Raw genomic sequence first — 54,284 nt, 5'->3', positions numbered from 1 at the left:
ACCCGCCAATCGCCCCGCTCGAACGTGACCGTCCATGAGGTTTCCGCGGCCGGGGAACAGAAATCGTCCGCCACCCACGTGTAACGCTCGTGCACGTCCCGGGTGATCTCCAGGTCGATGTCGTCGTACCGGATCGTGCCCGAATTCTTCACCACGTCCAGCGCCGAACGGTAGTCGACCAGATCCCGCGAGACCGTCCACTTCTGCTCCGGCCGGCTCACCTGCGTGGTCGGCAGCGGCGGCGTCCCCTCCGGTTCGCCGAACTCGTCCGGGGCGACCTCGTCCGGCTCGCCGGTCGGCCGCACCGGCAAAGTCAGCGCGCTCGCGCCGGTCCGCACGGAAAGCGTGACCGGTTCCGGCGGCGGCCAGGCGAGCGGCCAGTACGAAGTGGACAGTGCGAGCCGGATCCGGTGCCCGGCCGGAAACGCTTGCGCCACCCCGTTCAGTTCGAAGTCCACAGTGCACTCTTCGCCCGGGGCGAGCGGCTGAGGGTTCTCGTGCCCGTCCCGGTGCGTGAGGTTCAGCAGCCCGTACGTCACCCGCGTCGCCCGGCCGTCCGGGGCGACGTCCGACAGCCGCGCGGCCACCATCGCCACCGGCCGGTCCGCCGAAACCCGCAGCCGAACCCGTGGCGCGCCAAGGATTTCACAACGCTCGGTGAGCACGTCGGTGTCGAACACGAGCGACCCGCCGTCCTCCTCGCGCTGGTCGTACGGCAGGTCCGGCGGCGCGCTGTACGACGCCCACTTCCCGGCGAACTGCCCGACCGACAACGGCGAAGACACCCTCAGCGTCTCCTCTTCGACCGGCTCGCCGGGCCGCGCGAGCCGATGCGGCTCAAGGGCGTACTCCGTCGGCCGGACATGCGGCGAGGGCCATTCCGCCTCCCCGACCCAGCGCCCGGGACGGTCCTCATAGGACGTCGACGGCGGCACGCTCTCCTGCATCCACGTGCGCAGGACCGGACCGTCCATCACGCCGTTGTCCGCGTTCTTGAGCCAATGGTCCCACCAGCGCACGACTTCCTGCAGGTACCCGATCGCCGGCCCGGGTTCGCCGAGGTGCGGGTACTTGTGCGACCACGGCCCGATCAAGCCTCGGCACGGCACGTCGAGATGCGCCAGCAGCCGGGTGACCGCGTTGGAATACCCGTCAGCCCAGCCGCTCGAGGCCAGCACCGGGCACTGCACGCCGGAGTAGTCCTCGGAAACCGAAGCGTGCCGCCAGTAACTGTCGCGCCGCTGGTGGCGCAGCCACTGTTCGGCCCACAGGCTGCAGTTTTCCAGCCGCTCCCGCCACATGTCGCGCCAGCGGTCCCCCACCAGCGCCGGGTCGGGCGGCATCGTGGCTTCGCCGAACATCGTGCCGGACTCGGCGATGTTGTCCGACAGCAAGCAGCCGCCCATGTAATGCATGTCGTCGGCGAACCGGTCGTCGGTGAACGAGGAGATGACGATCGCGCCGAGGCTCGGCGGTTTCCGCGCCGCGACCTGCAGCGCGGCGAACCCGCCCCAGGAAAGGCCCATCATCCCGGTGCGCCCGTCGCACCACGGCCGGTCGGCGAGCCAGGCCAGCACGTCCTCGGCGTCTTGCTGTTCCTGCTCCAGGTACTCGTCCGCGAGCACGCCCTCCGATTCCCCGGAGCCGCGCAGGTCGACGCGCACGCAGGCGTACCCGTGCCCGGCCAGATAAGGGTGGTGGATCGAGTCGCGGACGGAGGTCAGATCTCGCTTGCGGTACGGGATGTACTCGACGATCCCCGGCACAGGCAGCGCTTCCGATCCGGCGGGCCGCCAGATCCGCGCCGCCAGCCGGGTGCCGTCCGAAACCGGGATCCGGACGTCCTCGTCCTCGATGATCTCGTACGGCAGCGAGGGAAGAGCGCGCGTGATCATGTCTGCCGGGTACCCGGCACCGCGCGGGTGAAACGGTGTTGCCCGCAGCGGGAGAACGGGTACCCGTCGCGCATGATCAGTATGAAAGCCCAGCTGTATCAAGCGTACCTGCGCGTGACGCGGCAGAAGGCCTTCTACGACGACGCGCGCGTGCTGCACCAGCGCCTGCACCGCCACCAGCGGCCGTCGCAAGCCCGGCCGCCGCGGAAGCTGCGCAAGCACTTCGATCTCGAGCACCGCGAGGTGCACGGGTTCGCGTGCTGGACCGTGCGGCCGCGGGCGAAGGCCGGGCTGCATGTCTTCCACCTGCACGGCGGCGGCTACGTCGAGGAAATCGAATCACAGCACTGGGAATTCGCCGCCGACCTGGTGCGCCGGCTCGGCTGCACGGTCACGCTGCCGATCTACCCGCTCGTCCCGCGGCACAGCAACGTCGAGACGATCCCCATGGTGCAAGCCGCCTTCGAGCAAACGCTTGGCGCCGAACCCGCCGAAAACACCGTCCTGTCCGGCGATTCCGCCGGGGCCGCCCTAGCGCTGGCGGTCGCGCAGCGGCTCCGCGACGAGGGCCGTCCGCAGCCGAAACAGACGGTCCTGATCTCGCCGTGGCTGGACGTGACGCTGGAAGACCCGATTTCGGTCGTACTGGACGAACACGACCCGATGCTCGGCATCACCGGCCTGCGCGAGGCGGGCAAGATGTACGCCGAGGGCACAGACCCGCACGACCCGCGGATCAGCCCGTTGTACGCGGACCTCACCGGGCTCGGCCCGTTCAGTCTGTTCATCGGCACCCGCGACGTGCTCCTGCCGGACGCGCGCCGCTTCGCCGACCGCGCCCGCGACGCCGGGATCGACGTCGATTACGCCGAGTATCCCGGCATGTTCCACAACTGGCTCATGCAGCAGATCCCCGAGGGCCGCCAGGCGCGCAACCACCTCGAACGCATCCTCCGCCGCTAGCCGCCGAAACCGCGCCACGACGGCTGGCCGCGACGACCAATCCAGCTGTCGTCGCGGCCGGCCGTCGTCCCGGCCTCACTCCAACGGCAGCGGCACGCCGCGACGACTGGTCCGGTAGTCGTCGCGGCTGGCCACTGTCCCGTCCTCCGCGCGGACAGTGTGGACAGACCGCCGGGCCTTCGCCATATGCCGCCCCGTTTTCACCGCTTCCGCACGGGACTTCGCCGTGTTCGCCGCGCGCTGGTGCCCCTCCACGCGGTTCTTCCACAGCTGGTTCTCATACAGCGTCTCGACGTCGCCCTCCACCGTCCTGTCCCTCCTGGTCAGTCCTCGAATTCGAACCGCAGCCGCTCGCGGCACTTGTCGTACTTGGCCTCGAGCTCGTCCTCGGTGTCCGCGCCGATGATCAGCTCCGCCAGCTCGAACGAGTAGCTGTCCTGCTCCGGCAGCTCCGAAAGCCGCTGGCCTTCCTCCGGGGTGACCGAAATCGTCGTGCCGCCGAGTTCCTCGCACAGCGCGGCGATCTCGGCCTGGGTCGGAATCCGGGTCACCACCGCGTCGCCGTCGAAGCGGCGCAGGTAGCAGCGGCCGGCGATGCGGTACCGCCCGCTGCCGCGCGGGAAGTCCGGTTCCTGGCCGAGCCCCAGCCGCACCATGATCTCGTGGTTGGCCACCCCGTCGACCAGCTCGAACAGCTCCGCGTGCGACTGCGAGTGCCGCGGGTTGATCTCCAGCAGGCACACCTGCCCGGACCGCAGGTCGCAGAAGAACTCGATGCTGAAGGTGCCGTTCTCGAAACCGACCTGGCGCATCACGCGCTCGGCGACGTCGAACATCCGCCGGACCGTCTCGTCCGGCAGCTGCGACGGGTACTGGTGCCGCAGAAACGAGGACCGGCCGGGGAAATCGACCGAATCCAGAGCGGCGTACATGCGCACCTCGCCCTTCCAGACGTACCCCTCGACCGCCGCCTGCACCCCGTGCAGCTCGGATTCGGCGAGGCACGCGGCCCCGCCGACCTCGGCGATCTCCGGGGGCAGGTCGACCTGGCGCAGCACGTCCTCGAACGGGTCCCCGACCCGCCCGACACCCGCCCGCAGTTCCTCGACGGCATCCGCGAAACCCTGCTTGTCCCGCACGTGGAACGCCAGTTCCGACGAGAATCCCTTGACCGGCTTCAGCCACATCGGGAAGTCCACCCCCGGCGGCGGCTGCGGGTCCCCGTCCAGGTCGACGACGCCGAACGGGGGCAGTTCGTCGATCACCTTCCGCTGTTCGAGCCTGCTCCAGTACTTGTGCTCGCATTTGAGCACCGCGGGGAGCGGCACGTGCGGGAGCCCGTGCTCCTCGCACAGCAGCGGGGCCATGGTCGCGGCCGGGAAGTCCCAATAGGACACGATCGCGGCGGGTTCGCCGTCGAAATCGTCCAGCTGCTGGCAGGCCTTCTTCATCAGGTCCGCGAAGTCGATCTCGCCGTGCTGCAGCTCGTCGGGGCTGAGCAGCGGGCGGAACCGCAGCCCGGCCGCCGACGGGAGTCTTTTCAGGATGCGCTCGTTCTCCTCGTCAAGACCGAGCACGAACACGTCGTCAGTCATCGTTCAGCTCTTCCGTCCAGTCAGCTCTTCCGCCCGGTCAGCGCGTCGCGGATCTTGTCGACGAACGCCGCGCCCGGCGCGAGGACCAGGTTCGCCGGCGGGGTGCTCGGCGCGTGCGGATGCGGCCGGGTCGGCGCGATCTTCTTCGCCGCCAGCACCTGTTCGCCCAGCCGGTCCAGCTCCTCGGCCGAACACGCCTCGCGCAGCCGCGGCAGCAGGTCGTTTTCCTCGTCCTTGATGTGGTGGCGGACGTCGGCGATCAGCTTGCCGAGCAGCTCCTCGAACTCCGGTTCGCCGGGGTTCTTGCGCTCGAGCTGCTTCATCACCTTCTCCGCCTCGGCATGCTCCTCGATCTCGTGGTCGGCGATCTTGTCGCCGTCGTCGAGGTGCTTGCGCGCGGCCGGGTACATGAGCTGCTCTTCCGCGACCGAATGCCGGACCAGCTCGGCGATCACGTGGTCGACCACGTCTTTCCGGTTGCCCGCCTCGGGTTCGGCCTCGAGTTCGGCGAACACCCGCTCGACGTCGCGATGGTCGTCGGTGATCACGGTGATGAGATCGGTTCGGGTGGGTGCGGCCATGCTGCCTCCTCGGGTGTCGGGAAACCCTCGGTTACCCGTTGCGCCGCACCGCAACCACCCGAAGCGGAACTACCCGGCCGCGCCGGCTCCCGAGCGCGCCCGGGCGTCGGCGACCACCACCCGCCGCAGCAGGGAAATCAGGGTCTCGCGTTCCGATGCGGACAGTTCGGCGAGGAACACGTCCTGCGAGCGGCTCGCCTCGGCCTTCAGCTCGCGCGTCAGTGCCTTCCCGGCCTCGGTGAGCGCGACGCGGTGGCGCCGCCGGTCGGCCGAGTCGCGTTCGCGGCCGACGAGGGACCGGCGTTCCAGTTCGTCGAGGTATCCCACCAGGTGGCTGCGGTTGAGACCGAGCCGGTCGGCGAGCGCGTGCTGCGCCAGCGGCCCGAAGTCGGAAAGCCCGGCCAGCACGGCGAAATGCGGCAGCCGGAGGCCGTACGTCTCGAGCGCGTCGGCCAGCTCGCGGCGCCCGATCCGCGCGACGTGCCCGGCCAGGTACGAGGGCAGCGCGAGCAGGGTCGGCGGGCGCAGTTCGTCCATGCCGGGATCCTACCCGCTGGACAGCTATCGTTCCGTCAGGTAATCATGTCGTCATGACACGATTCCGGGCCGCCCATGCCTGACTACGGCCACGACCTCCAGTTCGGCGTCATCCTCCTGCCGGAAGCCGCCAGTCCCGACACCGTCACGAGGCTCGCTGAAGCCGCCGACACCGCCGGGCTCGACCTGCTCAGCGTCCCCGACCATCCGTACCGGCCAGACCTGCTCGACGCGTGGACCGTCCTGAGCGTCGTCGCGGCGCGCACCGAGCGGCTGCGCGTGTTCCCCAACGTCGCGAACCTGCCTCTGCGCCCGCCCGCGGTGCTCGCGCGCTCGGCGGCAAGCCTCGACCTGCTCAGCGGCGGCCGCGCCGAACTCGCCCTCGGCGCCGGCGCGTACTGGGACGAGATCGAAGCGCAGGGCGGTCCGCGGTACACGCCCGGCGAGGCCTTCGCCGCGCTCGCGGAAGCGATCGACGTCATCCGTGCACTGTGGACACCCGGGCCGCCCGCCACTGTGTCCGGCACTCGTCATCGGCTCACCGGCACGCCGCCGGGCCCGTTCCCGGTGCACCGCATGGAGATCTGGCTCGGCGCGCTCGGCCCGCGAATGCTGCGCCTGATCGGCCGGGTTGCGGACGGCTGGCTGCCGAGCAGGACCCGCATCCCGCCGGACCGGCTGCCCGCCGCGAACGCGATCATCGACGAGGCGGCCCGGAAGGCAGGCCGCTCCCCTGCCGAGATCCGGCGGCTGTACAACCTGCCGGGGATTCCGTCCGGCAGCACCGACGCCTGGGCCGAGCAGCTGGCCGAACTGGCGCTCACGCACGGGATGAGCGCGTTTCTCTTGTCGGTGGATTCCGCCGACGCGATCCGATTGTTCGCGCGGGAGGTCGCGTCTCGGGTCCGGGAGCTGGTGTCCGCTCGGCGGTGAAGGCGAACCCCGAGGGCCGACGCTGCCCTCGGGGTTCCGCGGATCAAGCAGCCTGCGCCGCCGAAACCTTCCCGCTCAGCAAATGCCCCGCGCCCGGTACCTCCGGCCGCACGCCCAGCTCGCTGAGGATCCGGAACGTCGTGGCCGTGGCCGCCGAGAGCACCGGGATCCCCACCGCGTCCTGGACCGGCTGGATCGACGGCAGCGAAGGCATCTGCACGCACGCCGACAACACCAGCGCGTCCGCCCGCGAAAGATCCAGTTTCCGGTAGTGCTCCAGCAAATCCGCCGGATCCAGCCGCGCCACCGCCAGGTTGTCCGGCACCTCCAGCGAAAGCGAATCGACCACCTCGACGCCCGCGTCCTCCAGGTACTCGATCACCGCCTGAGTCAACGGCATCAGATACGGCGTCACGATCGCGACCCGCTTCGCCTCCAGCGCGGCGATCCCGGACAGGAGCGCACCTGCCGACGAAACCACTGGCGCGTCGGAACCTTCCGCGCGCAACGCCGACGTGATCGACTCCTCGGCGGTGCAGTGATAACCCGGTCCCTGCGCCATGATCGCGACCAGGCACGCGGTCGCCACGACGCCCGGCCGCGCGTCGGCCAGTTCGGTCGCCGCGCGTTCCGCCTGGGCGTTCATCGCGCGCAACTGCTCGGGCGTCACGTGCTGCATCCGCGCGCGGGCCGAGTGGAAGACGAACCGGTCCTCCGGGTACCGCTCCTCGCGGGCGCGCAGCATCCGCGGCAGCTCGGTTTCCATGGTCAGGTTGGAACTCGGGACGATCATCCCGATGTGGTGGTCGGTCATCGCTTCGCCGCCGGGCGCATGTCCTTCACGGTCAGCTCGCCCGCGTCGACGATCAGCTCGTCGTCGAGGTACAGGCTGTTGCCGCGCATCGGGATGTCGAAGTGGCACGCCGTGTCGTTCGGGCCGCCGAGTTCGTTGTTCGGGCCGATCGAGAACATCACGTTGCCGTAGAAGCTGCGCAGCTCCATGCCCATGCCGCCGGGGAACTGGGTGAGTCCGTGCCAGTGCGCCCGCTCGTCGAGGCCCCAGCCGACGTGCGACATGCCGTAGCCGCGCGGGTCGTGGAAGGACTCGATGTAGCTGCGCAGCAGGTCCGCGTCGAGGCCGGACGAGCCCGCGCCGCCGCGGATGTCCTGGATGAAGCCCTTTTCGATGATCAGCTCGACCGGCGTCTGCACGTAGGTGTTGAACGGCAGCAGCACGTCGCCGGGCGCGAGCACGATCTTGCCGTCCACGCCGTCGTCGGAACCGCCGGTGAACACGAACGCGGCGGGCCAGTGGTCCCAGCGGCCCGGCTGGTCGGTGTAGCCGTACTCGCTCATCGTCGGGTACACGCCCAGCTGGTAGGTCACGTCCGTCCCGTGCGGACTGGTGATCCGCATGGTCTTGGCCTTGGCCAGCAGCTCCGCGCCGATCTCGACGCGCTCGCGCAGTTCCTTCGTCGGCATCAGCCGGGCCAGCAGCTCGGGCGGTTCGACGGCGGTCAGGATCCGCGTCCCGGCGGCCTGGATCGCGAACTGCTCCTCGCTGAACAGCAGGAACGTGCAGTCCACGACCATGTCGGCGGCCTTCAGCGCGTCGACGGCGAGCGGCAGCTGGTCAAGACCGGACTGCCCGACCGCCCACGCGCCGGAAGCGCTCGCCGGCGACGGCAGCCGCAGGTGATAGGCCGCCGCGCCGAGCTGCTGAGCGGCCCAGAGGAACGCGTCCGCGTACTCGGCGCGCTCGTGGCCGCGCGTCAGCACGACGACCGTCTCCCCCTCGTGCACGCCGGAAAAAGTCAGCTGGCGCAAGCAGATGTCGTTGAACAGGTTCTGGTCCATGGCGACCTCCTTGATTGTCCGAATACGGATTGTCCGAGTACGCAGAATCGGGGAAAGTCCGTGAGGGGAACCCTGAGGGAATCAGAGTCCCTGAGGGTTCCCCTCACGGACAGCGGGTCAGGTGCGAGCGGCGAGCAGGTCTTTCAGCGCCGAGCGCAGCGCCTGCAGAGCGCGCTGAGGTTCGTCCCAGAAGATCATGTGCCCGGCGTTTTCGATGCCGACCAGCTGATGCGCCGGGTTGACCTGCGCCAGCGCGGTGACGTCGTCCCGCGTCACCACCGGGCTGTCCTGGCCGAACAGCAACACGGCCGGGCCGGCCAGTTTTTCCCACAGCGGAAGGAATTCCTCGGACTCGAACCCCGCGTGCGTCGCGGCGATCGCGGTCCGGGAGCACGACGCGAGCCATCCGGCGCGCAGTTCCTGTTCCCGGCGCGGCCACCGGGGCCACGAAGCGGCGACCTCGTCCGCGTCGGTACCGCGCTGAGCTTGGTCGAGTTGAACGGCGAAAGTGTCCAAAGTGGTCGGATACGGTCGGTCCGCGTGGCTCATCGGCGGGTCCGCGAGGATCGTGCCCTGACCGGAATTCGCGGCCCTGGCGGCGATTCGCGCGCCCATCGAGTGGCCGAACAACAGCGGCTCGGACAGCTGGAGCTGGTCGATGACGGCGTCGACGTCCGCGGCGTAGGCGTCCAGGGCGTAGCTGGGTCCGTCGTCGGACAGGCCGCGGCCGCGGACGTCCAGCACCAGCGGGCGGACCAGGTCGGTCAGCTCGCGGGCGACGAAATCCATGGTGATCGCCGGGCTGGTGATCCCGGGCAGGACCACCAGCGGGACACCGTCGGCCGGGCCGTAGTCGAGGACGTGCAGCCGGACTGGGCCGGAGCGCACCCAGACGCTGGTCGCCGGGACGTCCGCCAGTTCGGCGAGCGCGGGCTGGGTCAGCACCCGGTCGGACACTGAAGACATGCGGGAACTCCTAGCGGGCCTTGGCGAGCAGCTCGACGCCCTCGCCCAGGCCGATCACATCGGCGTATTTGGCTTGCAGGTCAAAGAGAGCGGCGTCGTGCGGTCCGCGCGCGCGGTCGCCGCAGGCGTCCCGTACGACGAGCGTGTTGAAGCCGGACTGCACGGCGTCGACAGCGGTGGCTCGAACGCAACCCGAGGTCGTCGCGCCGCAGACCAGCACGGTGTCCGCACCAAGGCCGGCGAGCAGCGCGGCAAGGCTCGTTCCGTGGAACGCGGACGCGCCCTTCTTGACGATGAGGTGGTCGGTGTCGTGCCGTTCCAGCCGCGGATCGAGCGCGACTTCGGCGCTTCCCTCGCGCAGGCTGCGCATGCCAGGAGCCTTGCGCAGCCACGCGATCGCGTCGCCGTCCGCCTCGGCGGGCGGATAGCTGATCGCGGTGTAGACGACTGGAGCCCCGCTCTCGTGCGCGGCCCGGACCAGCACGTCGGCGGCTTCGACTTCGGCGGAAAGGTCTGCGCCCGAAGGGAATTCCGGTTCGGTGAAGCCGCGGGTCAGGTCGACCACGACCAGCACCGGTGCGGTTCCCCTCGGCACCGCGGCGCCGAACCCCGCGCGGGCGTAGGTCTGGTCGGTCTCGGCGCCGTGCAGTCCGTTCTCAGGCGCGTTCACGGAGCAGCTCCTTGATCAGCTTGTTCTGCGACCGGACCCGCCCGAGCAGCCAGCCCTGGAACAGCCCGAGCGCGCCCGCCGCGACGACCGGGAGATAGCGCTTCGCGTTGGGCGGGAGCAGCATCGACAGGCCGTCCAGCGAATCCGAAGCGGCCGCGGTTGGCGCGGTTTCGGCCGGTTCCGGCGCGCTGCCGCCGTTCTCCAGCAGCGCGCCGAGATTCTGCGCGAACTGCTGCAGGATCCGGTTCGACACCGTGCTGATCGCGCCCTTGCCGAACTGCGCGATCTTGCCCCGCACCACGAGATCGGTGCGCAGGTTCAGCGACGACCCCTTCGGACCGGGCACGAGGGTCAGCGTGACGTCCGCTTCGGCGTCGCCGTTGCCGTGGCTGTCCGCGCCCCGGGCCGACAGCCGCAGCCGGCGCTCGCCCTCGGCGATCTCGGTGAACCGGACCTTGCCCGCGTACGCGGCGCTGACCGGGCCGACCTTGAACTTGACCTTGCCGAGGTAGGACTCGCCGTCGCGGCCCTCCAGCACCGCGCCGGGCAGGCAGCCCGCGACCCGCTCGACGTCGTTGAGCAGCGCGAACACCGTGTCCGGATCGCCGGGGAGGTCAAGGGTGTTCTCGAGAATCATCGGACGGCGTCCTCTTTCCTGGCTGATTCGGCGGCCCGCTTCGCGGCGGTCGCCTCGATCGCGTCCACAATGGTCTGATAGCCGGTGCAGCGGCACAGGTTCGACGACACCGTCTCGCGGATCTCGTCGCGCGTCGGCGACGGCTCCTGGGCGAGGAACCCTTCGGCGAGCATCAGGAAACCGGGCGTGCAGAACCCGCACTGCAGGCCGTGATGCTCCGAAAACGCCTGCTGCAGGTCGTTCGGCTCCTCCGGGGTGCCGAGGTCCTCGACGGTCCGGATCGCGCAGCCTTCCGCCTGCACGGCGTACATCAGGCAGGCGCGCACCGGTTCGCCGTCGACCAGGATCGTGCACGCCCCGCACACGCCGTGCTCGCAGCCGACGTGCGTGCCGGTGAGGCCCACGTTGTGCCGCAGCACGTCGAGCAGCGTCCACCGCGGTTCGACGAGCAGTTCGTGCTCCTCGCCGTTGACGGTCAGGACGATCAGCTGTTTGTCGGTCATGCGCCGGTACCCGCTTTCTCCCGGTCGGCCGCGGCGAGCGCGGCGAGGACGGACTCGGGGTGGATCGGGGTCTGCTCCAGCTGGACCCCGGTGTGCCAGAGGAGGTCGTTGACCGCGTTGAGCACCGCGGCGGGCGCGCCGATCGTGCCGCCTTCCCCGGCCCCCTTCGCGCCGCTTTCGGTGAAGGCGCACGGGGTTTCGAGATGGTCGACGGTGATGTCAGGGATCTCCGCGGCGGTCGGGACGAGGTAGTCGATGAAGCTCGCCGCCGACGGTTCGCCGTTCTCCGCGTAGGTGACCTCCTCGAACAGCGCCCCGGCGATGCCCTGCGCGATGCCGCCGCGCGCCTGCCCGTCGACCACCTTCGGGTTGATCACCACGCCGCAGTCCTCGACGCAGGCGTAGCGGAGGATTTTCACCTGCCCGGTGCCCGGATCCGCCTCGACCACGACCGCGTGCGTGGCGTTCGAGAACGTGCCGTCGCCGGGGACGTCGAACGCCGCGGTGGCGGTGAGCGTCGGCTCGGCTTCCTTGGGCAGCAGGTGGCTGCGCAGGTACGCGACGTCGGCGATCTCCTCGAACGAAAGCCGCTGACTGGGGTCGTCGAGCTGGATGACCCCGCCGTCGCCGTCGAGGCCGACGTTCTCGACGCGGGTGTCCATCAGGTGCGCCGCGATCACGCAAAGCTGCTCGCCCAGCCGGGTCGCCGCCGTTGCCACCGCGGAGCCGCCGATGGTCACCGAACGGGACGCGAAAGTGCCCCAGCCGTACGAAATTCGCTCGGTGTCGCCCTGGCGCAGCTTGACCTTGGCGAGGTCGACGCCGAGCCGTTCCGCGACGATCTGCGCGAACGTCGTCTCGTGGGACTGCCCGTGGTTGATCGTGCCGCTCGTGACCACGACGGAACCGGTGAGATCCATCCGGATCTCGCTCACGTCGAAGCCCGGGACGACAGTCATTTTCCGCTTCGCGAACGCTTCCGAGCCGTAGCCGGTGCGCTCGGAGAAGCAGCTGTAACCGATGCCGATATACGGGTTCTTCTCGCGGAGGTCATACCAGCCCTCGTCGCGGAGGATCTTCTCGCCCAGCTCGAGCGATTCGAGGTAGCTGCCGGGGTCGTAGGTGACCTTGTTGATCCCGGTGTACGGGAACTCGGTGATCACGTTGCGGCGGCGGATCTCCACCGGGTCGAGGCCGAGCTTCCGCGCGGCCAGGTCCATGATCCGCTCCATCACCATGACGTACTGCGGACGGCTGACCCCGCGGTACGGCGCGGTCGGCGCCTTGTTGCTGGTGATCGCCCTGGCCCGCACGCGATAGGCCGGAACCCGGTACACCGACGGCATTTCCGCCGCCGCCATCAGCGGTTCGATGCCGACGGTGAACGGATAGCACGAGTACGCGCCCATGTCGCAGACGATGTCGGACTCGAGCGCGGTCAGCTCGCCCTCCGGAGTGAACGCGGCGCGGGTGCGGTACCGCTGCTCGCGCGCGAGGAACCCGGACGCGAGCGCTTCGCTGCGGTCCTCGATCCATTTCACCGGACGCCGCAACAGTTTCGCGGCAGCCGCGACCGCGATCTCCTCGCGTCCGACAACGCATTTCTGCCCGAAGCCGCCGCCCATGTCCGGGACCACCACGCGCACCGAGCGCTCCGGAATCCGCAGCGAACGCGCCAGCACGGTACGCACCTGGTGGGGCACCTGACTGCACGTCTGGACGAGAAGCTGCTCGTCGCGGTCGTCCCAGGACGCCACCGCGCCGCGGGTTTCCAGCGGCAACGCGTTCTGCCGCCCGCTGCGGGTGACCAGCTCGATCACGCACCCGTCCGCGAACGCTTCGTCCACGCCCGGGGTGTCGAACGCCGTGACGTCGAGCAGCACGTTGTTCGGCGCGTCCTCGTGCACCAGCGGCGCGTCCTCGGCGAGCGCGGTTTCCTCGGACACCACGGCGTCGAGGACCTCGTAACTCACCTGCGCGGCCTCGATCCCGTCCTCGACCGCGTACGGATCCTTCGCGACGACCAGCGCGACCGGTTCGCCGACGAACCGGACTTTGCCGCGCGCGAGGATCGGCATCGTGGTCGGGGTGAATTCCTCGGGCGGACGGTCCAGCAGCGCGACCATGTCGCCGAGTTGCAGGTCTTCCGCCGAGTACGCGGCCACGACGCCGTCCACCTCGCGGGCGGCGCCGAGGTCGAGTCCGGTGATCTTGCCGTGCGCGACGGTCGCGCGCACGAACCCGGCGTGCAGCATGCCGTGGAGGTGAATGTCGTCCACGAACCGCCCCCGGCCGGTGACCAGCCGCGGATCCTCGCGACGGCGCACGGACGCGCCGATCCACTTGCCGCCCCGTCCGTCGAACCGGGGTTCCCCGGGCTTGCCGGCCATCAGCGGTCTCCCCTCTGCCAAGCCTGGCCCAAACTCCGCGCCACCAACGTCCTCGTCAACGCCCGCCGATAGTCCGCGCTCCCCTGCGCGTCGCTCCGCGGATCGATCGCCTCCGCCGCCGCCCGGCCGCATTCGGCGAACAGCTCCGGCCCCGGCGCGCCGTCCGCCAGCACCGCCTCCGCTTCCGGGATCCGCAACGGCGCGGGCGCGACGCCGCCGAGCACCACCCGGCCGCCTTCCAGCGACCCGTCCGCGCGAGGTTCGAGCGAAACCGCCGCCGCTACCGTCGCGAAATCCCCGGCACGCCGGGAAAACTCGGTCAACGCGGATTTCGGCGCCGCCCGGGTGAATCGCACCTCGGTCACGACCTCGTCCGCCTCCACCGCGGTCGCGTAGAAGCCGTAGAACATCTCTCCGGCCGGGATTTCGCGACGGCCGTTCGGGCCTTCCGCGACGATCACCGCGTCCAGCAGCAGCGCGAGCATGCACCACTCCGCGGTGGCGTCGCCGTGCACGAGGCTGCCGCCGACCGTGCCGCGCGACCGGATCGGCAGGTGCCCGACGTACCGCATCGCCTCCGCCAGCACCGCGAAACCGGGTTCGAGCTGGGCTAATTCGACCTGGCGGTGGGTCGTCATCGCGCCGATGCGGAGCGTCGAGCCTTCCTGTGCGAGGTCGGTCATCCCCAGCAGGTCCCGCAGCCGCCCGAGGTCGACCAGGTCGCTCGGGCGGGCCAGCCGGAAGCTCATCATCGGCATCAGGCTCTGCCCGCCCGCGATCGCTTTCGGCTCCCGCCCTTGCCCGGCGAGGTCGGAAAGCAGGCCGACGGCGTCGGCGACATCGTGCGCCCGATGGTAGGCGAACGCGGCGGGCTTCATGCACTTTCCTTTCTGCTGCGGCGGATCAGACCGCGTCCAGTTCGGACTGGGGCGGCGCGGGCGCGGTCTCGTCGTCGATCCGGTCCAGCTCCCGGCCCCGGGTTTCCGGCGCGCAGAAGACCATGAACACCACGGCCCCGACGACGAGCAGGCCGAGCAGGGCGAACGTCAGCGGCAGCCCGAGCACCGGCCACAGCACGCTGCCGAACAGCAGCGGCGCGAACCCGGTGACCGCCCGGCTGGACGACGACGCCCAGCCGAAGCCCGACGCTCGCAGCTCCGTCGGGTACAGCTCGGACACGAAGGCGTACATCACCGGGATGACGACGAGCGAGAACAGCCCGAACGCGCCGATCGCCACCACCGCGGCCCCCGCCGACCCGAGCACCAGCGAGAAGATCACCAGCGTGACCGCAGCGAGCGGCCCGGCCGCGGCGATCACCCGCTTGCGGCCGATGCGGTCCACCAGCAGCACCGCCACCACGACGCCGACGATACCGAGCGCGTTCATCAAAGTGGTCGAAGCGAACGCGGCGATCTCGCCGAAGCCCTGCGCCTTGAGAATCGACGGCATCCAGCTCAGCGCCGCGTAGTACACCAGCATCACGGAGATGAACAGCGCCCAGGCGACCCCGGTGACCTTCGGGTGGTACGCCCACACCCGGCGCAGCTGGTCGACCGCCGCGAACACCCCGCCGCCGCGCTTGTCCTCCTGAACCGCGGGCGGAATCCGATACTGCTCCTTCGGTGCGCCCGTGCGCTCGACGAGATCGTCGATGACCAGCCGGGCTTCCGCCTCGCGTCCCTTGCGCACCAGGTACAACGGCGATTCCGGGACCCCGCGGCGGGCCCAGAACAACAGCACCGCGGGCAGGATCATCAGCACCAGCATCCACCGCCAGTTCCCGGATACCGGAACCAGCAGCGTCGCCGACGCCCCCGCGAGCGTCGTCCCGATCGGCCACCATCCGTCCATTGCGGACAGCACCCGGCCGCGCTGCTTGCGCGGCGAAAACTCGCTGACAATCGCGTAATCCACCGGAATACAGCCGCCCAGCCCGACTCCGGCCAGGAACCGCAGCAGCAGGAACACCTCGATATTCGGCGACAACGCCGCGAACACCGAGAAGAACGCGAACAACAGCAACGTGATGCTGAACGCCCGCTTCCGCCCGATCCGGTCCGCGACCGTCCCCCAGGCGACCGCCCCGACCGCCATGCCGATCAGGTTGGCGGTGGCGACGAACCCGCGTTGCGTGGCCGACAGCCCGAATTCCGTGCCCACCAGCGGGGTGAGGAATCCGTTCAGCGCCACGTCCCAGGCGTCGAACATGTAGCCGAGCCCGCCGATGAGGAAGATCTTGCCCTGGACGCGCCAGCGCCACGGCAAGTCCTGGACCACTTGGTCTCCGGTACGCATAGCCTTTGCTCCTTTGCGAAGTCTGCGTGGGCCGTATTGTGCTATCGGGCGAACTGGTAGTGAATGGATTCGTTGTCCGGGTCGTTGAGCGGAGTCCCGTTCCACAGCCAGTCGTAGGACACGTCGGACTCGCCGTCGAAGCTCCGCAGCTTTTCGTCGCGCTCGCGCTGCTCCGGACCGTCCGGCAGGTGGTAGAAACTCATGTTCCGCAGGGAGGCGTCCTGCACCATCCCCGCGTGCTTGGCCCGCCGGTGCACGTACCGCGTCAACGCGCTGTCGATCCCGTCGCGCGTCGCCTGCCCCAGCTCCTCCGCGAGAACCGCCCCGTCCTCCATGGCCTGCGACGCCCCTTGCGCCTGATACGGAAGCATCGCGTGACAAGCGTCCCCGAGCAACGCCACGCGCCCGTCGACCCACACCGGATCGCGCCGCCGCCGGTACATCGCCCAGACCGACACGTCGTCCTTGGCCTTCGACAGCATCATCGGCACGCGATCGTCCCAATCGGAATACTCCGCCGCGAGCTGCTCCGCGCTGGCGGGCGCACTCCAGTTCTTCTCGACTTCCTCCGTGCACGGCACAATCGCCACCACGTTGAGATACTCGCCGCCGCGGATCATGTAGTGCACGAGATGCTTGTCCGGCCCGTACCAAATCGTAGAATGATAACGATCGACCAGGAACCGAGTCGCCGGATCCGCCGCGATCGAATCCCCCGGAATCAACGCCCGGTACGCCATCTCGCCAGAAAACGCGAGCGTATCGTCGAACCCGGCGAGATCCCTTACCGCAGAACGAATCCCGTCCGCCCCGACGACGACGTCACCCTCGAACCGCCGCCCGTCCTCGGTGATCACCGCGGGCCGCTCCGGATTCCCGCGATCGAGATCAACGACCTTCGCCGCGGTAGCCACCTTCACCACCGGCCCGGCCCCGTCCGGATCAATACAGGCCCGCAGCAGGACGGAATGCAAATCCGCCCGATGATAATGCCAATACGGCGCCCCGTACTTGTCGACGACCCGCTGCCCCAGCGGCAATTGCGCGATAATACTGCCATCAGCCCACCGCCGCCGAACCTGATCCTGCGGCTCGCACCGCACCTTCTGCAACTCGGCCCGCAACCCCAACCCGATCAAGATCCGGCTGGCATTGGGCGCAGTCTGAATGCCGGCCCCAATCTCCCCCAACTGCGGCGCGGCTTCGACCACCGTGACCCGCAACCCGCGCTGCCGCAACGACAAGGCAGCACACAGCCCGCCCAGTCCGCCCCCCGCGACCACGACCTCGAAAGACTGACTCGCCGCCACCGCTGACCTCCTACCCGCTAGCCCCGCCATACGCTCCGTGCCGGTTAATCCGAACACGGATTATCCGAACACGCAATAGTCCGGCGAGAATTTCGCGCACAGCAGGTGGTTCGCATGCTCTGGGTACAGACCCGGTCACCGAACGATGCTCCCGCCGAAGCCTGCCGCACCCCAGACGACCGCGACCAGCTCAGGCAGAAGCGGCTTCACCCGAGCAGTTGCGCTCAACCCCGCGCCGCAGGTTGGCGTCGCACCCCATCCCGCTCACCACCGCGCGAACAGTCCGTGAAGGGCCTTGAGGGAATCTAATTCCCTCAAGGAGCCCTTCACGGACCTTGAGGCCCTCGGGGTTCCCCTCACGACCCCTCCCCGCGCCCGCCGGATCGACCCCAATGCCACATTGGGTGCGTCCCACGCACCGAACGCCACATTGGGTGCGCCACATGCACCGAACGCCACATTGGGTGCGCCACATGCACCCAATGCCACATTGGGTGCGTCACATGCACCCAATGCCACATTGGGGCGCTCCCCGCTCCGCCCAACGCAGCGGCCCCCGAGCCGCGCAACAAACCGCCGCCGCTGCACCCAGCCCCCGGGGGCACCCGCCCCTCCCCCAACCCCGATACAAAGCCGCCCCTGCGGTTCGGGGGTGCTTGTCAAGGCATCTTTCCCGCCTTGACAAGCACCCCCGAACCGTCAGCACAATGAAAAATCGGGGTGCCCCACGCAACCAAGGCGCAGCAATGTCGCCCCCCAGGGCGACGAGCCGCCGACTCAGATCTCCGCCCCCTCAGCAACCGCCTCCCACAACGCCCCCAGCTCATTCAGCCACCCGGCCACCTCAGCCCGCCGCTCCTCCGGACACCCCGCGAGCAACGCCTGATCCAACTTCCGAGTCCGCCGAGTAACCTCCCGAAACGCGGCCACCCCGTCCTCAGTCAACGTCAACACCTTGGCCCGAGCATCATGCGGCGCAGGCCCCCGAACAATCAGCCCGCGATTCTCCAACCGCCGACAGACATCAGCCATAGTCGACGTATCCAGCGCAACCGCCTTAGCCAACGCAGTCTGGTCAAACCCGGGATAAGCCCGCACCGCCGACAACACCGCGAACTGAGGCCCAGTCAGCACCGAGTCGACATGCCGATTCCAGGCCGCCAAATACGCCTGATACAACCGCCGAGCCCCATACCCCGGCGCGGCCGCGAGATCCGCCGGCGCCTCCAGACTGACCCGCCGCCCCGCCCGCGAGCCGCCCTTGGCTGACCCACCCACTGCTGTCGACATCCCTCGACCTTAACTACGCACCCGCGCCCCGGCAGCCGTCCAGCCCGCCGAAGCCTGTCCCCGCATTCCCTGCCCGCCCACGATAGTACGTCCCCGGACAAAGTTCGGCTCGGCCGCACAACTCAAGCCGGAACAGCCGTCTTCCCCTGATCCCGGCCGAACAGGGCAGCCCCGCCCATCAGGAACAACTCGAGACCACCCGCCGCTGCCGCCACGCAGTCGCCAACAGCCCACGATGCGCCACCGGATGATGAGCCAGCCCGCCGCCCGAAATGCCGGTATTCGCCCCGAAAATCCCGCACCTCCAGCGCGGCCCTGTCCGGGCCCCTTTCCTCTGTGCACACCTTCTCCAATCCCTTTCCGCAGAGGCAAAGCACGGGTGGAGTCGCGCAGCATCCGACCGGCTTGACCCCAAAATCGCGGCACCATGAGCCACCAGTCACCACTCCGGCCGCGAACTCCCCAGCTCAGGCGTAGTCCCCTCCCACCGCGGCGGGGTCTCGCTCATCCGGATCACCGGCCCCAGACTCTTCAGATCGCCATAAACCGTCCCCTCGTCCACCACCGCGTAGCGCTCGAATTCCTCCGGCGAAAGACGGCCCGGCGCATCCGCGTAATCCGTCACCAACCCTTGCCGCTGCAGCAGCATCGACGATTGGCACAGCGAAACCCGCACGTGATAAGACCCGCCCTCCCGAGCCCGCCGCGCCAAAGCCAGCATCGCGCCGTAACTCCCCAGAAAACCGGTGAGGAAATCGCACAAATACACCGGTGTCAACTGTGGACGCTCGCCGCCTTGAATCACACACGCCCCAGTCACGGCCTGCGCGACCTGGTCCCACCCAGCCCGCGTCCCAAACGGACCGCCGGAGCCAAAGCAGTTCACGCTCAGATAAACGATCCCCGGACGCAGCGCCGCGAGATCCTCCGGACCGAAACCGTGCGCCGACATCCGACCCGGGCGGTAGCCTTCGACGAACACATCGGCAGCGCTCGCCAAAGCACGCAACCGCGCGGCATCGTCCACTGTGGAGTAATCGAGATAGGCGCTTCGCTTGCCATGACTGGTATCCCGCACGAACGGCGCTACCTGCGGCAAATGCGGAGCAGTCACCATCAGCACGTTGGCACCGTGCTCGGCCAGACTCAGCGCAGCGGTGGGACCAGCCAGAATGCGGGTCAGATCCAAGACCCGGACGTCGGAAAGCGGCGAAGAACCACCCTCCGGCAACGGCGACGGCGCGCTGTCGGCGATCTTGGTGATCTCGACGACCGGACGCGAGGCCAGATAGGCCCCGTGCGGGTGAGCCAGCCATTCCTCCGGCGTCCGCACAACTCCCCCGCACGCACCAGCAGCGGCGATGGCGTCTTCGAGATCGTCAGCTTTCCACTTGGCAACCGCAGACGCGACCGAGGAAGGCGTCGCCTCGCAGCCAAGGACATCCAGAACGCGACGTTCCAGATGCGGCAGGTTGAAGTGCGGCAGAAACCACCGTCCATCCGCAGTCGGCCAAGGCTGGGTGAGCGCGACCATGCGCTCGACCGCAGGCGAGAGCGGCGCGGGCCGGAAGGAGCCGTCCGCAGCGCGGATGAGCGTCATGTCCTCACCGCCGAGTGCGGTGGCCGCGGCAGCCCGGACGTCGACAGCGATCTTCTGCCGACGTCCAGTGCGCAACTCCCACAGGTCGTTCGCGGCGACCGCACGGGCGGCAAGGGCGTCGGCGAGCGTCTCGCCGATCCGGAACGGTGAGGCGAAAAGCGGATCCGAACCGGTGATCGTGACCTCGTCGGCCGCGGGACGAGGAGCGTCGCGCAAGGTCATCAGTTCTTCGAAGGCGTCCATTGTCATTCCTTTCCGGCCGAAGCCACGTCGACCACGTTGCGGCCGGTACCGATGCCGGCCAGGAGCGAAGCGGCGGCGTCCTTGGCCTCCGCGAGGGGGACGACCCGGGTCACGGAGTCCAGGAGCGCCGGGTCAAGCAACTGGGCCAACCGCTGCCAGGCGGCTTCGCGGCGAAGCGGAGGCGTGCGGACCGAGTCGATCCCGAGCAGGGAGACGCCGCGCAGGATGAACGGCAGGACATTGCCGGGGTACTCGGCGCCCCCGGCGAGCCCGCAGGTCGTCGCGACGCCGGAGTGTTGCAGGCCAGCGAGCGCGCCGGCGAGGACGGGGCCGCCGACCGCGTCGACCACGCCTGCCCAGCGTTGTTTGCCTAGCGGCTTACCGGAAAAAGCCAGGTCAGTGCGGTCGATGACGTGAGCGGCGCCCAGCGCGGTGAGTTGCGAGGACAGCTCGGCGGGACGGCCAGTGGCGGCGACGACCTCGTACCGAGCCGCCGCGAGCAGCGTTACCGCGAGCGAGCCGACCCCGCCACCCGCGCCGGTGACCAGGATCGGGCCGGTTTTCCGGAGCCAACCCGTGGCGGTTCAGCGCGAGCAGACTGAGCGCCGCGGTGAATCCGGCGGTGCGATCGCGGCCCGCAACGGCCCGAGCTGCGCGGGGACGCGGACAAGGTCGTCGCCGTTGACCGCGGCGAGGCCAGCCAGCCCGCCGTGCAGATCTTCGCCGAGGCCCGCGCCGTTGAGCGTGACGACATCTCCCGCTCGCCAGCGCGGATGCCGGGACGCGAGCACCTCGCCGGTCAGGTCGATCCCGGCGACGAGCGGACGCCGCCGGACGACGCCGGGGCGGCCGTGCAGCGCGAGGGCGTCTTTGTAATTGATGCTGGAGTACCGCACGCGAACGGTGGTGTCGAGGTCGTCCAGCAGCGCCGGGTCGAGCCGGTCGAGCGTCGCGCCGGCGGCGTCGCGGACGAGCCAGCCGGGGAAGGTCTCCTGGTCCATGCTTCCAACGCTAGAAATCCGAGACCCGGCAGGGAAATGCCGGGCACAGCGACGCCATGCGCGACGGGCATAGCTGGGTAGGCTGCCGCCATGGAGGTCGAACTGCGGCATCTGCGCGCGTTCGTGACGGTCGCGACGTGCGGCACGTTCACGGCCGCGAGCCGCGAACTGCTGATCACCCAGCCCGCGCTCACGCGCACGATCCAGCAGCTCGAGGAGGCCGTCGGCACCCGCCTGCTGGAGCGCACGCCGCGCGGCGTCGCACCGACCGAGACCGGAGGCGAACTGCTCGGACGCCTGCGCGTCGTATTGCGCGACCTCGACACCGCACTCGCCGCGGCGGGCGGAAACGCCGGGCTGCGGATCGGATTCCAGTGGGCGCTGCCAGATCCGTGGGCGAGCGACGTGCTGACCGCCTTCGAAACCGCGACCGGCGCGACCGCCACCCTTCTTCGCCGCGACGACATTGTGGCTGCCCTGCATTCCGGCGACGTCGACTCGGCATTGGTGCGCGGGGAAATCGACGCTTCCGGGATCAGCGGAACATTGCTGTTCGAGGAAGACCGGCTGGCCGCCGTCGCCGCGAATTCGGAATTGGCGACGCGTGCGGAATTGGACTGGACGGAACTGGCCGAGCATCCGGTGGTCGTGAACACGGTCAGCGGCGCGACCAGCCCGCTCGACTGGCCGCCGGAAAACCGGCCCGCGCAGGTGATTCAGTGCGGCAGCTACGACGAATGGCTCACGATCATCGCGTCCGGCCGGGCGGTCGGGTCGACGACCACCTCGGCCGCGGAAGCCCATACGCACGCCCGCGTCGCGCATCTCCCGTTGCGGAACGCACCCCGCGTGGCGCTGCGCCTGCTGTGGCCGACGCGCCGGTCAAACGATCCGCTGCTGCGGCGGTTCAGCGAAGTGGCGCATTCCGTTCAGCGAGCGTCGTAGTCCGCGCGGGCCTTTTCGATTTTCGGCAAATGCTCGACGCTCCATTCCAGCAAGGGTGCCGTCGCTTCGCGAAGAGTCCGGCCCATGGCCGTCAGTTCGTAGGAAACGTGCGGCGGCATGACATTGTGGACAGTCCGCGTGAGAATTCCGTCGCGTTCCAGATCCCGCAGGGTCACGGTGAGCATGCGCTGACTGATGCCCTCGATCTCCCTTTTGAGTTCCGTGAACCGCCGCGGGCCGTCGCGCAGCATGCGGACGATCAGCAGCGCCCACTTGTCCCCCACGATCTCGAGGACCACACGGGTCCGGCACACCTCGTCGGCCATGGTTACCTCCGGAGAACCGGGGCACTAATTAGTGCCTTATTGCCCGCTCCCGCGCGGACGATCACGATGGTTCTCGAACAGTACCGGGTTACTTCTGGTAACCGCTAATCCGGGAACGAGGAACCTTAAGATGACAACGTTTGTGCTGGTCCACGGCGCGTGGCACAGCGGCCGGGCCTGGGACCGGGTGGTCCCGCTGCTGGAGGCGGCCGGGCACCGCGTGCTCGCGCCGTCGCTGACCGGCTACGGCGACAAGAAACACCTGCTCAGCCCCGAAGTCGGGCTCGACACGCATGCCCAGGACGTCGTGGCCCTGCTCCGCCGCGAGGAAGACGTGGTGCTGGTCGGCCACAGCTATGCCGGGCTGGTCATTTCGTCGGCCGCGAACGAGGTGCCGGACCGGGTCGCCGAGCTGGTCTATCTCGACGCGATGGTGCCCGAGGACGGCGAGACCGCGGTCGACGTCCAGCCGGTCAGCCAAAGCCTGATCGACCTGGCCCGGGAGCACGGCGACGGCTGGCGCGTCCCGCCGCTGCCCGAGCGGCCCGCGCCGTTCGGACTGTTCGGCGTCACCGACCCCGACGACGTCGCCTGGCTGCGCGAAATGCTCTCCGACCAGCCGGTCCGCTGCCTGCAGCAACCGGTCCGGCTCGACAATCCGGCCGCGCGGGCGATCCCGCGCACGCACATCCACTGCGTCGGCGCGACCCCGGAGGGCATCGTCCGCCGTCCGGTCCCGGCGATCCAGCCGAACGGGACGCCGGCGCAGGTGTGGGAGCTGCCGACCGGACACGACTGCATGATCACGATGCCGGCCGAGCTGAGCGAACTGCTGCTGAAACTGGCCTAGCCACGCATGTGCCCACCAGGCAAATTTGCCTAGTGGGCACTTTCATGGCTACCTTGGGAGCATCGCACCCGGGGGAAGGACGTCCAGTCATGCCGAAAACCGCCGCGCCGGAAGAAACCAGCCCGTTCCCCCGGCGCGTCAAGATCGGCATCGCCGGGGCGCTGTCCGGCATGGCGCTGGGCATGCTGGACAGCTACATCGTCGCCACCGCGCTGCCCAGCATCGCCGCGGATCTCGGCGGCCCGGGGTCGATGACCTGGATCATCACCGCCTACGCGCTGGCGATCGCGGCGTCCACCCAGGTGTGGGGCAAGCTCAGCGACCAGTTCGACCGCAAGGCGATGTTCCTGCTGTCGGTGACGCTGTTTCTGGCCGGGTCCGTGCTGTGCGGGGTGGCCCCGACCATGGGCGCGCTGATCGGTTTCCGCGCGCTGCAAGGCATCGGGGCCGGCGGGCTGCTCGTCGGCACGATGGCGATGGTCCAGGTTCTGGTGCCCGCCAAGGAATCCACGCGGATCTCGAGCTGGACCGGCCTGCTGCTGGGCGGCTCCCTCGTCGGCGGCCCGCTGGCCGGCGGCTTCCTCGCCGACACGCTCGGCTGGCGCTGGATCTTCTACGTCAACGTCCCGTTCGGAGCGCTCTGTCTCATCGGGACAGTCGTCGGCGTCCAGCTGCCCGCGAAGAACGGAAAGGCGAGAATCGATTACGGCGGAACGGTTTTGCTCGTCGCCGCAGTCACCTGCCTGACCCTGGCGACCAGCTGGGCGGGCACCCGCTACGCCTGGAACTCGCCGACAATCCTCGGCCTGTGCGCGGTCGCGGTCGCCGCGCTGACCGCGTTCGTCTTCGTGGAACGCCGTTGCCCCGAACCGCTCGTCCCGTTCCGGATGTTCCGCACCCGCAATTTCGCGCTCGCCCAGGTGCTCGGCTTCGCCTTCAACGTCACCATGGTCGCGACAGTCACCTTCACCTTCCTCCCGCTGTACTTCCAGAACGCGCGGGACGTGCCGCCGTCGCTCAGCGGCTTGCTGCTGCTTCCGATGACGGCCGGGATGGTCGTGGTGATGAACGGAAGCTCGAAATACCTCCGCCGCACCGGCCGTTTCCGGATCCTGCCGATCCTCGGCAGCGCCTGCGTCACCGCCGGCATGGCCGGGGTCTGCGTCCTCGGCCCGGACACCGACCCGCTGCTCGCCTCGCTGGTCGGCCTGCCGCTCGGGGCCGGGCTCGGCTGCCTGATCCAGAACACGATCCTGATCACCCGGCTGAGCGTCGAACCCCGCGACCTCGGCGCGGCGCTCGGCCTGGGCTCGCTGACCCGGACCCTGGGCAGCGGCATCGGCGCGGCCCTGTTCGGCTCGCTGTACGTCGGCGCACTCGCCGCGGGCCCCACCCCGGCAGCGGTGACCGACGGCCTGCACGCGGTCGCCGCGGCGACGCTCATCGTCGCGCTGCTTTCCCTGGCGGCCGCGTACTGCGTCCGCGAGGTCCCGCTCCTCGACCCGCACTGACCTGCGGATTCCAGCGGTATTCCAGATCCGTTCCATACCGTCCCGGCAGCGTCCTCCACGGTGCGTCGAGTCCGCCGGGAGGGTGGGACCGATTGCCAAAGGGGGACGAACCGGCCGGGCCAGACCCTCCCGGCCGGTTCGGGCAAGGGCGGTCGCAACCCCAGGCTCCGCCCTTGCCCGCTCTTCGCCTCCGGTGCCGGTGCTTCCGGACGCAGCGGCGCTCTCCTGCTGGACTGTCCCGGCTGTCTGGGCAGCTTCGGCGGGCGTTTCACGACGGTGCCGGACGCCCTGCGCGCGGCGCGCAGCGCCGCTGCCGAAAAAGCAGGCAGTCTGCGCGGCACGAACTACGCGGAACCGGTAGGCCGGGTGGCAGGCGCGCTGCCCGGCGGGGGCGCAGCGCCAGCCGCCGCGCACTGCCAGGACGCCTTGTCCACCACGTTCACCGAATGGTGCGCCGAAGCCCAGCGTCTCGCCGATAACCTCGGCGTGGCAGCCGACCGGTATCAACAGGGCGACCACACGGCCGCCGGGGTGTTCCCGCCTGCCGCGCCGACGATGCACGGACCGCGCTGATGGTCTCAGTGGCCGACGTCCGCACATGGAATCCCGGCACTCTCGACGAAATCTGCGCACTCTTGCGGGCGCGAACACAGGCAATCGTCAGCGACGGGGACGACTACGGCAAAGTCCTGCCGGTCGAGGGCTGGACCGGGCCCGCCGCCGACAGCGCGGCCGGACAGCACCGCGCGTTGATGCGGCAACTCGACACGATCGCCGCCGGAGCCGCCGCATTGGGCAAGGCGATCGGACAAGCGTCCGACGCCATCATGGGAGTCCAGAGCGCGCTGAAAAATGCTGATGAGCTAGCCAGAAAGTACGGGTTCGCGATCACCGCAGACGGTGCGATCGTCTGCATCTACGCAGGCCAGCCGCCGCCGGAGCTGCATCCGCAAGACCGCGCACGAGCACAGACGCAGTTGACCGACGAGGTCGCGCAGATCTTGCGCACCGCCAACGACATCGATGCCGACCTCGCGTCAGTGCTCGACCGCGCAGCAGCGGGTCAGTTCGGCACCGGGGACGAATCCACCGTCGCCGCCGCTGCCGCAGACGGGGCGAAGAACCCCGGTCTGACGCTGCCCGAACCCCCGCCGAACGCGACCCCGGCGCAAAACGCCGCCTGGTGGGCCACCCTCTCCGCAGCGGAGCGGAACAGTCTCTTCCGCGACCGACCTGGGACGATCGGGGCGATGAACGGTCTGCCCGCCGTCGACCGCGACCGGGCGAACCGGATTGTCCTCGACCGCGATTACCAGGACTTGCAGCACCAGCGCGACGACCTCCGCCGCCGGCTGAACGGAATGAAACGCAGCGATCCGCAACAGCAGGAAGAATACCTCTCCCTGGAGCGGCAACTAGACGCGCTGAACGGCAAGATCACCGGCATGGACCAGATCAGGAACCGGCTCGACCATGCCTTGCCCGGCCAGCCGCCCGCTTTCCTGCTGGGTGTCGACCCGGCGAACTCCGGACACGCCATCGTGGCCATCGGCGACCCCGACCACGCCGTCAACGTCGCCACCTACGTCCCCGGCACCACCGCCGGCGTCAACGACGGGATGGCTACCGACATCTACCGATCAGACGCGATGATGCACATGGCGACACAAATGGGGTCCCCTTCCACTTCCGTGATCACCTGGGCGGGATACGACGCGCCGCAAACCCTGGCGGACGCGGCGAGCACCGGATACGCCGACGAAGCCGAACCTTCGCTCCGCAGCTTTCAAGACGGACTCGGGGCCGCGCACCACGGCCCGATGAACACCACCGTCGTCGGGCACAGCTACGGCACCACCGTCGTCGGCCAAACCGCCCGCGACCTCGGGTTGCCCGCCGACAGACTCGTCATGGTCGCCAGCCCCGGCGTCGGCGTCGATCACGCCGACCAGCTGCATCTCGACGGCACCCCGCAAGACCAAGTCGGCCAGCACGTCTACTCCACCAAAGCCTTGACCGACCCCATTCCCGTCTTCACCAACTTCGACGGCCCCGACATCGGACTCGACAACGTCGATCCCCTCGGACCCGACCCCACCACCGACTGGTTCGGCGGAAGAACCTTCCATTCCGACGCAGGAAACCCCGCCACCTCCCACAGTGACTACTGGAACAGGGACTCTTCCTCGCTCAAGTCACTCGGCAAGATCATCGCAGGAAGCAATCCATGACACTTAAGATCGCCCGCAACGTTCGACAGCGGACTCTGCTTGCTGCATTTATGCTATCGCTGCTCACTTTGATTTCCTGCGGAGGAGGCGCGGCTATGCAACCCACTTTGTCAGCCGAGCAGGCCCATGAAAAAGTGCAGGCTCTGGTAAATTCTGCCGCAGCCGCCTCTTTTCCGGCAGGATACAAGCTGACAGAGCTTCCGCTTCAGCCTGAGCCTTGCACAGACGATTCCGACCAGGAAACCGGCCAGGTGATCGTCGGTGTCACCTACTGGATCGACGGACCGGACCGCGCTCGCAACAACGAGTACTACGAAAAGCTCAAAAAATGGTGGCAGGACAACCGCTGGACGATCGAGAACGACACCTGGACGGGCGAGCATTTCGCCAACGCTCGCAGCAGCGACGGCTACCTCATGAGCCTGACCGGCACGGTCACCGGACCCGTCGTGGGCCGTTTGACCGTCGGGGCCAGTTCGCCGTGCATCTGGCCGCACGGAACGCCGGAACCCCGTTCCTGACCGGCCTGTCGTTCATCCCGGCCGATGGGCCGCTTCGGTCCACTGTGGACAATCCACCGAATCAGCCGAGGGCATGCTCCAGAAGCACCTCCGCCGCCGCCCGGGCGTGGCGGCCGTACTTGGGGTCTCCGAGGACCATCGCGCGGCTCGCGGCTCCGTCGGCCAGCGTCACCAGCTGCTCGGCGAGCCCCTCCGGATCGGCGGCGCCCAGCTCCGCGACCAGGTCGGTCACCAGCCGGAGCATCAGGAGTTTCTGCTCCCGCGCATAGACGTGCACCGCGCTGTCCGGGTCGGGGTACTCGGCCGCCGCGTCCACGAACAGGCAGCCGCGCACCGGTTCGGCGTCCGGCAGGTCGAACATCGCCAGCAGTCGTTGCCGCGGCGGGAGATCCGCGCGGGTCAGGACGTCGTGCAGGGTGTCGCCGGAGCGGACGAGGTCCCGCAGATAGGCGACGACCAGCTCGTCCTTGTCCGGGAAGTGCAGGTACAGCGTCCGTTTCGACACCGGGGCCGCGGCCGCGACCTGTTCCATCGTCGTGCCGGTGATGCCGTGGCGGGCGAACAGGTCCGCGGCGGCCGCCAGCACGCGCTCGCGTCCCCCGCGACCCGCCCGGCGGGCCTTTTCCTCGACCATGCGGCCAAGTGTACAGAAACGTTTACTTAAGCCGCCGGAGCCTGCTACCGTGCCGAGGTACACGATCACGTTTACCTAAGGAGTGCCTCGATGCCCGAACTCGCCGACGCCGCCGCGACCCTGATCCGCGGGCGGCGCGCGACCCGGTCGTTCCGGCCCGACCCCGTTCCGGACGACACCCTGCGCGAGATCTTCGACCTCGCTGCCGCGGCGCCGTCGAATTCCAACGCGCAGCCGTGGCAGGTCGAGGTGGTCAGCGGGGCCAAGCGGGACGAACTCGCCGACGCGCTGGTCGCCGCGCACCAGGAAGGCCGCCGCTCGGTCGATTTCCCGTACAGCGAAGCCATTTACGAAGCGGTGCACCAGGAGCGCCGGGCCGCGGCGGGCGGTGCGTTGTACGGCGCGCTGCAGATCGGTTTCGACGACCACGAAGCACGCGCGGCCTACGACGCCGAGAGCCTGCGGTTTTACGGCGCCCCGCACGTCGCGCTGCTGTTCGCGCCGGACACCGCCGAAGCCCGGCTCGCCGCGGACGTGGGGATGTACGGCCAGACCTTGCTGCTCGCCATGCAGGCGCACGGAGTTTCCAGCTGCCCGCAAGGATTGCTGAGCTTCTACGCGGACACCGTCCGGGAGACCCTCGGCCTCGACGGCGGCAAACTGCTGTTCGGGATCTCCTTCGGGTACGCCGACCACACCGCGCCGGTCAACCGGTTCGCCGTCGGACGCGCGCCCCTCGACGAGACCACCCGGTTCCACGCCTGAATTCGCCGACGCGTGGGTATCCCGGTCCGGGGAGGTGCCGATGGACGTACCGACACTCGGCGTCGAAGAAGAATTCCTGCTCGCCGCACCGGAAGACGGCCGTCCGATGCCCGTCGCGGACGAAGTCCTCGGCAAGGTCGGGCGGCTCGCGGACGGCGCGGCCGTGCACCGGGAACTTCGCGCGACCCAGGTGGAACACGCCACCGGCGTCTGCACGACCGCGGCACAGCTTCGCGCCCAGCTGTGCCGCGGCCGGCTGGCGTTGTCGCGCGCGGCGACCGACGCCGGCTGCGTGCTGCTGGCCACCGGAAGCCCGGTCGGCGCGCTCCGCTCCCCCGCCGAGCCGCTGCCGCCCGACCGATACGCGCGGATCGACGCGCACTACGGCGACCTGGCCGCCGATTACGAGGCCTGCGGATGCCACGTGCACGTCGGCGTCCCGGACGCGGACACCGCGGTAGCCGTCGTCAATCACCTCGCGCGCTGGCTCCCGGTGTTGCTCGCGCTGTCGGCCAACTCCCCCTTCGACCGCGGCCGGGACACCGGGCTGCACAGCTGGAGAATGGCGCTGCAGAGCCGTTTCCCCGGCTCTGGAATCGCCCCGCACGCGAGGTCGCACGCGGAGCACGTGCGGCTCGTCGACTCGCTGGTCGAGTGCGGGGCGCTGGTGGATCGCGAGCAGACGTTCTGGCTCGCGTGGCCTTCCCCGCGGTATCCGACCGTGGAACTGCGGGTCGCCGACGTGCCGCTCACCGTCGAGGGCACGCTCCTGCAGGCAGTCCTGTCGCGCGCGCTCGTCGCCACCGCCCTCGCGGACCTGGACCGGGGCGTCGAAGCGCCTCCGCTCGACCCGCAGATCTGCTCGGCAGCGGTATGGGCGGCGACCCGGCACGGCCTCACCGGCACCCTCGTCGACCCGCTTCGCGCGAGACCGCTGCCCGCCGTCCGGGCGGTCGCCGATCTGCTCCGCCACGCCGAAACGGCCCTTCAAGCAGCCGGGGACTACGACCCCGCCCACCGGCTCGTCCGAACCGCGCTGCGGGACGGCACCGGCTCGGCCGCGCAACGGAAAGCCGGGCCGGACGGAGTGGTCGCGATGCTCGCGTCACACACCGTCCCGCGCGTGACCTCGCCCCAGGCGGGTACCCGGAGAGAATGACGACCTCCCTGATCGCACTGCCGACCGCTCGCGGCCCGGTCTCCGCGGCGTTGCTGGACCTCCTGCGCGAACCAGGCCAGCAAACCGCGGTCGACCTCCGCGACGCCGACCCGTTCGGCGACGACCTCCACCTCGCCCTGCATCTCTGCTACGAACTGCATTACCGCGGGCTGCCCGGCGTCGACGCGGAGCGCGAGTGGGACACCGCGCTGCTGAGAGTCCGGGCAGAGCTGGAGAACGCGTTCCGCTCCGGCCTGCGCGACGCGGTTCCCGGCGGTTCCGATGTGGACGGCGAGCTCGACGAGCTGCTGACCGAACGCGAAGCTGACGGAGCTATCGGTTTCCTGCTCGCCGAGGGCGAATGGGGGCACCTGCGGGAACTGTTCGCACACCGCTCGATCTACCACCTCAAGGAAGCCGATCCGCACGCGTGGGTCATCCCGCGGCTGTCCGGGGCGGCCAAGGCCGGGCTGGTCGCGGTGGAATTCGACGAGTTCGGCGGCGGGCACGCCGACCGGGTGCACGCCAAGCTGTTCGCGGACCTGCTCGCGGCGGCCGGCCTGCCCGACGGGTACCTGGCGCTGCTGGAGCACGTTCCCGGGCCGATGCTCGCGCTGGTCAACATGATGTCGATGTTCGGCCTGCACCGGGCCTCGCGCGGAGCGCTGGTCGGGCACTTCGCCGCGGCGGAGATCACCACCGCCCCGAGCGCGCAGCGGATGGACCGGATCCTGCGCCGCCTCGACGCGCCCGAGGCCTGCCGCTTCTTCTACACCGAACACATCGAGGCCGACGCGGTGCACGAACAGGTCATGCGGCACGAGGTCGTCGGCGGTCTGCTCGCGGAAGAACCGGAGCTGGCCGCGGACGTCGTGTTCGGCATCCAGGCCACCAACTTCCTCGAAGCACAACTCGACCAGCATCTGCTCGGCTGCTGGCAAGCCGGACTGTCCTCGCTGCGCCAGCCACTGCCCTGACCAGCGCGAAACGGCCTGGTCGCGAACCTCGCGACCAGGCCGTCCGGGTCACCCGCTGCCCCGGACCCGTTTCCGGTGGCTCGTGTCGCACCACGGAAACCGCTTGCTCCGCCGGCAGGCGCACACCGCGACGACGAAGCGGTCCGACCGCACCGTTTCCCCGTCCGGAGTGGACAGTTCGACCGGCCCCTCGACCAGAACCGGCCCGCCCGGCACCACCCGGACCCGGCGTTCATCGCGCGGCACGGAGCGCCACCAGTTCCTCCGTGCGGTCGCCCGGCCGCACGAAACCGCGTTCGAGCAGGTACTCCAGCCGTCCGGAGACCACCGGCCCGAACGGCACGTCCGCCCGCGCCACCACCTCGCTGCGCAACCCTCCCGCGGCCAGCGCGAAGCGGGTTTTGTCCACATCGGACATCGTCGACTGCACCAGGTAGAGCGTGCCGGTCCGGGTCAGCAGCGAAGGAGCGGCCGCGCACAACGGGTCCAGCATCGCGCGGCCGTCCGGCCCGGCGTCCCAGGCGCGCGTCGAGCGAACCGTGGGCGTCGGGGAAGGCACGTACGGAGGATTCGCGACCACGACGTCGTACGGTCCGGCTTCCACGGTTTCCCGCAGGCCGCCCCGGAGCAGGCCGATCGGCAGGGCCCGCAGCACGGTGTTCATCCACGCGGAAGCCAGCGCCCGCATCGAAATATCCGCCGCGACGACCGTGGCGCCGGTCCGCGCCAACGCGATCGCCAGTGCGCCGCTGCCGGTTCCCAAGTCCGCGCACCGCATCCCGCAGCCGATGCGCGTGTCCGCGGCCAGCACGCTGGAAAGCAAGGCGGTGTCCTCTTGCGGACGGTAGACCCCGGGCAGCCGGAATACTCTGCCCAGCGGCCGGGCCTCCGTTTCGGTGCGCACAGACGTCGTCATGGCGGTCCTCCATCTCGGTCGGTGCGCCCGGATACCCCCCTCCGGTCAGGACAAACCGCGATTTCCGCGGCGCCGCACCGAAACCGGCCGGTCACCGGGCCGGAACCGCTCCCCGATAGGACCGCTGCTCGACGATCTCCCCGTCGCCGTTGGCCCGGGGCTCGCCGTGGACGTAATGGCCGACCCCGCGCGCCTGCGCCATTTCCCGGCCGACCGACACCGCGTCAGCGCGGCGCGCCGCGGTGTTCGCGACACGCCGGATTCCCTCGATCCGGTTCTTCCACAGCCCGCCCTCGCGACACGTATGAATGTCCCCTTCGGCCATTCCGCGCCTCCTTCCGCTCGCCCGCCGGGTACCCGACCGCAGCGAGGGCAATCGGGTTGCCGACGGCGGCTCCGGGTACCCGGAGCAGGAACCGAAGGAGCGAAACCATGACCGAACCGCGCGAATCCGACGACGTTTACGGCGACACCCCGGAAGAAGAACGCGAGATCATCCGCGGCGAACAGGGCACCTCGGGCGACGAGCACGACGACTCGGACCCGCAACAGGGACGGTGACCCGCCGGGTCAGCGGGAGGGCTCGCACGCCTCCCGCGCCGGCACCCCGCAGCCGAGCCGGGCCCAGACCGTCTTGCCGCCGGAATGCTCGTGCACTCCCCAGTCGTCGGCGAGCCGCTCGACGAGCAGCATGCCCCGGCCGCGTGCGCGCTCGAAGTCCGGCGGGCGGACCTGCGGGCGGGCGGGCTCGGGGTCGTCCACCTCGATCACCACGACACACGGCCGGGAAAGCACGGTCAGCCGCGCACAGGACGGGCCGGAGGTGTGCTCGTAGGCGTTCGACGCGAGTTCCTCGACGACCATCAGGACGTCCGCGAGGTGGTCCGGGGACAGATGGCCCAGGGACCTGCCCGCCCAGGCGCGCACCCGGGGCAGCGCGGAAACCCCGGTGCCCTCCAGGTCCAGCACCCAGGGCGCATCGCCCGCCCCGGAGCCCGGGCCGGTCACCGCCGCCCCCTTTTCGGTTGGCCAAAACAACAAGACCCCTCTCCCGCCGAAGCCGCGACGCGATGCGGAGAACGATTCCTGCCGGAAAACGCTGCCGCGCTTCGTCGCCCCTCGCCGCAGCCGTGTGACCTCACGTGGGGAAGTCCCTTTCTCGTTCTCGACTTCGCCGGTGCCCGAACGGGCGTACCCGGACAGGGCCGACTTCACACCTAACACTGCGTATCTCTGGACCCCGGCAGCGGTTCGGTTACTGTCGCTGCATGCCGTCTCACGCGCCGGAGCCCGAATCTCGCACTCGCCTCGCCGACATCCTCGGCGCCGGGGCGAGCAACGCCGACCTCGGCGACAACCTCGCGAAGATTCTCGCCCGGGCCTGCACCGTTCTCGACGTCGACACCGCGACCGTGCTGCGGCACGATTCCCGGTGGCAGCGCCTCGTCGCCATCGCCGCCGCCGGGCTCGAGGAGGAGGTCTACCAGGGAGTCCAGGTCCCGGTCGGCGCGGGGTTCGCCGGAGCCGTCGCCGCGCGCCGGGAGCCGGTCGTCATCGAGCAGGTCGACCGGACCACGGTGCTCAACGCGCTGCTGGCCGAACGGGGCCTGCACACGATGCTCGGCGTCCCGATGCTGGCCGGCACCGAACTGGTCGGCGTGCTGCACATCGGAGCCGTGCGGGACCGCCGGTTCACCACCACCGACATCGAAACCCTGCGGCTGCTCGCCGACCGGCTGGCCGCCGTGCTGCAAGCGGAGATCATGCACCAGAACCAGGCCGCGACCATCGCGCTGCAGCGCAGCCTGCTGCCCGGGGTCCTGCCGGTCATCGACGGCCTGCGCCTGGCCGCGCGCTACGTTCCGGGCGCGGAGGCCGGGCTCGGCGGCGACTGGTACGACGTTTTCCGGCTTCCCGGCGATCAGACCGGCATCGTGATGGGCGACGTGTCCGGGCACGGCCTCGAAGCCGCCGTCATCATGGGCCGGCTGCGCAGCGCGCTGCGGGCGTACGCGCTCGACTGCGACGATCCCGCCGAAGTCCTCGCCAAACTCGACCGCAAAGCGAACCACTTCGAACACGGAGTGATGGCGACGGTCGCGTACGGCGTGTTGCGGCCCGGGCACGAGAGCATGGCGCTGTCGCTCGCCGGGCACCTGCCGCCGGTGGTGGCCGCGCCGGGCAAACCGGCCGAACTCGTGCAGGCCCCGCCGGACCCGCCGGTCGGCCTGACCGTCGGAGCCACCGTCGAACGGCGCACGACCACGGTGGAACTGCCGCCGGGAAGCGTCGCCGCGTTCTACACCGACGGTCTCGTCGAGCGCCGGGACCGGCTCGTCGACACCGGCATGGACCAGCTCGCCGAACTGCTCCGCCCGGAGGACCCGGAACGGGCCTGCGCCCGGATCATGGCCGCGATGGTGGGGTCCCGGCCCCCGCAGGACGACGTCGCGCTGGTGGTGCTGCAACGCACTGCGGGGGCGGGAACGCGCTGATCCGCTCCGCGGTTACTTCGCGGCCAGCGCTTCTTCCAGCGTGGGGTACAGCGGGAGGCTCTGCTCCAGCCCGGTGAGCTGGATGGGCCGCAAGGTCGCGCGGCCGGACGCCACGATCCGCACCTCGGTCCCCTCGGGCGCTTCCCGGCACGCGGCCAGCAGCACGGTCAGCCCCGCCGAGGCGAGGAAATCGACCCCTGCCAGGTCCAGGACCAGCACCGGAGGTTTCCCGGTGACGGTTTCGGCGACCGCGGCCGTCAATTTCGGGGCGGTCCCGAGGTCCAGGTCCCCGTTCAGGGCCAGCACCGCCGCGGGCGAGCGGTCGGCCCGTTCGATCGACAGCGAACCCGGCGGGTCGATCACCGGGTCGGTCAGCTCACTCATCGCTCTTTCCCTCCTCAGGAAGCCCGGAACGCCTGCGTCCGGGCAGGAAAAGGACGCGGCTGGCTGCTCAACCGCGCGAATAGCATGCCTTACGGCGGCGGCTCGCACCGAATGCCGCCGGGAGAAATGATCTCGGATCGGCGGAAAGGCGGCAGCGCGGGGGCGCCCGGGAAGAGACGTTCGGCTCACTGTCGCCGCTCCCGTGGCGGTCCCGGTGCGGCCAGGCTAGGGCGGACGGGGCGGGGCGGGTGAGCGGCTGGTCGCTCTTTGAAGCGGCCGCGCCGAGCGTCCGGTACGACCTGGGGCGGACGGTTTTGCTGCTCCCCTGCCGCGTTTTCGCAGGGGCAGCGGATGTATTCGACGACCTGAGCCGACCGGCGGCTGCCCCGCGGTTCGGCCAGCGCCGTGGTGACCGCGCCCGGTCTGGCGCGTTCGCCGCTCCGCCCTGGCTAACGCGCACCTCGCGCTGCCGGAGCGCACCGTCCCGTTCAGTGGGCACTGCTGCACCGCTGCCCGGCCGCGTCCTGACGCAGCCGGTCCGTGCGCTCGCCGACCCGCGCCGCTTCGACTTGCCGCGCAGAGCCTCCCGCTCAACGGGCATGACCGCACCACCGCCCGGCCGCGTCCTGACGCAGCCGGTCCGTGCGCTCGCCGACTCGCCGCGCACACCCGCCCGCACAACGCACACGACCGCACCATCGCCCGGCCGCACCCCAGCACAACCCGCCGACCTCACCCGGCCAGCCCGCACACCGCGAACCAGCCGGAACACACCCTCCCGCTCAGCGGGCACGGCCGCGCCGCTGTCCGGCCGCGTCCTGGCGCAGCCGGTCCGTGTGCTCGCCGATCTCCCCGAGCCGGTCCGCCAGCGCGGCGTGCCGGGACTCCAGGTGGACGCGCACGTCTGCCAACGGCGGCAGCAGGTTCGCGACATCGTCGTCTCCCAGCGCCACGCCGAGCCGGTCGGCGCTTTCCTGTCCGGCGGGGTCCAGGTCGGGCGCGGCGCTGGCTTCGGCGGCCAGCCGTCGCAGCACCGCCGCGTTGCGCCGGGCCCAGTCCGCGACCGCCCGGTCTCCCGCGCGGCGGCCGCGTTCCGCGTCGACGCGGGCCTCGCCGGTGGTCTCCCCGGTGGCCGAGGGCCGCAGCCGCAGGTACCGGCGTTCGGCCGCCTGCCTGCTCGCCACGCCCAGCGCCGGGGCCAGCGCGGCCCAGCTCGCGCCCGCCGCGCGCGCGGCCGCGATCAGTTCCGGTTCCCATTCGCCGAGCTGCTCGCGCAGCGCCCGCAGCGCGGACAGCGCGGCCAGCGACCGATCGGCCGGCGCACCGCCGTCCCGGGCGGCCAGCACCGCCTCGCGGACGCCTTGGACCAGCAGCCGGGGTCCAGCTCCGCCATAGCGTCATCCTCTCGACGACTTGGCAGTTGTCATCGTTTCGATGACATGCTAGAAGAAAAGAGAGCGTCCCTGTCGAGCGGCGGAGGTGAATCCCGATGGACCTGCCGATCCCGCGGCACGATTCGCCGCGCTCCGCAGGTTTCCCGTGCCCCTTCACCGGGAATCAGGTCCGGACCGCCCGCCAGGGCGGCTTCCGGCCGCTAGCCGGAGAACCCCGCCGCGCCGCCGGATGCGGCCCGTGGCGCGGAGCAGGCCACCCCGGCTCCGTGCCAGTCCTTCGCGCGAGAAAGGCGTTGTCCCCGTGTCCTTGCCGCTGCACACCGCCCAGACCAGGCCGTCGCACCCCGCACTGGTGCGCCTGTGGAACTACCTCGCCGACGTCACCGGCGCCCTGGGCATCGGCCTCGAGTCCTGCACCGTCGACCACGACACCCCGGTGTCGGCCTACGTCGCGCTCGACGGCCACCTGCCCGCCTACCCCGGCCGCGACGTCGCGTTGCTGTGGGACGAGATCCACGGCTGGGCCGCCGCCGTGGAAACGCATTCCGGCGAGGACCTCATCGTCATCCGCTACCAGGGCGGGCCTTCGGTCGCCCCGCCCGCGTCCCGCGTCGCCGAGTTCGCGGCCGCGGTGCGCGACGACGACCACCGGATCGGCTGTCTCGCGCCGCCGGAACTCCGCACGCTGGGCACCCCGGCGGACCTCGACGCCATCCTGGCCGAAGTGGTGTAACACCGGACACCGTCCGTGACCGTCCATTGTAGACCGGCGGTTTCGCCTCGTCGCGGACCGGGTAGCCGAGATCATGAGCGAATTCGAAGCGCAGCGGAGGATGCCCGCGCCCGCGGAGCACGTCTACGCCGTCGCGTCCGATGCCGCGCACCTCAGCGAATGGCTGCCGGAGCCAGTCGACCCGCCCCCGGCCGGGAGCCGCGACCGGCTCCGGCTCGAATGGGACGGCGGCTGGCTCCAAGTCGCGTCCGGCGCGGCGGGCACGAGCCACGCGACGCTGCACCTGTCGGTTCCGGCCGGCCAGGGCGGCGGCGACCTGCCCGCGCGGATCCGCGAGTCGCTCGACCGGCTCGCCGTTTTGTCCGGCTCGCCCGGCTGAACCCGTCCACAGTGGACTCTCCGCGGTTCGTTTTCCGCCGCACGGAACCGTAACGTCACCGCGCGCGCCGGATCGGATACTCTGCGCCCAGGAGTTGATGGTCCATGGTGGTGCGGAAGGAAATTCTGCCCGGGCCTCGCCCACCCCGCACGGAACGGAACCGGCTCGCGGTCGACTGCGTCGTCGACAGCCTGCTGCGATGCCTTCCTCTGGCCGAGCAAACCCGGCTGGGCATCGTCGTGCCGAGCCGCGGCCGCACGTGCGACCGCGAGGCCCTCCTGATGGAGATCTCGTTGCGCACCAGGCGTTCCCCGCACGCGGCGAGGTGCCTGGTCCGCGCGGTCTACTCGGCACTCGGACAGACGTCGCCGGAGCTGGCCTCCCGGGTGCGCGCGGGGGTGAGCCCGGACGTCCTGGTCCTGCTGGGCGGCTCGCGGCAGCCGTGCACGTGGTCGAGGGAAACCCCGCCTCGGTGCCACAGCGGGTAACCCGGTCAATCGACGGATCCCGTCCGCCGAGATCAGCCGCGTCCCGGCTCGCAGCCGACAGTACCGGCGAAACGATCTTGCCCAGCAGGCGGGATTGCCGTTCCGGCAAGATCGCGTGCGCTTCGGGCCCGGCTCCGGCGACGCTGGACGCATCCGACCCGAGGAGCCGACCGATGACCACCGACGCGACCCTGTTCTGGGAGGAAGTCCACGCCGCCCGGCCGCCCGCCGACCCGCGGCCGAACGCCCGGCTCGTGGAGATTGTCTCCGCCCTGCCGCCCGGCGACGCGCTGGACCTGGGCTGCGGCAACGGCGGCGACGCCCGCTGGCTCGCGAGCCGCGGCTGGACCGTGACCGCCACCGACATCTCGGCCGTCGCGGTCAACCGCCTCTCCGGCCCGCGGCTCACCGCCGTGCGGCACGACCTGCGGGTCAGCTTCCCGGCCGGGGAATTCGACCTGGTGACCGCGCACTACCTGCAAACCCCCTTCGAACTGGACCGGACGACGGTCCTGCGCACCGCCGCGTACGCCCTGCGCCCAGGCGGCCGATTGCTGGTCGTGGACCACGGCTCGATCGCGCCGTGGTCGTGGAACCAGGACCCGGACCTGCATTTCCCCAGTCCGGCGGAGATCGCCGCCGACCTCGCCCTCGACCCGGCCCAGTGGACCGTCGAGCGCGCGGACTCCCCCACCCGGCTTGCGACCGGCCCAGGCGGGCAGACCGCCGAGGTCGTCGACCACGTCCTGCTGATCCGCCGCGCTGTCTGAACCCGTCAAGGAGACCACTGTGGCTCGCCGTCGCGACACTCCGCCGCCTCGCACCGGAAGCAGCGAAACCGAAGTCCTGCGCGGATTTCTCGACTATCTCCGCACCTCAGTCGCCGCGAAGGTCGACGGTGCGCCGGAAACGGAAGCCCACGCCGCCGCGGTGCCGTCCGGGACCAACCTGCTCGGTCTGCTCAACCATCTGACTTTTGTGGAGCGATCGCTGTTACTCGGGGAGACCGTGAAGAACTGGCCCGCGACGTTCCATACCAGGGACAGCGTCGCCGAGGTCGTTGCCCGCTACCGGGAAGCGGTCAAGCTCGCCAACGAACTCCTCGACGACTGCCCCGATCTCGCCGCCCCGCTGCCGGGCCGCGACGGGCCGAGTGTGCGCTGGGCGCTGACGCACCTGATCGAGGAAACCGGACGGCACGCCGGACACGCCGACATTCTGCGCGAGCTGATCGACGGCAGCACCGGCCGCTGAAAACCAGTGGCCCCGAAGCTGCGTGCCCGGTCACTATGGAAGACATGAACGCCGCACGCCGCTCTGGGGCAGTCCTCGTGCGGTGACTCGACCCGAACGCGACGGCGGAGCCGACGCCATCAAATACAGAACCACATCCCGGACACGCGCTAGGACTCGTGCAAGCCGATGTTCTAGCCCGGCACCGGCGATCGCGCGGCACGGATGTCCATCTGCTTACGGGCACCGACGACAACGCACTCAAGAACGTCACTGCGACGAGGCGGAAGGCGTTCCCGTGCAGGAGTTGGTGAATCACCGTGCCGCGCGATTCGCCGCGCTGCAGGAACCGCTCGGGCTCGCCGTCGACGATTTCCCGAGAACCAGCACCGATCGCCTTCACCTCGAAGGCGTCCGCCGGTTATGGCAAGCCTGCGCCCGACGCGGCGACTGCTACCTGCGCGACTACACCGGCCGGTACTGCCTTGGCTGCGAGCAGTTCTACACGGACGACAACGCTGTCTGGAACACGAAGTCCCGTTCGAGGTCGTCACCGAACAGAACTGGTTATTCCGAATTTCTCGCTACGCCAGCGAAATCCAGGCCCTGTTGGATCCCGGCCGCCTCCGGATCGAACTCGCCGCCCACCTCCGCGAGGTGCTGGGTTTCGCGCACTCCTGTCCGACCTCACCGCCAACGCGTCCCGCTGGACCAACGCGGCCGAGCGAGTGCACGTGCTCGGCAAGGGCATTCTGCGATTCCATGCCGTCTATTGGCCCGCGCTGCTGCTCTCCGCGGGCGAGCGCCTGCCGGACACCATCTTCGTGCACGACTACCTGACTGTCTACGGCGCGAAGATCTCCAAGAGCGCAGGCAACACCGTCCGTCCGACGGACCTAATCGACCAGTACGGCGCCGACGCCGTCCGCTGGTGGCTGCTCCGCGAGGTCGCACCGCTCGGCGACACCGACTTCACCGAAGACCGGCTGATCGCCCGCGCCGACGACGAACTCGCCAACGGTCTCGGCAACCTCGTGCACCGCGTGCTCAGCCTCGCCCGGCGCACCGGACGGATCGTCCCGGCTGGTCCACTAAGGACAGTGCACTCGCTCGCCGACCGGATCGACGCGGCACTCGCCGATTTCGACTTCCGTTCCGCCACCGGCGCTTTGGTGCAGGTGATCGCCGACGCCAACCGGTACGTCGAACAGACCCGACCCTGGGCGTTGCGCGGCGACGAACTGGACCAGGCACTCGGGACTGTCGTAAGCACTTGCCGGGAACTGGCCACGGAACTCAGCCCGTTCCTCCCGGACCGAGCCGCCCGGCTGCACGCGCAGCTCGACCGCGGGGAACCGGCGCGCCTGTACCCTCGGCTACGGCAGCAACCGAGGCACTAGCCGGACATAGGCCACCATGCCGACCACCTCCACCAACGTCTGCGCCACCACCACGACCGCCGCGAGCGCGAGGTCATCAGGCAACGCCAGTGCCAACGGAAGCACCACCAGTGAGTTCCGCGTCGCCCCGGTGAAAACGATCGCCCGCCCAGCCGGAACGTCCAATCGGAACAGCCGCGCCACCCCTAGGCCCGCGAAAGCCATCACCACCAGGAAAACCACATAAAACGGCACGGCCCCGGCCACTGCGCCGAGTCCACTGTGGAGTTTCGGTATTTGCGACGCCACTACGATCGCCAGTGTCGCCGCCATCAGCGGCACCATCGCGGTCCCGGCCGCGGCGGCGAACCGGCGGCCGGTCGGGCGGCGGGCCGCCCAGGCTTGGGTGAGCCAGGCCAGGGTCAGCGGGAGCGCGATCAGCACCAGGAACGCCTGGAGGAACGGACCGGCTCGCACGACCTGCGCCAGGTCCGCGCCGAGGAAGAGGAACAGGAATCCGGGCAGCAGGACCATCTGCGCGAGCAGCAGCAGCGGCGTCGCGGCGAGCAGGCGGCGGCTGCTGCCTCCGGCCAAGCCGCTGAAAACGATCACGTAGTCCACGCACGGGGCCAGCAGCACGAGCAGCATGCCCAGCCGCAGCGCCTGCCCGGCCGGGAAGAGGACGGACATCGCCGCGACGACCAGTGGCACGACGACGAAGTTCACCGTCAGCGCGGCGCCGAGGAACCGGCCGTCGCGCAGGGAACGGCCCAGTTCGGCGGCAGGCACCTGCAGGAAGGTGACATACAGCAGCGCCGCCAGCACCGGGTTGATCGCCGGTTCCAGCCCCGGCCCGGCCGCCGGAGCGAGCCAGCCGGCGAGTGCGCCGACGGCGAGCGCGCCGAGGTAGATGACGACCTGGTGCCGCTCCATCCGCGACACCAGACCGGACGACTGCGACAACGGGCGCGCTCCTCCATAAAGGCCAGGTACCGGACCAGCGTAGCGACGGGCGAGCCCGGCAAGGAACGCCACCGTCTTGACGAAATCCTAACGCCGCCGCACTCCGTTTTAATGCACTCCTGACGCAAGCGAAAAGGCCGTTTCTTAACGCATTTCAGAATGGGATTGATCTCGCCGCCCAGCGCGTGCGAGGCGGGGCGCGCGGGCATGCTGAGCCCGTGACAGACACGGAAGAACCCCAGCGTCGCCTGGAACCCGGCGCGTTCGGGTATGCGGTGAAGCGGCTTTTTCTCGGCAAACCGCTCATTAACGCGCAATTGACGCACGAACGGCTTTCCAACGCGACCGCACTGGGCGTGCTTTCCCCGGACGCGATCTCGTCGTCGGCCTACGGCACCGAGCAGATCCTGGTCGAACTGCTCCCCTACGCCGGTCTCGCCGCGTTCAGCCTGGTGCTGCCGATCACCGGCGTGATCCTCGTCATCCTGGTGCTCGTCGCGGCGTCGTACCGGCAGGTCGTGATGGCCTACACGCGCGCGGGCGGGTCGTACGTCGTCGCGCGGGAGAACTTCGGGCCGCGCGTCGCGCAGGTCGCCGCGGCGGCGTTGCTGATCGACTACATCGTGACGGTCGCCGTGCAGACCTCGGCGGGCACGGTCGCCGTCGTGTCCGCGATCCCCGCGCTCGGGCCGTACAGCCTGGAAATCACCATCGCGATCGTCGTCCTGCTCTGTTACGCCAACCTGCGCGGCCTGCGCGAAGCCGGCCGTCCGTTCGCGGTCCCGACGTACCTTTTCACCGCACTGATGCTGGTGATGATCGTGGTCGGCCTGGTCAAGGCGATGACGGTCGGGCTGCCGACCTACGACGCGGCTCACCTGCCCGGCGCGGTGCCGGTCCAGCATGGGGACGGGCTCATCGCCGGTGCGACAGTTCTGGTGCTGTTGCGCGCTTTCGCCAACGGCGGATCATCGCTGACCGGTGTGGAAGCCATCTCCAACACGGTGTCCGCGTTCCGCAGCCCGCGCGGTCTCAACGCCCGCAAGGTTTTGGTCACGATGGCCGTGATCCTCGGCGTCCTGGTCGGCGGAGTCTCGCTGCTCGCCTCCTTCACGCACGCGACGCCGTACGCGAGCGGCTATCCGTCCGTGGTCTCCCAGGAAGCCCGTGCGGTGTTCGGCGACGGCTGGTTCGGGCAGGCGATGTTCGTCGCGATCCAGGCGGCGACCGCGCTCATCCTCTACACCGGGGCCAACACCAGCTTCAACGGCTTCCCGTTCCTCGCCAGTTTCGTGGCCAGCGATCGTTTCCTGCCCCGCCAGCTGACGACGCGCGGCCACCGGCTGGTGTTCTCCAACGGCATCCTCGTGCTGACCGTGCTCGCCGTCGCCCTGCTGTTCTTCTCCGGCGGCACGGTGACCGCACTGGTGCCGTTCTACGCGATCGGCGTGTTCACCGGCTTCGCCATGGCCGGATACGGCATGACCAAACACCATCTGCGCCTGCGCGAGCAGGGCTGGCGGTTCAAGCTCTCGGTCAACCTCGCCGCCGGGATTCTGTCCACTGTGGTCGTCGGCATTTTCGCCATCGCCAAGTTCACCGAGGGCGCGTGGCTGGTGGTCGTGGTGTTCCCGATCCTCGTGTTCGTCCTCATCAGACTCAACCGCGAGTACCGCGCCGAAGCCGCTGTGCTGGAACGCATCACCGCCAACCGCGCCAACCCGACGCGGTACGCGCGCCACCAGGTTTTCGTGCTGGTCAACACGATCGACCTGGCCGTGCTCGAAGCACTGCGATACGGCAACAGCCTCCGGCCGGACAAGGTGACCGCGGTGCACTTCGTGATCGACGCGCAAGCCGCCGAACGCCTTCGCTCCCGCTGGGAAGAACTCGGGATGAAAACGAGCCTGCGGCTGATCGACGTCCCCGACCGCAGGATCGCCCGCGCCGCGTACACGCTGGTGCAGAAGGCGATCGCGGACGCGGAGCGGACCAGCATCACCGTGCTGCTGCCGCGGCGAAGCTACGCGCCGCTGCTCGGGCGACTGCTGCACGACCGGACCGCCGACCGGATCGCCCGCATCGTCAGCCGCATCCCGCAGGCCGCGGCGACCATCGTGCCTTACGACGTGCAGACCCGGATCCGCACGCTCATGCCGCATCTGCCCGAAGAACGCGCCACCGCGGCGATCGAGCGGCTGCTCACCCGGATCGGCAGCACGCAGAAGGAGGAACTCACTCCCAGCGCTCTTGCCGAACTGCGTCCCGGCACTGACGTCTGCGTCGACGGGCGGATCCAGGAACTCACTCTGTCCGAAGAGGACACCCGGGGTCCGGTTCTCACCGCGCAGCTCACCGACGACACCGCGACGGTCGCCCTGGAATTCAGCCAAGCCCACCCCGACCTCGAACCCGGCCAGGTACTGCGCGTCGCCGGCCGCGTCGCCGACGGCACGCCGCTGGTCATCCGCGACCCGGTCTGCCACATCCTCGAAGCCGCCGGAGAAGAGGAGGAAGACCGCTCCAGCGCCGAATAGTCATCCGGACAGTCCACTGAGGATCGCGTCGATGCCGAACCCGAACGCCTCGTCCGAATCCCCGCTGTGCGCCGGGTCTTCCTCCACGATCCCGGCCCGCACCAGTTCCGCGTGGTTCTGTTCCTCCGCGACGAACCCGAGTACATAGTGGACGACCGTCCGCGCGGCCCACTCCGCGCGGCGGTCGTCGTACTTCCCGGTGAACAGCTGGCGCAGCGCGTGCGTGGGCACCAGGAGATCCGGCCGGTATGCCTGCACGAACGACACCACCTCGGCCCCGTCGCGGACTTGCAGCAGGGCCGTACGGAAGTCCTCGGCCGCCTCGCGCGGGTCCTTCGCCACCCCGGGCAGCCCCTTCAGGATCCGCGCGGCGACGGCGGCGAGCAGCTCCTGTTTGTTGGCGACGTGGTAGTACAGCGCGCCCGGCTGGACCCCCAGGTCGAGGGCCACCCGCCGCATCGACAGGCTGCTCAGCCCGGCTTCCCGCAGCAGCTCGTACGCCCGGTCGACGATCTGGTCTCGCGTCACCTTCACCCCGCTCATTCTGCCTGCCGCTTGCTTCCGGCCGAGCGGCCGCCTAGGATTTGATAGGTGTTCAAAACCTTCGACGACCTGGCCGACCGGCAGCTGGCCGGCGGCGTACTCGACCGCACCGACGCCCGCGCGGTGCTGGAAGCGCCGGACGAGGACGTGCTCGGCCTGGTCGCGGCTGCCGGGCGGCTGCGGCGCGCGCACTTCGGCAACAAGGTCAAAGTCAACTACCTCGTCAACCTGAAATCGGGCCTGTGCCCCGAGGACTGCGGGTACTGCTCGCAGCGGCTCGGGTCGTCCGCGCAGATCCTCAAGTACTCGTGGCTGTCCGCCGAGGAAACCGCGCGCCAGGCCGGCGCGGGCATCCAGGGCGGCGCGTCGCGGGTGTGCCTGGTCGCGAGCGGGCGCGGGCCGAGCGACCGCGACGTCGACCGGGTCGCGCAGGCCGTCGAGGCGGTGAAGTCCGCGCATGCCGACGTGGAGGTGTGCGCCTGCCTCGGGCTGCTCAAGGACGGCCAGGCCGAGAAGCTGCGCGAGGCCGGGGTCGACGCCTACAACCACAACCTCAACACGAGCGAGTCCCGGTACTCCGAGATCTGCACGACGCACGGGTACGACGACCGCGTCGACACCGTCGAAAAGGCCAAGTCCGCCGGGCTTTCCGCGTGTTCCGGCCTGATCGTCGGCATGGGCGAGACCGACGACGAGCTGATCGACGCGATCTTCGCGCTGCGCGACCTCGGCAGCGATTCGATCCCGGTCAACTTCCTGATGCCGTTCGAGGGAACACCGCTCGCCGGGACGTGGGAGCTGAGCCCGCTGCGCGCGCTGCGCATCCTCGCGCTGGCCCGGTTCGCTTGCCCGGCAACGGAAGTCCGGATGGCCGGCGGCCGCGAAATGCACCTGCGGTCGCTGCAGCCGCTCGCGCTGCACGTGGTCAACTCGCTGTTCCTCGGCGACTACCTGACCAGCGAGGGCCAGGCCGCGAAGGCCGACCTGGAGATGATCGCCGACGCCGGGTTCGAGGTCCTCGGCGCGGGCGAACAGCAGCAGGCCGCGCACACCACGCCGGCGCTGCGGGAACGCGGAGCGGGCACCGCCGCCGCGCCCAACGCGTGACCGCCATGGTGTCGATGCACGACTGGCTCACCGCCGCCGAACGGGACCGGCACGCCGCCGGTCTCGTCCGGCGGACCGACGATCGGCGGCATCCGCGAGCGTCCACATTGGACCTCGCGTCCAACGATTACCTGAGCCTCAGCACCGATCCGCGCCTGCGCGCGGCCGCCGTCCAAGCCGTCGAAAAGTACGGAGCGGGAGCCGGCGCGTCGCGAGTCGTCACCGGCACCACGCCGTGTCACACGGAGCTGGAACGCGAACTCGCCGACCTCACCGGACAACCGGCCGCGCTCGGGTTTTCCAGCGGCTACACGGCGAACATCGGCGTCATCACCGCGCTCGGTTCGCCGGACACGCTGCTGATCACCGACGCGCACATCCACGCGTCGCTGATCGACGGCGCCCGGCTGTCCCGCTCCCCCGTCGCGATCTGCCCGCACGGCGACCTGGACGCGCTCGCGGTGCTGCTGCGCGACCGGTCGCAGGAACGGGCGATCGTGGTGGTCGAATCGATCTATTCAGTGCTCGGCGATGCGACGGATCTGGTGCGCACCGCGGCATTGTGCGCGGAGTACGACGCCTTCCTGGTGGTCGACGAGGCACACGGCATCGGCGTCGCAGGCGACGGCCGGGGCGCGGTGCACGCGGCCGGTCTCGCGGGTGCGCCGCACGTCGCGGTGACTGCCACACTTTCGAAAGCACTGGGTGCCCAAGGCGGCGCGGTCTTGGGGTCGCCGCTGCTGCGCGAGCATCTGGTCAACACCGCGCGGACGTTCATCTTCGACACCGGCCTCGCCCCCGCCGCTGCGGCCAGCGCGGCGGAAGCGTGCCGGATCATCGCAGCCGAGCCTTCGCGGGTCGAGGAACTGCACCGAGCCGCTCGCGCGATCGCCGACGCCGCAGGAGTTCCGCGCGCGCCCGGTGCGGTGCAGTCGATCCCCGCGGACTCCCCGGACCAAGCCGTCGCCGCCGCGAACCAGCTGTACGAACGCGACATCGTCGTCGGCTGCTTCCGGCCGCCGAGCGTCCCGGACGGCGTATCCCGCCTCCGGCTAGTCGCCCGCGCCGGGGTTGACCTGCACCGGGCTCAGGACGCCGCGCGCCTCGCCGCCCACTGGGCGCGCGCCGCCAGCATCGTCTGAACCCTTCCGGAACAGCGCGTCCACCGCCAGTGCACCCGGTCCGGTGAAGGCCAGCAGCAGGAAAGCCCAGCAGAACATCGCCGCGGGTTCGCCGTGGTTCTGCAGCGGCAGCAGGCCGTCCGGCTGGTGGACGACGAAATACGCGTACGCCATCGATCCCGACGCGAGCAGCGCCGCGATTCGAGTGCCCAGGCCGAAGGCGACCAGCAGGCCGCAGACGAGCTGGATCACCGCCGCGTACCAGGACGGCCACATGCCGACCTCGACGGTTGCGCCCTTCGGACCGCCGCCGAAAACGCCGAACAGCGATGCCGCGCCGTGGGCCGCGAAGAGCAGGCCGACGACGACGCGGAACAGGCCGAGCACGAACGGGACGGCCCGGTCGAGCACACGCTCTGGCATGGGTCCTCCTCGGAGAGTGACTAAGGTTAGGCTTGCCATACCGTACGTGCCGGAGTACCTCCCGTCCAGACGCTGTGACGCTCGACAAACCGGACTGAACCGTTCCGCCGCCGGCCGCGTGTCGAGGGAAGGGCAACACCCACGCACCGCTGGAGGCTGGGATGACTGTCAAAACCCCGCGAACTTTCGGACTGCTCGCCGCGGTGGCCGCGGCGGGCCTGGTCGCCGCCGCGTGCAGTGGCGGCGGCAATAACAGCAGCGGGACCACGACCCCACCGCCCGCCGCGCCGACGCATTTGACCGACAGCAAGGGCGACACGATCTACCTGTTCGCCGCCGACCACGACGGCCAGTCCGCCTGCGCCGCGAGCTGCGCGAGCTACTGGCCTCCGGTCGCGGCGGACACCCCGCTGACCGGCGCTCGGGGCAGCGTCGGGGCCATCACCCGGCCGGACGGCTCCAGGCAGGAAACGCTCGGCGGGCACCCGCTGTACCGGTACCTCGGCGACAAGTCCGCCGGGCAGACCAACGGCCAGGGCCTGAACCTCAACGGCGGACTGTGGTGGATGGTGACCTCCGACGGCGCCGCGATCACCACCGCCGCTTCCGCGCCGGCGAGCGGGTACGGCGGAGGCAACTACTGAGTTACGCCCCTTCAGGTAGGCCCTGCCTCAATGGGGTACCTCTGATCAGGGGAACTTGACCGGGCGGCCGAATAAGACCAAACTTCGCTAGTGATATAAGTACTCCCGTCGTCCCCGCATCGAAGGAGTTCTTCAGTGACCTCGTCGTTCGTCATCATCGGAGCCGGGCTCGCCGGGGCCAAGGCCGCGGAAGCGTTGCGCGACAAGGGTTTCGACGGGAAGATCACCATCGTCGGCGACGAGCGGCACCTGCCCTACGAGCGCCCGCCGCTGTCGAAGGACTACCTCGCGGGCAACGCGGAGGCCGAGAGCTTCCAGGTGCACGACGCCGCGTGGTACGCCGAGAAGAACGTCGAGCTGCGCCAGGGCGTCAAGGCGACGGCGATCGAGCGGGAGAAGAAGCAGGTCACGCTCGACGACGGCACCAGCCTCGGCTACGACAAGCTCCTGCTCGCCACCGGCGCGAGCCCGCGCGAGCTGCCGGACACCGCGGGGATCCACTACCTGCGCCGCATCGAGGATTCCGACCGGCTCCGCGAACTGTTCGGCACCGCCTCGAAACTGGCGGTCGTCGGCGGCGGCTGGATCGGGCTCGAAGCGACCGCCGCCGCGCGCCAGGCCGGAGTCGAGGTCACCGTCATCGAGGCGCTCGAACTGCCGCTGGTCAGCGCGCTCGGCCCGGAGGTCGCTCCGGTCTTCGCCGACCTGCACCGCGAGCACGGCGTCGACCTGCGGCTCGGCGTCCAGGTCGAGCACATCTCCAACGGCGGCCAGGGCAAGCGGATCCGCCTCGGCGACGGCAGCGTCCTCGAGGCGGACGCCGTCCTGGCCGGGATCGGCGCGAAGCCGAACGTCGAACTGGCCGAGGCGGCCGGCCTCCGCGTCGACAACGGCGTGGTGACCGACGCGAGCCTGCGCACGAGCGACCCGGACATCTTCGCCGCGGGCGACGTCGCGAACGCCTACCACCCGTTCCTCGGCAAGCACCTGCGCGTCGAGCACTGGGCGAACGCGCTGAACCAGCCCGCGGTGGCCGCGGCCGGGATGCTCGGCAAGGAGGAGTCGTACGACGAGCTGCCGTACTTCTTCACCGACCAGTACGACCTCGGCATGGAATACCTCGGCACCATCGAGGGCCACGACCGCGTCGTGTTCCGCGGCGACGTGCCCGGGCGCGAGTTCATCGCGTTCTGGCTCAAGGAAAACCGCGTGCTGGCCGGGATGAACGTCAACGTCTGGGACGTCACCGACCCGATCAAGGCGCTCATCCGCTCCGGCAAGGCGGTGGACCCGGAGCGGCTCGCCGACCCCGAGGTCCCGCTGGAAGACCTCGCCTGATTTCCGCGCCCGCGGGCCGCTCCGGGTTCGGGGCGGCCCGCTAGGTTTGTCCGGTGGCAACCGAAATCCTGTCCGACGGCTGGGACTCGCCGTACTACGTCGTGCGGACCTCGGCGTTCGACGCGAAGTTTCTTGTCGGCGGCGGCGAGAAACCCGATGAGGTGGACAACGTCGACGTCACGGTCCACTACCCCGACCGTTCCCGGTGGAGCGCGACGGTTCTCACCCTCGACGAGGTCGACCGGGTGATGCGCCGCTGGGAAAGCACCGGCGAGTGCGCTGGCGGCAGCTATTTCGCCGTGCCGGACGGGCTGATCGTCCGCGAGCCCGGCGTGCGCAACATGGCCGCTGTGCTGATCGCGATGCACGACGGCGGCGAACTCAACTCTTACCTGATGCGCTTGGCGGACTACGACTAGCCCCGAGGCAGCAGCCCCTCCGACGCCAGCTCCACAAACCGCCGCCAGTCCCCGCTTTCCGTGCGGACCACCGACGACAGGCAGCCGACCAGCAAATACACGTCACTTACCGTGCAGTCCGCGCGGAGCACCCCCGCCGCCTGATCCGCCGCGATCGCTTGCGCCACCACGGTTTCCAGCTGCTCACGAGCCTCGCCGCGCGGTTCGCTCCCCGCCGATCCGCGCGCCGTCTCGATGGCGGACGACAGCGCCCGGTCCCCCGAAAGCACCTCGCCGACGTGCCGCAGATAGCGGGTGACGCCGGATTTCCCGTCGAGACACCGCTTCCGCGCGTACTCCGCGATCTCGGCGAACCGCTGCTCCGCCAACGCTTCCACAAGCGCCCGCCGGTCCGGGAAGTTCCGGTACACCGTCCCGACGCCCACCCCGGCGACCCGCGCGATCTCCGGCAACTGGACGTCGTCGTGCTCGGCGAGCAGCGCGCGGGCCGCCTCCAGCACGCGTGCCCGGTTGCGTTCCGCGTCCGCCCTCGGTTTGCGCTCCGTTGACAAGCGGCGTCCTCCTCGCGCTAATGTGGAAACGGACTCCGTTTCCGACTCGTCTGCGAGGATACCCCATGAGCACGGACCGCTTCCTTCTGCTGCACCCCGGCGAGGCCCGCCCGGGACGGGTGCCGCTGCCGCCCGCGTTCGCGGTGAAGGCGATGACCGGCGACACCGAGACCCGGTTCTCCCTGCTGGAGGTGACGCTGGCGCGCGACATCCCCCGCCACGTCCACCACGAGGCCGACGAGTGCGTTTACGTCCTCGAAGGCGAACTGGGCATCGACTTCGCGGACGAGACTCATGTCGCGACGAAGGGGATGTTCGCGCTCCTGCCGCACGGGGTTCCGCACGCGCTGCGAGCGGTTTCGACGCCCCCGCCGAGGTTGCTGCAGATCTCCTCGCCGGGCGGGTGGGAGCACTATCTGGAGGATCTTTTCGAGGCCGGGCCCGCGGTGCTGACGGACGGCGCGCTGGACCCGGCGAAGATCAACCCGGTGGCGGCCCGGTACTCGATCGCCTACGAGGAATGAGAGTCAGTTCTGCGGCACCGGCCAGACCGCCGCCGGATGACAGTGCTCCGGGCACGCGAGCAGGTACACCGCGTTGCCGAGAAACAGCACGTAGGCGTCGGAATAGGAGCTGTCCGGCTGTTCGGGCTGGCCGGGGCCGCTCTTGAACCCGACGTCCTCCGGCAGGCCGCACAAGAACAGCATCTCGGCGCCGCACGCGCAGCGGTGGCCTTCCGGATCCTGTTGCCAACGCGGCAGGCCGCCGACCTTGAACTCGCCCCGGCCGACGCTCAGTTCGATTTCGCCTGAGGGAACCGCCCGCCACCCGGTCTCCGTCTCGCACTCCGGACGCAGCACCAGCTCGCAGCCAAGGAGATGCGGTTCCTCCGCGTCGGCCGGACCGGTCGCGTCCCGGTGCAGCATGATCCGCCAGAACGCGCCAGGGTGGCCCCAAATCCGCGGTTCTTCCCAGTACCGCCGCGGAAGCTGCTCCGAATTCTCCCGGAGACAGGCCGCGTCGTTGTGCACCGGGCACTGGAACACGAGCAGGTGGTCGCCGCCGAACCGCGGAATGTCCGGCGGGACGTCCAGCTGGAAGAAGAGCACCATCCGCGCGCCGCAGTAGCATTCCGGCCAGTCCTCGCTCTCGGGCAGGATCGGCCGCCCGCCGAAGGTGTTTCGGGAACCAGGACCCGTCGGAATACCCGGGTTTTCCACCAGATACATCGGAAGGTCGGAGCGGCGGATCTCGGCCGACGGCTCGAAGACAGTCACCGGGCCAGCCTAGGGCGGCGCGACCTTCCCGTCCGGCTTTCCGCGCGAAAACCGGCGAGAGGCGGGCACCGCCGCGCATTCCGGTGCCCGCCCCGCCGCTTACGCTGTCCGCACCCGCCGCCATTCCCACGCGGCCAAGCCGGTGAACAGAACCGTCGCGACACCGGCGACCGCCGTCAGCAGCCATTCGGTTTCCCCGCCGCCGCCGTCCGGGGACGCGCCGGTCGTGCGTTCGATCCAGTCCGGAACCGTCAGCGTCAGCACCAGCGCGACCGCGCTCAGCGCCGCGAGCCCGGCCTCGGCCGCGAGCCGGAGCTTGTGTGCAGTGTTCATGAGAACCTCCCTGCCCTCAGTACTTCGCCGCGTTGAGGCGGGTCCGCCAGGTGTTGCCCCCGCCGGCGTATTCGCCGTAGCTCCACACCGTCCGGGAATCCGACGGGTCCCGGCCGATGCCGAAGTAGTCGCCCCATCGGCCGCCGGTGTAGGCGCTCTGCCCGGCGATCACCGAGGCGCTGCCCTGCAGCGTGCCCGGCGGGTCGGTGGCGAGGCGGCCGGTCTGGCGGAAGTGGCCGTACTCGTCGGCGGCGGACCGGCCGAACGCCACGTGGGCGTTGCGGGAGATGTCGGTCTGGATCACCGGGAAGAAATAGTGCCTGCTCGGCGCGCCGAACGCGCCCTGCTGCGCGATCGTGTGGCTGGGCACGTCGATCTCGTACCACTGCACCACTGACCGCGCCTCAGTGTCGCCGGGCCAGCTGTACGCGGACGTATGCGTCGTCCACAGCCGCTGGGTGCGGCCCGCCGCCTGGAAGACCGCGTTGAGCAACCGGGTGTCGTTCGTGGCGATTCGCGTTGTCCCGCCGTCCTTTTGCACCGCGCCGGGCGGCAGGTTGTAGCTGCGGCAGGGCACGGCCGTCGAGGTCAGCGTCGGCGCGCCGCCGGACCACAGGCCCAGCGGGTTCGACAGCGTCCACAGGGTCAGGCTCGACCCCGACGGGAACAGCGAGTTCACCAGGTAGGCGCGCGGATTCCCTCCGGTGCCTTGGAAATGGCAGGCGGGCTGGACGGAGAACGCGGCGCTCCGGTCCGGGTTCCGCAGGCCCCAGAAATCCCACCAGCGGATCGTGTGGCCGCCGCCGGCTCCGCCGCTGTACAGCTCCGCCTTGTTGAAGATCCGCAGTTTCGCGTAGGCGAACCCGCCGCCGAAGGCGAATTGGTTGGTGGACACGTAAATCGCCTGGGTGTCGAAGCCCAGCATCGGGTAGTCCGACCAGTTGCCGCTCGCGGTGGCTCCGTCCGCGGTCGCGTCGGTGCTCCAGATCCAGTACCCGCCCGCGGGATCGCTGGTCTGCGAGACGCCGAGCAGGATCCACGAGCCCTGCGGATTCGCGCGCCGCGCGGCGATGCAGACGATCCACCGGCCGCTGTAGTGGTCGTAGGCCAGTTTCGGGTCGAAAAGCTGCGCCCCGGCGGGCAGCACCGGGTTGAACATGGCGGTGAAATTGGCCCACCGGAACTGTTGCAGGCCAGTCTTGTCGTAGCCGACCAGGTCCACGTTGACCGCGGCCATCACCTGCCGGGGACCGACCGCGACCGTGCAGTCCGGCGGGCGGAACGCGGTCTGCGAAATCCCCTCGAAACTCGCCGACGCCGCCGGGGCCAGCCCCTCGGCGATCTCGTCCTCCGGCGGGTTTTCCTCCGACAGCTCCGCCGCCGCTTCCTCGTCCAGCTGCACGGCGAGCGCGTCCTCGGGGGCCAGCGCTTCCGCGCCGTGCTCGCGCGCGCCGGTCTTCAGCTGGTCGTATTCCTCGACCGGAACCGGGAACCGTTGCGCGAACAACGGCGACCGTTCCGGCGACGGCGGTTCGGCGAGCAGTTCGCCGACAGTCAGATCCGCCATCTCCCGCGACGCGCCCCCGGCCGTTTCCCCGGCCTGGCCCTCGAGCACCTGTGCTTCAGGCATCACGGTGATCACCCTCTTCCTCCGCGGCCTCGTCGCCGGCCCGTGCCGGGGCGTCGGCCTCCTCCTCCCGATCCCGGTGCCGCCGCGCGGCCGCCTTGAGCCGTTCCATTTCGGCGGCCGGAACCGGCGTCCCGATCGGAATCTCGTATCCCGCTTCCGGTCCGGCGGGCGCGTTTTCGCCCGCCGGACCGCTTTCCGCGCCCTCGCCGCGTCCCGCGCCCGACCGCGGCCCTTCCCGTTCGCTCATCGTGCACCCCCGGGAATTCCGCCCGAAAAGATCAATTCCGGCGACGTTCACGAAAAAGGTCGCCCGCAAGCGGGAAACAGATACCGGAAGGCCGCGACTTCAGCCGAACGGCGCAGCGGAAACCGATTCCCTCAGCTTTTCCCCAGTTTGCCCGGAAGCCGCATAAAAACTGACCGGGAACAGTTTCGAAGAACCTTTCCAAGCGCCGGGAGCCGCTCGCGAACGCCTGCCCCGTACGCCCGAATGCTGGCGGATCAAGCTGTTCCGCCCGCTTCACCCGGACTCGACCGCGTTGTGCCGCGGTTGCGGATCATCCCCGGCCCAGGACTTCGGAGTTACGTCCACCTTGCGCATTTTGCCGTCTGACAAGTTGAGCACCCGGTTAATTCTTCACGCATTCCTTCGAATGTAGGTAGTGCGCTTGCCCGGAGTCGGCGGACAGTGGCGCGACCGTGCTTCTGGGAGGAGATTTTCCATGTTCCGACTTGCCCGTTTCGCCGCGCCTGCCGTCGTTTTGGCCGGTTCGCTCGCTTTGGCCGCCCCGGCCGCGCACGCCGACGTC

The 54,284-nt window shown here is 69.8% G+C and carries 62 protein-coding genes and 2 pseudogenes (1 of these 64 only partly in view); 28 read left to right on the top strand and 36 right to left on the bottom strand.

From position 1 onward, the window contains the following. Positions 1-1,895, bottom strand: partial view of a CocE/NonD family hydrolase gene (locus SSMG_RS15565; RefSeq protein ID WP_009077330.1) — the 5' portion only. Its footprint begins 136 nt before the window's first position; 1,895 of the gene's 2,031 nt are visible here — the first part of the coding sequence; it begins with the start codon at positions 1,893-1,895; its stop codon lies off the left edge, out of view. Between the two features lie 72 nt (positions 1,896-1,967). Between SSMG_RS15565 and SSMG_RS15560 the strand changes: the two genes are divergently transcribed. Continuing rightward, positions 1,968-2,858, top strand: a complete 891-nt coding sequence (locus SSMG_RS15560) for an alpha/beta hydrolase fold domain-containing protein (RefSeq protein ID WP_009077328.1) — start codon at positions 1,968-1,970, stop codon at positions 2,856-2,858. Between the two features lie 75 nt (positions 2,859-2,933). Here SSMG_RS15560 and SSMG_RS15555 read toward each other — a convergent pair whose 3' ends face one another. The 4 genes from SSMG_RS15555 to SSMG_RS15540 form a co-directional block, all read right to left on the bottom strand. Beyond that, positions 2,934-3,164 (bottom strand): DUF2188 domain-containing protein, encoded by a 231-nt coding sequence (locus SSMG_RS15555; RefSeq protein ID WP_009077327.1) that lies wholly within the window; start codon positions 3,162-3,164, stop codon positions 2,934-2,936. Between the two features lie 17 nt (positions 3,165-3,181). Beyond that, positions 3,182-4,453 carry an acetyl-CoA carboxylase biotin carboxylase subunit family protein gene (locus SSMG_RS15550; protein WP_009077325.1) on the bottom strand — a complete coding sequence of 424 codons (1,272 nt, stop codon included), beginning with the start codon at positions 4,451-4,453 and terminating at the stop codon, positions 3,182-3,184. 20 nt (positions 4,454-4,473) lie between these two features. Then, on the bottom strand, positions 4,474-5,034 hold the full coding sequence (locus tag SSMG_RS15545) for a hemerythrin domain-containing protein (protein WP_009077324.1): 561 nt from the start codon (positions 5,032-5,034) through the stop codon (positions 4,474-4,476). Positions 5,035-5,103: 69 nt separating this feature from the next. Continuing rightward, positions 5,104-5,571, bottom strand: coding sequence for a MarR family winged helix-turn-helix transcriptional regulator (locus tag SSMG_RS15540; protein WP_009077322.1), 468 nt, complete (start codon positions 5,569-5,571; stop codon positions 5,104-5,106). Positions 5,572-5,646: 75 nt separating this feature from the next. Here SSMG_RS15540 and SSMG_RS15535 point away from each other — a divergent pair, with 75 nt between their 5' ends. Next, entirely contained in the window at positions 5,647-6,504 is an 858-nt protein-coding gene (locus SSMG_RS15535; protein ID WP_009077321.1) for an LLM class flavin-dependent oxidoreductase, read from the top strand. 43 nt (positions 6,505-6,547) lie between these two features. Here SSMG_RS15535 and SSMG_RS15530 read toward each other — a convergent pair whose 3' ends face one another. The 14 genes from SSMG_RS15530 to SSMG_RS46915 form a co-directional block, all read right to left on the bottom strand. After that, positions 6,548-7,318, bottom strand: a complete 771-nt coding sequence (locus SSMG_RS15530) for an aspartate/glutamate racemase family protein (RefSeq protein ID WP_009077319.1) — start codon at positions 7,316-7,318, stop codon at positions 6,548-6,550. Beyond that, complete coding sequence (locus SSMG_RS15525; RefSeq protein WP_009077317.1) at positions 7,315-8,361, bottom strand: hypothetical protein; 1,047 nt, start codon at positions 8,359-8,361, stop codon at positions 7,315-7,317. The genes SSMG_RS15530 and SSMG_RS15525 overlap by 4 nt, the downstream gene beginning before the upstream one ends. 117 nt (positions 8,362-8,478) lie before the next feature. Then, the gene (locus SSMG_RS15520) at positions 8,479-9,327 is read right to left on the bottom strand and encodes an alpha/beta fold hydrolase (protein WP_037713783.1); all 849 of its coding nucleotides are present in this window, start codon (positions 9,325-9,327) and stop codon (positions 8,479-8,481) included. Positions 9,328-9,337: 10 nt separating this feature from the next. Continuing rightward, the gene (locus tag SSMG_RS15515) at positions 9,338-9,997 is read right to left on the bottom strand and encodes an isochorismatase family protein (protein WP_009077313.1); all 660 of its coding nucleotides are present in this window, start codon (positions 9,995-9,997) and stop codon (positions 9,338-9,340) included. Continuing rightward, entirely contained in the window at positions 9,984-10,634 is a 651-nt protein-coding gene (locus SSMG_RS15510; protein WP_009077311.1) for an SRPBCC family protein, read from the bottom strand. Before SSMG_RS15510 ends, SSMG_RS15515 begins: the two co-directional genes overlap by 14 nt. Continuing rightward, positions 10,631-11,137, bottom strand: coding sequence for a (2Fe-2S)-binding protein (locus SSMG_RS15505; protein ID WP_009077309.1), 507 nt, complete (start codon positions 11,135-11,137; stop codon positions 10,631-10,633). Before SSMG_RS15505 ends, SSMG_RS15510 begins: the two co-directional genes overlap by 4 nt. After that, complete coding sequence (locus SSMG_RS15500) at positions 11,134-13,527, bottom strand: xanthine dehydrogenase family protein molybdopterin-binding subunit (RefSeq protein WP_009077308.1); 2,394 nt, start codon at positions 13,525-13,527, stop codon at positions 11,134-11,136. Before SSMG_RS15500 ends, SSMG_RS15505 begins: the two co-directional genes overlap by 4 nt. Then, a complete protein-coding gene (locus SSMG_RS15495) occupies positions 13,527-14,405 on the bottom strand; it encodes a xanthine dehydrogenase family protein subunit M (protein WP_009077307.1) in 879 nt (292 codons plus the stop codon). The genes SSMG_RS15500 and SSMG_RS15495 overlap by 1 nt, the downstream gene beginning before the upstream one ends. A 25-nt stretch (positions 14,406-14,430) precedes the next feature. Continuing rightward, positions 14,431-15,825 carry an MFS transporter gene (locus SSMG_RS15490; RefSeq protein ID WP_037713780.1) on the bottom strand — a complete coding sequence of 465 codons (1,395 nt, stop codon included), beginning with the start codon at positions 15,823-15,825 and terminating at the stop codon, positions 14,431-14,433. 41 nt (positions 15,826-15,866) lie between these two features. Then, on the bottom strand, positions 15,867-17,135 hold the full coding sequence (locus SSMG_RS15485; protein ID WP_009077304.1) for an FAD-dependent monooxygenase: 1,269 nt from the start codon (positions 17,133-17,135) through the stop codon (positions 15,867-15,869). Between the two features lie 777 nt (positions 17,136-17,912). Continuing rightward, positions 17,913-18,425 carry a MarR family winged helix-turn-helix transcriptional regulator gene (locus SSMG_RS15480; RefSeq protein ID WP_050788194.1) on the bottom strand — a complete coding sequence of 171 codons (513 nt, stop codon included), beginning with the start codon at positions 18,423-18,425 and terminating at the stop codon, positions 17,913-17,915. 439 nt (positions 18,426-18,864) lie between these two features. Continuing rightward, a complete protein-coding gene (locus tag SSMG_RS15475) occupies positions 18,865-20,268 on the bottom strand; it encodes a CoA transferase (RefSeq protein ID WP_234392830.1) in 1,404 nt (467 codons plus the stop codon). A 2-nt stretch (positions 20,269-20,270) separates the two neighbouring features. Further along, positions 20,271-20,816 carry a zinc-binding dehydrogenase gene (locus tag SSMG_RS46920; RefSeq protein ID WP_286157048.1) on the bottom strand — a complete coding sequence of 182 codons (546 nt, stop codon included), beginning with the start codon at positions 20,814-20,816 and terminating at the stop codon, positions 20,271-20,273. A 36-nt stretch (positions 20,817-20,852) separates the two neighbouring features. Continuing rightward, positions 20,853-21,269 carry a hypothetical protein gene (locus SSMG_RS46915; RefSeq protein WP_286156958.1) on the bottom strand — a complete coding sequence of 139 codons (417 nt, stop codon included), beginning with the start codon at positions 21,267-21,269 and terminating at the stop codon, positions 20,853-20,855. Between the two features lie 90 nt (positions 21,270-21,359). Here SSMG_RS46915 and SSMG_RS15465 point away from each other — a divergent pair, with 90 nt between their 5' ends. Beyond that, positions 21,360-22,214, top strand: coding sequence for a LysR family transcriptional regulator (locus SSMG_RS15465; RefSeq protein ID WP_009077297.1), 855 nt, complete (start codon positions 21,360-21,362; stop codon positions 22,212-22,214). On the opposite strand, the gene SSMG_RS15460 is transcribed toward SSMG_RS15465, so the two are convergent. Continuing rightward, on the bottom strand, positions 22,199-22,540 hold the full coding sequence (locus SSMG_RS15460) for a helix-turn-helix domain-containing protein (RefSeq protein ID WP_009077296.1): 342 nt from the start codon (positions 22,538-22,540) through the stop codon (positions 22,199-22,201). The genes SSMG_RS15465 and SSMG_RS15460 overlap by 16 nt on opposite strands. A gap of 130 nt (positions 22,541-22,670) precedes the next feature. Between SSMG_RS15460 and SSMG_RS15455 the strand changes: the two genes are divergently transcribed. From SSMG_RS15455 to SSMG_RS43435, 5 genes are all read left to right on the top strand, one after another. Next, positions 22,671-23,390, top strand: coding sequence for an alpha/beta fold hydrolase (locus SSMG_RS15455; RefSeq protein ID WP_009077295.1), 720 nt, complete (start codon positions 22,671-22,673; stop codon positions 23,388-23,390). An 89-nt stretch (positions 23,391-23,479) separates the two neighbouring features. Further along, positions 23,480-24,901 carry an MFS transporter gene (locus tag SSMG_RS15450; protein WP_037713778.1) on the top strand — a complete coding sequence of 474 codons (1,422 nt, stop codon included), beginning with the start codon at positions 23,480-23,482 and terminating at the stop codon, positions 24,899-24,901. A gap of 276 nt (positions 24,902-25,177) precedes the next feature. Beyond that, positions 25,178-25,474 (top strand): type VII secretion target, encoded by a 297-nt coding sequence (locus SSMG_RS45380; RefSeq protein WP_037713776.1) that lies wholly within the window; start codon positions 25,178-25,180, stop codon positions 25,472-25,474. A 218-nt stretch (positions 25,475-25,692) separates the two neighbouring features. Next, the gene (locus tag SSMG_RS15440; protein WP_158688036.1) at positions 25,693-27,132 is read left to right on the top strand and encodes an alpha/beta hydrolase; all 1,440 of its coding nucleotides are present in this window, start codon (positions 25,693-25,695) and stop codon (positions 27,130-27,132) included. Continuing rightward, positions 27,129-27,653: a hypothetical protein gene (locus tag SSMG_RS43435; protein WP_009077288.1), complete on the top strand. Its 525-nt coding sequence runs from the start codon at positions 27,129-27,131 to the stop codon at positions 27,651-27,653. The genes SSMG_RS15440 and SSMG_RS43435 overlap by 4 nt, the downstream gene beginning before the upstream one ends. Positions 27,654-27,714: 61 nt before the next feature. On the opposite strand, the gene SSMG_RS15430 is transcribed toward SSMG_RS43435, so the two are convergent. Beyond that, positions 27,715-28,287, bottom strand: a complete 573-nt coding sequence (locus SSMG_RS15430; RefSeq protein ID WP_009077286.1) for a TetR family transcriptional regulator — start codon at positions 28,285-28,287, stop codon at positions 27,715-27,717. Positions 28,288-28,377: 90 nt separating this feature from the next. Between SSMG_RS15430 and SSMG_RS15425 the strand changes: the two genes are divergently transcribed. From SSMG_RS15425 to SSMG_RS15415, 3 genes are read left to right on the top strand one after another with little or no spacing between them, the layout of a single operon-like run. After that, the gene (locus SSMG_RS15425; protein WP_009077284.1) at positions 28,378-29,052 is read left to right on the top strand and encodes a nitroreductase; all 675 of its coding nucleotides are present in this window, start codon (positions 28,378-28,380) and stop codon (positions 29,050-29,052) included. 40 nt (positions 29,053-29,092) lie between these two features. Further along, positions 29,093-30,211: a glutamate--cysteine ligase gene (locus SSMG_RS15420; protein WP_037713769.1), complete on the top strand. Its 1,119-nt coding sequence runs from the start codon at positions 29,093-29,095 to the stop codon at positions 30,209-30,211. Continuing rightward, positions 30,208-31,188 (top strand): iron-containing redox enzyme family protein, encoded by a 981-nt coding sequence (locus SSMG_RS15415; protein WP_009077281.1) that lies wholly within the window; start codon positions 30,208-30,210, stop codon positions 31,186-31,188. The genes SSMG_RS15420 and SSMG_RS15415 overlap by 4 nt, the downstream gene beginning before the upstream one ends. Before the next feature lie 48 nt (positions 31,189-31,236). On the opposite strand, the gene SSMG_RS15410 is transcribed toward SSMG_RS15415, so the two are convergent. The 3 genes from SSMG_RS15410 to SSMG_RS15400 form a co-directional block, all read right to left on the bottom strand. Further along, positions 31,237-31,434 (bottom strand): CDGSH iron-sulfur domain-containing protein, encoded by a 198-nt coding sequence (locus SSMG_RS15410; protein ID WP_009077279.1) that lies wholly within the window; start codon positions 31,432-31,434, stop codon positions 31,237-31,239. Beyond that, positions 31,421-32,104 (bottom strand): methyltransferase, encoded by a 684-nt coding sequence (locus tag SSMG_RS15405; protein WP_009077277.1) that lies wholly within the window; start codon positions 32,102-32,104, stop codon positions 31,421-31,423. The genes SSMG_RS15410 and SSMG_RS15405 overlap by 14 nt, the downstream gene beginning before the upstream one ends. Before the next feature lie 91 nt (positions 32,105-32,195). Next, the gene (locus SSMG_RS15400; RefSeq protein WP_009077276.1) at positions 32,196-32,429 is read right to left on the bottom strand and encodes a DUF2188 domain-containing protein; all 234 of its coding nucleotides are present in this window, start codon (positions 32,427-32,429) and stop codon (positions 32,196-32,198) included. Positions 32,430-32,536: 107 nt separating this feature from the next. On the opposite strand from SSMG_RS15400, the gene SSMG_RS46910 reads away from it, so the two are divergent. Further along, complete coding sequence (locus SSMG_RS46910; RefSeq protein ID WP_255409877.1) at positions 32,537-32,665, top strand: hypothetical protein; 129 nt, start codon at positions 32,537-32,539, stop codon at positions 32,663-32,665. 9 nt (positions 32,666-32,674) lie between these two features. On the opposite strand, the gene SSMG_RS15395 is transcribed toward SSMG_RS46910, so the two are convergent. Then, positions 32,675-33,112, bottom strand: coding sequence for an ATP-binding protein (locus tag SSMG_RS15395; RefSeq protein ID WP_009077272.1), 438 nt, complete (start codon positions 33,110-33,112; stop codon positions 32,675-32,677). 260 nt (positions 33,113-33,372) lie between these two features. Between SSMG_RS15395 and SSMG_RS15390 the strand changes: the two genes are divergently transcribed. Further along, positions 33,373-34,599 carry a PP2C family protein-serine/threonine phosphatase gene (locus SSMG_RS15390; protein WP_037713766.1) on the top strand — a complete coding sequence of 409 codons (1,227 nt, stop codon included), beginning with the start codon at positions 33,373-33,375 and terminating at the stop codon, positions 34,597-34,599. 12 nt (positions 34,600-34,611) lie between these two features. On the opposite strand, the gene SSMG_RS15385 is transcribed toward SSMG_RS15390, so the two are convergent. Further along, positions 34,612-34,983, bottom strand: coding sequence for an STAS domain-containing protein (locus tag SSMG_RS15385; RefSeq protein WP_050788193.1), 372 nt, complete (start codon positions 34,981-34,983; stop codon positions 34,612-34,614). A 782-nt stretch (positions 34,984-35,765) separates the two neighbouring features. After that, entirely contained in the window at positions 35,766-36,329 is a 564-nt protein-coding gene (locus SSMG_RS15380) for a hypothetical protein (RefSeq protein WP_009077268.1), read from the bottom strand. A gap of 349 nt (positions 36,330-36,678) precedes the next feature. Between SSMG_RS15380 and SSMG_RS15375 the strand changes: the two genes are divergently transcribed. From SSMG_RS15375 to SSMG_RS42970, 8 genes and pseudogenes are all read left to right on the top strand, one after another. Then, a complete protein-coding gene (locus tag SSMG_RS15375; RefSeq protein ID WP_037713761.1) occupies positions 36,679-37,110 on the top strand; it encodes a DUF6292 family protein in 432 nt (143 codons plus the stop codon). Positions 37,111-37,183: 73 nt separating this feature from the next. Further along, the gene (locus SSMG_RS15370; protein ID WP_009077264.1) at positions 37,184-37,489 is read left to right on the top strand and encodes an SRPBCC family protein; all 306 of its coding nucleotides are present in this window, start codon (positions 37,184-37,186) and stop codon (positions 37,487-37,489) included. A gap of 104 nt (positions 37,490-37,593) precedes the next feature. Then, on the top strand, positions 37,594-37,977 hold the full coding sequence (locus SSMG_RS15365; RefSeq protein WP_009077262.1) for a DUF2267 domain-containing protein: 384 nt from the start codon (positions 37,594-37,596) through the stop codon (positions 37,975-37,977). Between the two features lie 173 nt (positions 37,978-38,150). Next, positions 38,151-38,747 carry a bifunctional 2-polyprenyl-6-hydroxyphenol methylase/3-demethylubiquinol 3-O-methyltransferase UbiG gene (locus tag SSMG_RS15360; protein WP_037713759.1) on the top strand — a complete coding sequence of 199 codons (597 nt, stop codon included), beginning with the start codon at positions 38,151-38,153 and terminating at the stop codon, positions 38,745-38,747. 19 nt (positions 38,748-38,766) lie between these two features. Continuing rightward, entirely contained in the window at positions 38,767-39,231 is a 465-nt protein-coding gene (locus tag SSMG_RS15355; RefSeq protein ID WP_037713757.1) for a DinB family protein, read from the top strand. Between the two features lie 131 nt (positions 39,232-39,362). Further along, positions 39,363-39,524: pseudogene (locus SSMG_RS46905) on the top strand (class I tRNA ligase family protein); the annotation flags it as partial. Further along, a pseudogene (locus SSMG_RS46900) lies at positions 39,509-39,664 on the top strand (methionine--tRNA ligase); the annotation flags it as partial. The pseudogenes SSMG_RS46905 and SSMG_RS46900, both read left to right, overlap by 16 nt. A gap of 31 nt (positions 39,665-39,695) precedes the next feature. After that, the gene (locus SSMG_RS42970) at positions 39,696-40,610 is read left to right on the top strand and encodes a class I tRNA ligase family protein (RefSeq protein WP_286156957.1); all 915 of its coding nucleotides are present in this window, start codon (positions 39,696-39,698) and stop codon (positions 40,608-40,610) included. On the opposite strand, the gene SSMG_RS15345 is transcribed toward SSMG_RS42970, so the two are convergent. Continuing rightward, a complete protein-coding gene (locus SSMG_RS15345; protein WP_037717238.1) occupies positions 40,587-41,522 on the bottom strand; it encodes a bile acid:sodium symporter in 936 nt (311 codons plus the stop codon). The genes SSMG_RS42970 and SSMG_RS15345 overlap by 24 nt on opposite strands. 248 nt (positions 41,523-41,770) lie before the next feature. On the opposite strand from SSMG_RS15345, the gene SSMG_RS15340 reads away from it, so the two are divergent. Continuing rightward, positions 41,771-44,089: an APC family permease gene (locus tag SSMG_RS15340; protein WP_199841136.1), complete on the top strand. Its 2,319-nt coding sequence runs from the start codon at positions 41,771-41,773 to the stop codon at positions 44,087-44,089. On the opposite strand, the gene SSMG_RS15335 is transcribed toward SSMG_RS15340, so the two are convergent. Further along, on the bottom strand, positions 44,090-44,623 hold the full coding sequence (locus tag SSMG_RS15335; protein WP_037717234.1) for a TetR family transcriptional regulator: 534 nt from the start codon (positions 44,621-44,623) through the stop codon (positions 44,090-44,092). A 78-nt stretch (positions 44,624-44,701) separates the two neighbouring features. On the opposite strand from SSMG_RS15335, the gene bioB reads away from it, so the two are divergent. Further along, positions 44,702-45,739: a biotin synthase BioB gene (gene bioB, locus SSMG_RS15330; RefSeq protein WP_086024978.1), complete on the top strand. Its 1,038-nt coding sequence runs from the start codon at positions 44,702-44,704 to the stop codon at positions 45,737-45,739. Positions 45,740-45,744: 5 nt separating this feature from the next. Further along, positions 45,745-46,881: an 8-amino-7-oxononanoate synthase gene (locus SSMG_RS15325; RefSeq protein ID WP_037717231.1), complete on the top strand. Its 1,137-nt coding sequence runs from the start codon at positions 45,745-45,747 to the stop codon at positions 46,879-46,881. Here the strand turns inward: SSMG_RS15325 and SSMG_RS15320 are convergent. After that, complete coding sequence (locus SSMG_RS15320; RefSeq protein ID WP_009077248.1) at positions 46,792-47,283, bottom strand: DoxX family protein; 492 nt, start codon at positions 47,281-47,283, stop codon at positions 46,792-46,794. The genes SSMG_RS15325 and SSMG_RS15320 overlap by 90 nt on opposite strands. Positions 47,284-47,444: 161 nt before the next feature. Between SSMG_RS15320 and SSMG_RS15315 the strand changes: the two genes are divergently transcribed. The 3 genes from SSMG_RS15315 to SSMG_RS15305 all read left to right on the top strand — a co-directional run bounded on the left by SSMG_RS15315 (position 47,445) and on the right by SSMG_RS15305 (position 49,684). After that, positions 47,445-47,927, top strand: a complete 483-nt coding sequence (locus SSMG_RS15315; RefSeq protein ID WP_009077247.1) for a hypothetical protein — start codon at positions 47,445-47,447, stop codon at positions 47,925-47,927. Positions 47,928-48,062: 135 nt separating this feature from the next. After that, positions 48,063-49,265, top strand: a complete 1,203-nt coding sequence (locus SSMG_RS15310) for an NAD(P)/FAD-dependent oxidoreductase (RefSeq protein WP_009077246.1) — start codon at positions 48,063-48,065, stop codon at positions 49,263-49,265. A gap of 53 nt (positions 49,266-49,318) precedes the next feature. Next, the gene (locus tag SSMG_RS15305) at positions 49,319-49,684 is read left to right on the top strand and encodes a hypothetical protein (protein ID WP_009077245.1); all 366 of its coding nucleotides are present in this window, start codon (positions 49,319-49,321) and stop codon (positions 49,682-49,684) included. On the opposite strand, the gene SSMG_RS15300 is transcribed toward SSMG_RS15305, so the two are convergent. Then, positions 49,681-50,235, bottom strand: a complete 555-nt coding sequence (locus SSMG_RS15300) for a TetR/AcrR family transcriptional regulator (RefSeq protein WP_009077243.1) — start codon at positions 50,233-50,235, stop codon at positions 49,681-49,683. The two genes, SSMG_RS15305 and SSMG_RS15300, sit on opposite strands and share 4 nt — an antisense overlap. 65 nt (positions 50,236-50,300) lie before the next feature. On the opposite strand from SSMG_RS15300, the gene SSMG_RS15295 reads away from it, so the two are divergent. Further along, positions 50,301-50,759, top strand: a complete 459-nt coding sequence (locus SSMG_RS15295) for a cupin domain-containing protein (protein WP_037713755.1) — start codon at positions 50,301-50,303, stop codon at positions 50,757-50,759. A 3-nt stretch (positions 50,760-50,762) separates the two neighbouring features. Here SSMG_RS15295 and SSMG_RS15290 read toward each other — a convergent pair whose 3' ends face one another. From SSMG_RS15290 to SSMG_RS46895, 5 genes are all read right to left on the bottom strand, one after another. Then, complete coding sequence (locus tag SSMG_RS15290; protein ID WP_009077240.1) at positions 50,763-51,512, bottom strand: hypothetical protein; 750 nt, start codon at positions 51,510-51,512, stop codon at positions 50,763-50,765. 99 nt (positions 51,513-51,611) lie between these two features. After that, a complete protein-coding gene (locus SSMG_RS15285; protein WP_009077239.1) occupies positions 51,612-51,845 on the bottom strand; it encodes a hypothetical protein in 234 nt (77 codons plus the stop codon). 16 nt (positions 51,846-51,861) lie between these two features. Further along, positions 51,862-53,475, bottom strand: coding sequence for a hypothetical protein (locus tag SSMG_RS15280; protein ID WP_199785912.1), 1,614 nt, complete (start codon positions 53,473-53,475; stop codon positions 51,862-51,864). Next, on the bottom strand, positions 53,468-53,722 hold the full coding sequence (locus SSMG_RS15275) for a hypothetical protein (protein WP_037713754.1): 255 nt from the start codon (positions 53,720-53,722) through the stop codon (positions 53,468-53,470). The genes SSMG_RS15280 and SSMG_RS15275 overlap by 8 nt, the downstream gene beginning before the upstream one ends. A gap of 382 nt (positions 53,723-54,104) precedes the next feature. Next, positions 54,105-54,284, bottom strand: a 180-nt coding sequence (locus SSMG_RS46895; protein ID WP_286156956.1) for a hypothetical protein, incomplete at its 5' end; no start/stop codon positions are given.

Source organism: Streptomyces sp. AA4 (genome assembly GCF_000158875.1).
Lineage (GTDB): Bacteria > Actinomycetota > Actinomycetes > Mycobacteriales > Pseudonocardiaceae > Amycolatopsis.
The sequence above is the reverse complement of the archived record's forward strand: the minus strand, read 5'-3'. Positions and strand labels throughout refer to the sequence as shown.

Coding starts and splice junctions, on each gene's coding strand:
- SSMG_RS15560 (WP_009077328.1), top strand. CDS start 1,968: ATGATCAGTATGAAAGCCCAGCTGTATCAAGCGTACCTGCGCGTGACG.
- SSMG_RS15550 (WP_009077325.1), bottom strand. CDS start 4,453: ATGACTGACGACGTGTTCGTGCTCGGTCTTGACGAGGAGAACGAGCGC.
- SSMG_RS15545 (WP_009077324.1), bottom strand. CDS start 5,034: ATGGCCGCACCCACCCGAACCGATCTCATCACCGTGATCACCGACGAC.
- SSMG_RS15540 (WP_009077322.1), bottom strand. CDS start 5,571: ATGGACGAACTGCGCCCGCCGACCCTGCTCGCGCTGCCCTCGTACCTG.
- SSMG_RS15535 (WP_009077321.1), top strand. CDS start 5,647: ATGCCTGACTACGGCCACGACCTCCAGTTCGGCGTCATCCTCCTGCCG.
- SSMG_RS15530 (WP_009077319.1), bottom strand. CDS start 7,318: ATGACCGACCACCACATCGGGATGATCGTCCCGAGTTCCAACCTGACC.
- SSMG_RS15525 (WP_009077317.1), bottom strand. CDS start 8,361: ATGGACCAGAACCTGTTCAACGACATCTGCTTGCGCCAGCTGACTTTT.
- SSMG_RS15520 (WP_037713783.1), bottom strand. CDS start 9,327: ATGTCTTCAGTGTCCGACCGGGTGCTGACCCAGCCCGCGCTCGCCGAA.
- SSMG_RS15510 (WP_009077311.1), bottom strand. CDS start 10,634: ATGATTCTCGAGAACACCCTTGACCTCCCCGGCGATCCGGACACGGTG.
- SSMG_RS15505 (WP_009077309.1), bottom strand. CDS start 11,137: ATGACCGACAAACAGCTGATCGTCCTGACCGTCAACGGCGAGGAGCAC.
- SSMG_RS15500 (WP_009077308.1), bottom strand. CDS start 13,527: ATGGCCGGCAAGCCCGGGGAACCCCGGTTCGACGGACGGGGCGGCAAG.
- SSMG_RS15495 (WP_009077307.1), bottom strand. CDS start 14,405: ATGAAGCCCGCCGCGTTCGCCTACCATCGGGCGCACGATGTCGCCGAC.
- SSMG_RS15490 (WP_037713780.1), bottom strand. CDS start 15,825: ATGCGTACCGGAGACCAAGTGGTCCAGGACTTGCCGTGGCGCTGGCGC.
- SSMG_RS15480 (WP_050788194.1), bottom strand. CDS start 18,425: ATGTCGACAGCAGTGGGTGGGTCAGCCAAGGGCGGCTCGCGGGCGGGG.
- SSMG_RS15475 (WP_234392830.1), bottom strand. CDS start 20,268: ATGGACGCCTTCGAAGAACTGATGACCTTGCGCGACGCTCCTCGTCCC.
- SSMG_RS46915 (WP_286156958.1), bottom strand. CDS start 21,269: ATGGACCAGGAGACCTTCCCCGGCTGGCTCGTCCGCGACGCCGCCGGC.
- SSMG_RS15465 (WP_009077297.1), top strand. CDS start 21,360: ATGGAGGTCGAACTGCGGCATCTGCGCGCGTTCGTGACGGTCGCGACG.
- SSMG_RS15460 (WP_009077296.1), bottom strand. CDS start 22,540: ATGGCCGACGAGGTGTGCCGGACCCGTGTGGTCCTCGAGATCGTGGGG.
- SSMG_RS15455 (WP_009077295.1), top strand. CDS start 22,671: ATGACAACGTTTGTGCTGGTCCACGGCGCGTGGCACAGCGGCCGGGCC.
- SSMG_RS15450 (WP_037713778.1), top strand. CDS start 23,480: ATGCCGAAAACCGCCGCGCCGGAAGAAACCAGCCCGTTCCCCCGGCGC.
- SSMG_RS43435 (WP_009077288.1), top strand. CDS start 27,129: ATGACACTTAAGATCGCCCGCAACGTTCGACAGCGGACTCTGCTTGCT.
- SSMG_RS15430 (WP_009077286.1), bottom strand. CDS start 28,287: ATGGTCGAGGAAAAGGCCCGCCGGGCGGGTCGCGGGGGACGCGAGCGC.
- SSMG_RS15425 (WP_009077284.1), top strand. CDS start 28,378: ATGCCCGAACTCGCCGACGCCGCCGCGACCCTGATCCGCGGGCGGCGC.
- SSMG_RS15420 (WP_037713769.1), top strand. CDS start 29,093: ATGGACGTACCGACACTCGGCGTCGAAGAAGAATTCCTGCTCGCCGCA.
- SSMG_RS15415 (WP_009077281.1), top strand. CDS start 30,208: ATGACGACCTCCCTGATCGCACTGCCGACCGCTCGCGGCCCGGTCTCC.
- SSMG_RS15405 (WP_009077277.1), bottom strand. CDS start 32,104: ATGACGACGTCTGTGCGCACCGAAACGGAGGCCCGGCCGCTGGGCAGA.
- SSMG_RS15400 (WP_009077276.1), bottom strand. CDS start 32,429: ATGGCCGAAGGGGACATTCATACGTGTCGCGAGGGCGGGCTGTGGAAG.
- SSMG_RS46910 (WP_255409877.1), top strand. CDS start 32,537: ATGACCGAACCGCGCGAATCCGACGACGTTTACGGCGACACCCCGGAA.
- SSMG_RS15390 (WP_037713766.1), top strand. CDS start 33,373: ATGCCGTCTCACGCGCCGGAGCCCGAATCTCGCACTCGCCTCGCCGAC.
- SSMG_RS15385 (WP_050788193.1), bottom strand. CDS start 34,983: ATGAGTGAGCTGACCGACCCGGTGATCGACCCGCCGGGTTCGCTGTCG.
- SSMG_RS15370 (WP_009077264.1), top strand. CDS start 37,184: ATGAGCGAATTCGAAGCGCAGCGGAGGATGCCCGCGCCCGCGGAGCAC.
- SSMG_RS15365 (WP_009077262.1), top strand. CDS start 37,594: ATGGTGGTGCGGAAGGAAATTCTGCCCGGGCCTCGCCCACCCCGCACG.
- SSMG_RS15360 (WP_037713759.1), top strand. CDS start 38,151: ATGACCACCGACGCGACCCTGTTCTGGGAGGAAGTCCACGCCGCCCGG.
- SSMG_RS15345 (WP_037717238.1), bottom strand. CDS start 41,522: ATGGAGCGGCACCAGGTCGTCATCTACCTCGGCGCGCTCGCCGTCGGC.
- SSMG_RS15325 (WP_037717231.1), top strand. CDS start 45,745: ATGGTGTCGATGCACGACTGGCTCACCGCCGCCGAACGGGACCGGCAC.
- SSMG_RS15320 (WP_009077248.1), bottom strand. CDS start 47,283: ATGCCAGAGCGTGTGCTCGACCGGGCCGTCCCGTTCGTGCTCGGCCTG.
- SSMG_RS15315 (WP_009077247.1), top strand. CDS start 47,445: ATGACTGTCAAAACCCCGCGAACTTTCGGACTGCTCGCCGCGGTGGCC.
- SSMG_RS15295 (WP_037713755.1), top strand. CDS start 50,301: ATGAGCACGGACCGCTTCCTTCTGCTGCACCCCGGCGAGGCCCGCCCG.
- SSMG_RS15285 (WP_009077239.1), bottom strand. CDS start 51,845: ATGAACACTGCACACAAGCTCCGGCTCGCGGCCGAGGCCGGGCTCGCG.
- SSMG_RS15280 (WP_199785912.1), bottom strand. CDS start 53,475: ATGCCTGAAGCACAGGTGCTCGAGGGCCAGGCCGGGGAAACGGCCGGG.
- SSMG_RS15275 (WP_037713754.1), bottom strand. CDS start 53,722: ATGAGCGAACGGGAAGGGCCGCGGTCGGGCGCGGGACGCGGCGAGGGC.